Source organism: Providencia sp. PROV129, assembly GCF_028482245.1.
Taxonomy (GTDB): domain Bacteria; phylum Pseudomonadota; class Gammaproteobacteria; order Enterobacterales; family Enterobacteriaceae; genus Providencia; species Providencia vermicola.
Window position 1 is genome coordinate 115,344 of record NZ_JAMPQD010000006.1, and the last position, 57,671, is coordinate 173,014.

Sequence of the window (57,671 nt, forward strand, 5' to 3'; positions counted from 1 at the left end):
TTTTTATTTTATTGAAGGGCACTCCATTGTTGAATCGATGCTAAATGCGCTATCAATGCTGAGTGGCCAAGCTATTGAGCCAGCCCCTATAACCCAAGGCGGTCGTTTTTTTATTGCGATTTATGGCTTATTTTTACAAAGCGTTTTTATTATTAGTATTGGGCTGATTGTAACCCCGTTTATTCATCGTCTTTTGCATAAATGGCATTTAGAGGAATAAACTTTTTGCAGTAAAAAGTAGGGAGCTTCACAGCTTTTTAAGTATAGCGATACTATACTTTTAAAGGCTTAATGATAATTATTCACCCGCAATACCGAATAATCAAATCGTGAAAATGAACAACAATACGGTTTGAAAATGGATAAACACAATTAATAAGGGGCATCGTATGTATAAAACAATTTTGGTTCCTGTGGACATATCTGAAGATGTTTTAACAGATAATGCATTGAAACATGCGGTCTATTTGGCGAAAATTTCGAATGCAACAATTCACTTATTTCACTCTGTTCCTGATGTTTCAAGATTTTCGATGAGCTATAGTTATCACTATGATTTATTGTCTTCATTTGCAAAAAAAGCTGTGGAACGTTCGGAAGAACAGCTCAAAGAAATTATTGAAAAAATCGATTATCCTTCAGATAAAATTACTTATAAGGTGGAGTTTGGTTCTCCAAGGGACAAAGTTTTAGCGGAAGCTGAAACTATTGATGCTGATTTAATTGTTATTGGCTCTAGAAACCCAAGCATTTCAACACATTTATTAGGTTCGAATGCATCTGGTATTGTTTCTTATGCGAAAATATCGGTGCTTGTCGTTCGCTAAAATAAAAAACAGCCTGGTTTCAGGCTGTTTTTTTAGAATATATGGAAGATGGATTATTTTGTTTTAACCGCTTCTTTGGCTTGCTCAATTGCTTTTAGTGCCTGGCTACAAGCTTGCTCTTGAGCATCATCAGGGTAACTAGCGAGGGCTTTTTTCGCCTCTTCTAACTGAGATTTCATCAGTGCAATTTGCTCTCCCGCATTGGCTTCATCTTTATATTGTTCTTCAGCTTGTTTAACAAGTTCGTTCATTTCTTTAAAGTAGGTATCACATGTTGCACCTGCATTCGCATTAAAGGCAACAACAGCCATAAATAACCCACATGCAATCGGAAGAGTTTTTTTCATCGTATTTTCACTTTCAAAAGTCACAATAATATCAGGATAACATTCCATTTTAAAAAACGCATCACTCAACTTTTATTAATATTTTAAGTGATAATAATTTTAGACATATTGAGATTATTCCTGCACAACAAGTTATAGAATAGCATATTTTGCAAAATACAAATGATAATCATTATTGACTGGTCTCAAATAAAAAGTGTACACTCTAGTACACTTTGATGACATACAGTGAGATTATTATGCAGAATAAAATTATGGTGGACACAAACAGTTGGCCTGTTTGTATTATGAACGCCTTCCCATCCACAATGGATGAAACACGTTTATGGCTAGAGGAAATGGACTTATTATTAGCACGAAGGGCACAGTTTACCTTAGTATATCCGCCAACAGCACCAAAAGATAAACCATCAGCAGAGGATATCGAAGGCATGAAATATGTACGTCGTTGGCTAAAGCATGCTAAAGAACCTATGGAACAACATTGTCGTGCGATGGTAGTGACATTGCAGCCCGATGGGAGTGATAAAGAAGAAAAAGAACGCCTAGCGCCGATGCTATCTGCATTGTATGGCCCAGAGGTGTTATTGGCGAAGGATATTTATACAGCGAAAATACAAGCTCAAGCTCTTTTAGCTTGATGGAAAGGTTAAGCGCTTATTTTTCGAATATAGCTAGCGATGATATCAACAGAAAGTACAATTTGTTGGTTGATAAATTCATCGCTGGGTTTGAAGTTTTCAACACAAAATGTCGTGATGAATACATCCGCTTTGATCATTTCCAAAAATCGTGATGAAATAGGTAATAATGTTTTTTCATCGACAGTTACTTCAGGTAATTCAAGGAGTTTTTGGGTCAGTAAACGGTAGCTTTTTACAGGGCCTTGTTCGAAAAATGCTTGGCTGATTTCAGGAAAACGGTTGTACTCTCCAAGGATCAATCGGTATAAGCTTATGGATTGTGGTTTAAGTACACTGATCAAGAACTGTGAGCCATAAAAAGCCAGTACAGATTCAATGGTAGTAAAATGTGGTACTTTTTCGTTTGGTTCTGAGAAAATTTCATCAATCATATCAGCAATAACTGCAGCAAATAATCCTTCTTTATCCCCAAAGTTTTTATAGAGTGTAGAGCGAGATCCGCCAGCACGTTCAATCACCATGTCCAAAGTTGCTCCCTCAAAACCATATTGTAGGAATACCTCAGCTGCCGCTGTAATAATCGCTTGATGGCGGCGTCTGCCTTTTGGTGTTTTGGCTGCAAGGGCGTTATTCATGAATGATTGATCCTATCATTTTGTTTGAATAATGAAATAAAGTAGCAATTTTGCCAAAAAAGTTTAAACCATAGGCTCTGAATCACAGATTTACCTGAAAGAGATCATGATTTAAGCTGATAGTTGGCTTTATGATATTTGTAAAGACTAACATGTTTAAGTGAATTTCTGAATGCTTGTCATAATCTTGGGGGCGCAATGGCGGGATGTATGTTAAATGGGCACAGTTTAACAGAGGGAGATTCTGTTGAAATGCAACGGGAAATCACTCGGCTATGCATCGAATGCGGCTTATTATTGTTGCAACATGGTGCTGAGAGCATGTTAGTGGAACAATTGACAACGCGATTAGGCATTGCACTTGGTGCTAGTCAAGTGGACAGTGCTATTTCGTCTAACTCTTTAGTTTTAACGACAATTATTGATGGCCACTGTTTAACCTCAACACGACGAATTATTGACCGTGGTATTAATATGCATGTGGTGACAGAAGTACAACATGCCGTAATATTAGTTGAACATCATTTATTAGACAGAAAACAGTTACAAAAGAAACTGTCTTCTATAAAACCATTACGTTACCCACGTTGGTTGATGGTGCTAATGGTTGCGTTGTCCTGTGCATGCTTTAGTAAACTCAATGGCGGTGGTTGGGAAAGTGCCTTAATTACATTCTTAGCCAGTGGTTGTGCAATGTATATTAGGCAGGTTTTAACCTCTCACCAAATGAACCCGTTGATCAATTTTTGCATTACTGCCTTTGTTGCTACCTCAGTTTCAGGGCTATTACTCAAAATTCCTTATCTGGCGGTGACAGAAACCATTTCGATGGCAGCGAGTGTCTTGTTGCTTGTACCAGGCTTCCCGTTGATTAATGCGGTTGCAGACATGTTTAAAGGGCATGTGAATACAGGTTTAGCACGCTGGACAATGGCAAGTTTACTCACACTCGCAACCTGTATTGGTGTGGTACTAGCCATGACTATCTGGAATTTAAAAGAATGGGCATAGAATTTCTATTAGTGTTAATCGAAAAAATGGTGTTGGCCGCTATTCCTGCCGTTGGCTTTGCCATGGTGTTTAATGTCCCTGTGCGGGCACTTAAATACTGTGCTTTGCTCGGTGCGATTGGCTATGGGTTTAGAATGATATTGATGGCGCTAGGGCTACAAATTGAATGGGCCAGTTTTCTCGCCGCGATTTTAATTGGCATCATTGGTATCCGATGGTCCCGCTGGTGGTTAGCTCATCCAAAAGTATTTACGGTTGCTGCGGTGATCCCTATGTTTCCTGGTATTAGTGCCTATGTGGCGATGATCTCTGTGGTGAAGCTTTCCCAATTTGGTTATAGCCCTGAGTTAATTGAGGTTTTAGTGACAAACTTCTTAAAAGCTTCTTTTATTGTGGGGGCATTATCCATCGGCATTTCATTGCCTGGGCTGTGGCTATACCGTAAACGCCCAAGTGTGTGATATTCAATAAAGCTAAGGGATGTTTTTGCTCTGAAGCAGGCTATCGCTTGGCGTTATTAATGATAAAAAACACCGAGAATAACTAACATGAACTATTAAATTTGCAGAAAATCCGAAGGTGTAATTATTCAATAAAAATAGGCAATCGCTGATACCATAAATGTTTTTATTTGATTAGAATGTACGATATTTTCTATATGCATTAGAGTGTTAGAAATAACACTAACGTATTTATATTAATTTTTCGCTTATATTCTGATTAGTGGTGTTATTTTGAAACAATCCAGTTTTTTGTCTTTCTTCCGTTTTATTCTGTCTTTCTTTCTATTTTTACCATTTTCCTTTTCTTTTGCAGCACCTAGCTCATTCACCCAAGCGAAAGTGCTCAGCAAAACTCAAGTCTATTCCGATCAAAGTCAACAAGGGGAAGGAACGATTTACTGTGGCTGTCAGTGGGAGTGGGTAGGCAAAAGTGGTGGGCAAGTGGATTTAATCTCTTGTGGCTATCAGGTACGCAAACAGCAAAGCCGTGCCGAGCGTATAGAGTGGGAACATATTGTGCCTGCATGGGTATTCGGTCATCAGCGCCAATGTTGGCAGAATGGTGGGCGGAAAAATTGTGTTTCGACAGACCCTGTTTTTGCTCGTATGGAAGCTGATTTGCATAACCTGGCGCCTTCCATTGGTGAGGTAAATGGAGATAGAAGCAATTTTAGTTTCGGTCAATTATCCCCAAATACCCCGTATCCATATGGAATGTGTCGTAGCCGTGTCGATTTTAAACAAAAAGTCTTTGAGCCCCGCGATGAGGTGAAAGGGCAGGTTGCTCGTGTCTATTTTTATATGCATGACCGTTATAATTTATCCATGTCACGTCAGCAACAGCAACTCTTGATGGCATGGGATAAAAAATTCCCACCAAACCTGTGGGAACGTACCCGTGATGAACGTATTGCTAAAGTAATGGGGCACCATAATCCATTTGTGACAGGGCAAAAACAGTGGAGCTTAAACCATAAAAATGGGGGGGAAGGTGTGAAGATTTTTCCATCTTCAACTGTAATATTGCCTAAACAGTCTGAAAAACAAACTAACTTAGCAATTTCAGCTGAAATTAAAGGTAATAAAAATTCCAAAAAGTATCATTTCTCCCATTGTTCTGGTTTTAAGACATTATCAGATAAAAATGCAATCATGTTTTCTAACGAAAATGCGGCCCAAGAAGCGGGTTATCACCTGGCTGGTAACTGCAAGCCACGTTAATGGTCATTTAAACACCAATAACGAATTGATTATTGGCGTTTTTTTTAGTAAAAGTTTGATGTGACAAATAAAATACAAAAATGTGTTAAAAAAATGTTGCCTTCTGAAAAAAATTAGCGCTATATTTAGGGAAAGTAAAAACTGCAATAAAAACAGCGCCTCATTGAGTCACAAAAAATATTGCAGTTTGTCATATTAGTGTCATACAGATTCATTAGTTTAACGGTATCGCTGTCACAGGAGAAACTAATGGGAAGTCAGTATTTATTAATACGAACACAAGACCGGTTAGCCTCCATCATGAAATTGTCATGGTGAGATGACTAACCGGTTTTTTTATGGCCCGTTAAAAGAAAGAGGATTGAACCACATTACACCGTTTTATCGTTAACTAAGAGCTTGAAGGGAGCTCCTCTCTGTTCTGAATAGTTAGTCATCTGAAATTGACATCACTGATACCTGGAAGGGTTAATACTATGAGTAGACAGAAAGCTGCAACAAAAGCACGTCGTGAAATGAAACGCTCATCACGTAAAGAACGTTCTGGTCGGTTTGACATGAATAACGTTGCGTCCTTCGCTGAACTGACAGGCATTGAGCCTATTGGTATGGCAAAGGAACGTCGTGATGGCTCACCAATCCTGCCACGAAATGAAGCTCAGAAGCTCTATATTAATTCGATTAAACACAAACAGTTAATTTTTGCCAATGGCGAAGCAGGCTGTGGTAAAACCTTTATCAGTACCGCGCTGGCCGCAGATGCCTTATTTAATAAAGATATCAGCAAGATCATTGTGACAAGGCCTGTTCTTCAGGCGGAAGAAGACCTTGGTTTTTTACCTGGGGATATGTCTGAGAAATTTGCCCCCTATTTTCGCCCTGTATACGATGTTCTAGCCAAAAGGTTAGGGAGTTCATTTCTACAATATTGCTTGCGTCCTGAAATTGCGAAAGTTGAAATCGCGCCATTTGCGTATATGCGTGGTCGAACTTTTGAAAATGCCATTGTGATTTTAGATGAGGCGCAAAATGTCACTGTCACCCAAATGAAGATGTTTTTAACGCGTTTGGGGGAAAATGTCACGGTTATTGTTAACGGGGATGTGACTCAGTGTGACTTACCTGATGGGGTGCAGTCTGGTCTTGCGGATGCGTTACAACGTTTCAGCAGTGATGAAATGGTCTCGATGGTGAACTTTACCATTGATGATTGTGTGAGATCTCAATTGTGCCATAAAGCGCTATTAGCCTATAACGACTAATTCATTTGCCTTAAGAGTGATGAAAATATGCCCCATAAGTGATTACTGGGGCATATTTTTTATTAGTCACTGATGATTAATGGTACAGCATTTCGTGGACGATTTGCTCATCGGTTAATGAATAAGGGTAATAGGTTGGCCAATTGTCTAATTGTCCCAGGAGTTTTTCTTGTGATTCATTCCCCATATATAAGTGGAAATGGCCTGACGTTTGCGGCTCGATAATATGGTCGCTAAATTGAATGTATTTTGGCGCTTTGGATTTAGCATCTTGGCACTCAAACAGGTAGCGAACGCCTTTTTTGCCCGAAGTATAATGTAAAATTTTATAGCCTGAATACGCATATTGACAGCTATTGACGACACCGTTTTGAGTAAATTCAATCACATTATTTTCGATGCCAATACTGTCAACATCTGTGGCGTAGCCTTTTTTATAGTAAGCGCGGTATTCTTCAACGGTTTTATCTTTATTTTTCTGTGCTTTGCTTTCTAAAACAGCATCTAACTTACCATTTAATAATAATGGATTTACTGACTCCCATACGCCTTGCCAATCGCTTAACGAGCGGTCTTTGACATCGGAATCTTCAAAGATGCCTTTTGAGGCTTGAAGGGCTTTTTCCGATTGCGGATGTGCATGGCTATGTGAACCGTGTGCGATAGCAGAAAAACTGCTAATGACAAAAACTGCGCTAAGCGCTGTATTTAATAATGTGTGTTTATGCACTGTCATTTCCTATTTTGATAATGTTCAGTTTTATTATGTTATAACATAACATTTATCGCAATGAAAAAATGCGCAAGATAGCGTGATACGATGCAAGTAAACTCAAAAAGTGGGCAGGAAACAGGTAGGGAAACGCTTATCAGCGATAATGCAACTGATAAGCGTTGAGGGTAATTTAAAACTTAATTAATCGTCAGGGTTATCCATTACAGCATGGCGTTCATGGTGATAACCTTCTTCATCATAGCCATGGCGCCAGTATGGAATTGCATAGATATCATCACGGCCAAACCCTTTTTCACGACGAATAAAACGGCGTAAATCACGAATTATTTGGTCTTCACCCGCGATCCAAAATGCACAATCTGTGGCAGGAATATCCCACGATTTAAATGTGCTAATTAATTCAGCAGTTTTGCTGATATCTCCACAAATCCAAATGATTTCAACTTGAGCAGGTTTTTTAAGTGGGCGTACATCCGCTGGGTTATCCATGCGTAGTACCACCTTTCCTTGGGCATCTGCTGGCATTTTTTCTAATAATGCGGCAATGGCAGGCAGTGAACTGGAGTCCCCCGCCATAAAATAGTGTTTTCGACTTGGTAGTAGTGGGTCTGGACCACCAGGATTGGTGATCCCCATCCAATGACCAGGTTTGGCATCGCGGGCAAATAAATAGGCAGGCCCTGTCGCACCGTCATGCATGGCAAATTCAATATCGATTTCACTGACATCTGGGCGAATCGCTCTAACGGTATAGGTGCGCACAAATGGGCGAGGTTTATCTTCAGGCCAGCTGCGGCCTTCTTTACTAAGGATAGGCAGAGCGGGTTGGCTGGTTAAGTCAGGGGCTAAAAAGATTTTTAAGTGCCCACCTTCGCTATTGGTTGGGTAGTTTGCAAGCTTTTCACCCGTAAAAGTGATGCTGCGAATGGAGGGGCTGACATCAGTAATGGATTTAACTTGAATAAGCTGCGGTGGCGCCGGGCGATAGATATTTTTTTCAACGGATTGTTCAGTAGCCACGGACATTCTCCTTCATTAATGATAATTTTATTATTTGGTAACTATTATCATTATCATATCACGTATATTAATTATATAACTATCTATATTCACCCCATTTGTTTCACATAAAACAATAAAAAGTGCCTTAGGTATTAACATAAGGCACTCAGACTGCTGACAAACCGATTAGGTTTGGCTGCAGGTTGGATAGGTTTTGAAAATAGACGAGGAAAATCAATTTATTGATTTTCGGCTGATAACACAAAGCAGGAAAAACCACGCTTTTATCCTGCGTTGTCAACAACCTCAGTGCCTTAGGTATTAACATAAGGCACTTAAGTTATCTACTTCACTTTCATCCCAGCGGCGGTCATCATCAATTTAAACACGGAAGAGAAAGCAAACAGTGCTAATACACTTCCTAGCCAAATTAGTGCCATCCAACCGAGTTTTTTCCACCAAGGGGAGGTTACGGCGGTATCAATGGTAGCCTTGGTCTGGGGTAATTTTTCCTCTGAAGACATAGTAACTCCAATAGGTATAAACCAAAATAACAGGAATAATGAATAACGCGCCCACTAACATAAAGCCTAAACTTTCAGAGGGGCCCGCGGCGTCACGGAAGCTAATTGCTGGTGGGATTAATGTTGGCCAGATACTGATCCCCAGACCTGTAAAGCCGAGGAATATCAACATCAAGGCAGATAAGAATGGAACGCTATCATGCTGCTGGCGCTTTGCACTTTTTAAGATTAGCCATGTACAACCCAGAACCAGTAATGGAACAGGCAAGAAGAAGAACAGATTGGGCAGTGTGAACCAGCGATCAAAAATGGCTTGATTGAGCATCGGTGTCCACAAGCTGATAACCGCTATCACTGCAACCATTAATAAGGTCAATGGGCGCAGAATACGGTACATGGTACGGCGTAGATGCCCTTCGGTTTTCATGATTAGCCAGCCACAAGCTAGTAAAGCATAAGCAACAACTAAGCCAAAACCACAAAACAGTGGGAAGGGGGCAAACCAATCAAAGTAGCCGCCCATAAAGGTACGGTTTTCCACGTGGAAGCCTTGGATAAAAGCACCCACGACGACGCCTTGAACAAATGTCGCGAAAATAGAGCCCCAAATGAACGCGTGATCCCAATGGCGACGGTGAGATTCATCCGCTCTAAAGCGAAATTCAAATGCCACACCACGGAAAATTAAGGCTAACAGCATAAAAGTTAGCGGTATGGATAACGCATCTAACACAATGGCGTAGGCAAGCGGGAATGCACCAAATAAAGCAGCACCGCCGAGCACAAGCCACGTCTCGTTACCATCCCAAACGGGGGCAACGCTGTTCATCATTAAGTCACGGTCTTGGCTATCTTTTAGGGCGGGATAGAGAATACCGATACCCAAATCGAAGCCATCCATCACGATATACATCAACATACTAAATACGATGATGACAAACCAAATGAGAGGTAAATCAATGCCCATGAGCTGCGTCCTCCGCGATACCTTTACGAATTAATTTCATCATGTACATGTAGCCGATACCGAATACGCCACCGTAAACCACAAAGAAGGCGATTAAACTGATGCTCATGTGCATTTCACCGTGGGCACTGACGGCATCTGAGGTGCGCTGCAAACCGTACACCACCCAAGGTTGGCGACCAATTTCCGTCGTAAACCAGCCCGCTAAGATAGCAATCAAGCCAGAGGGTGCCATGACGAACATAAATCGCAGGAATGTTTTGGACTCATACAGGTTTTTACGGTAACGAAGCCATAAGCCCCAAACCCCTGCGGCTATCATTAATAAGCCTAAACCGACCATTACACGGAACGACCAAAACACCATGAATACATTTGGTCGGTCTTCTGGTGCGTATTCTTTTAATGCAGGCACTTGTTTATCAATGCTGTGAGTTAAAATCAGGCTCGCAAGGTACGGAATTTCGATGGCATATTCGGTTTTTTCTTTCTCTTGGTTTGGAATACCAAACAAAATAAGCGGTGTGGCTTCACCAGGTTTATTTTCCCAGTGGCCTTCCATTGCAGCAACTTTAACAGGTTGATGTTTCAGCGTATTTAAGCCGTGCGCATCACCAATTAACGCTTGGACAGGTGCTAAAACTAAAATCAACCACAACGACATGGAGAACATCTTCTTCATTGCGCTGGATTTATTGCCTTTGAGTAAATGCCATGCCGCAGATGCACCAATAAAGAATGCCGCAGCAAGGAATGCAGCCGTCGTCATGTGCAATAAACGATATGGGAAAGAAGGGTTGAAGATCACCGCTAACCAATCAACGGGGACGATACGGCCATCGATGATTTCGAAACCTTGTGGTGTTTGCATAAAACTGTTAGATGCCAAAATCCAGAATGTGGAAATAATGGTACCTAGCGCGACCATGCAGGTAGCAAAAAAGTGCAGTTTTTCACCGACACGGTTCATGCCAAACAACATGACACCGAGGAAACCTGCTTCAAGGAAGAAGGCGGTTAACACTTCATATGTGAGTAACGGGCCTGTGATCCCGCCTGCAAAGTCTGAAAAGAAACTCCAGTTAGTACCGAATTGGTATGCCATCACCAATCCTGATACCACGCCCATTCCGAAGTTAACCGCAAAAACTTTTGTCCAAAAATGGAACAGTTTTATATAGTCTTCGTCACGTGTTTTTAGCCATAAGCCTTGTAGCACCGCAAGAAAGCTTGCGAGCCCAATAGTAATGGCTGGAAAAATAATATGGAACGAGACCGTAAACGCAAATTGTATACGGGCAAGCTCCAGCGCAGTTAGTCCAAACATATTGACCCCTGAGTGGATATGTTAATGGCACGCTGCATTTAAAGCCTTGGTGATCACAATCGAGGCGCTTGTCCCTAGCAAAATAAATTGCTCACACCGGAATGCTAAGTATCGCAATCCGACTAAAAATGTTTTGTGCTTATAGTTAAAAAAGTCAGGTGAATGTGTGGATAAGTAGAACATGAGACGATAAACTATAATAGTAACAATTATCGGGATATTAACTATAACAGTTGAGGCGGCTATGACGAGATATGAACAGTTAGCAGCGCAAATTCGTCAACAAATTGAAGACAATATTTGGCAAGTTGGTGACAGATTACCTTCACTGAGGGAAAGTGTTAAGCAATCAGGTCTCAGTTTAATGACCGTGGTGCAAGCATATCAATTACTTGAAAGCCAAGGTTGGGTCGCCGCACGTCCACAATCGGGATACTATGTGGCCAACCGAAATAACGCCTTTGCAGCGGCAAAAGGGGGAAAAGGACTCCACTTAAATGAGAATGTAGAAATTAACGCCTCAATATTTGGGGTATTACAAGCTTGTAAGGATCCCGATATTATCCCATTTGGCTCTGCTTTTCCAGAACCTGCGTTATTGGATGACCCTAAACTTGCTAAATCATTGGCATCCGTCGCGAGGCGTTTATCCAAATTTAATACACCCGCTAACTTACCGCCAGGAAATGAGCAATTACGTCGTAATATTGCCCAGCGTTATGCGACACAAGGTATCCATGTCGCTCCAGATGAAATTGTGATTACTGCAGGTGCGATGGAATCGCTGGTGTTAAGTTTGCAGTCAGTGACCCAACCTGGAGATTGGGTCGTTATTGAATCTCCCGCATTTTATGGGTCATTGCAGGCGATTGAACGGTTAAAACTCAAAGCGATCGCGATTAAAACTGACCCTTTATTTGGTATCGATCTTGATGCATTAGAGGACATTGCCGACAAATACCCGATTAAAGCTTGTTGGTTGATGACGCATTATCAAAACCCATTGGGTGGCACAATGCCGCAAGCCAATAAAAAGCGGTTGGTGGATATTTTAAATAAACACCAAATTGCATTAATTGAAGATGATGTTTATGGTGAATTGTATTTTGGCAACAAACAACCCATTCCTGCCAAAGCGTTAGATACTAAAGGGCACTTTTTCCACTGTTCATCATTTTCCAAATGTTTGGCTCCTGGGTATCGTGTGGGGTGGGTGGCTGCGGGGCATCATGCAACCAAAATCCAGCATTTGCAGATGATGAGTACGGTGTCAGCAAGTGTTCCCACACAGCTCGCTATTGCTGAGTATCTCTCTTTAGGGGGGTACGACAGTCACTTACGTAAATTGCGAGTCACCATGGAACAACGACAGCATCAGATGCTAGGGGCAATAGCGAAGTATATGCCGTCCTCGGTAAAAGTGAATATGCCTAAAGGTGGTTACTTTTTATGGTTAGAATTTGAGCCGCCGTTTAATGCAATTCGCTTATATCAATTAGCATTAAAAGAAGGTATCAGCATTGCACCAGGCAGTATGTTTTCGACCAGTGATCAGTTTAACCATGCATTTCGCTTAAATGCCTCTTTTACATGGACTGAGCGTATTGAAGAGGCGATGAAAACATTAGGTCGATTATGTCACCAATTAATTAAAGAGAAGCGCGATTAGTCACATTATCGTTGTAAATTCATTGCCTTGAAAGATTAACTTTGCGACTCTAAGTACACATCTAAAACAGTGAATGACAACGTTTTGGGAGGTAATGTGAAAATTAAATGTTTTGATATCACTGATTTGCCACATCTCAAATGGAATGATGGAGGAGGGGCCAGCCAAGAAGTTTTTTGCTGGCCCGTGGCTTCAGATTATTCATTACGTGCAAGCATCGCGACGATTAATCAAGATAGCTACCTTAAACGCTACGCCGAAGGTGAAAGGTTAGTTATTTTGCTCAATAACCAAGAAATAACATTAAACGATAATAAAAATTTTACGCAGCGGTTGAGCCAGGTTGGTGAGCATGCTCAATTTTCAGCTCAGCAATATGCGGCGATCAATGTGAGCCAGCCGAATACACAGCTATTGAATTTTATTTTCCGCGCGGATCGCTGGGTGGTAAAAAGCGCTTTAGTGACTGAGACGTGTAAACTGCCGAACAATCAAGCTGGTCTAGTTTTTGTACGACGTGGCGAATGGGCTGTGTCTGGCGGGAGCTGTAACCGAATGGTGGTTGGTCAAGGCGGTTGGTGGTTGCCAGATATCGGCGAGGGTGAAGTGACCCCCCTTAATGCCAATAGCCAGCTGATTTATATTGAACTATTACCACGTTAACTTGCCGCTAATCCTATAGCTGCAAAGGTTAACAAGCCACCTGCAACGCCTTCTGTAATGCGGCGTTTATTGTCGTTATAACCTTGTTTTTTATGCATGGAAGCAAACAACATCCCAATAACGCCATAAATCACCACACAAGACACAATAAAAGTGGCAGAAAGGATTAGCGATTGAATCGCAACACTTTCGCTCAACTGAATAAAATTAGGTAAGATTGCAAAATACACCAGTAAGCCTTTAGGGTTTAAAAAACTGGTTAAAAATGCCTTACCAATCACCGCTTTATTCGATACTTTTTGTATTTTGACTTCATTGGCTTTCATTGCAGACATGATCATCCGAGCAGCGAGGTATGCTACATAGGCAACACCAACCCATTTTATTGTATGAAACACCATTGGTGAGGTTGCAACAATTGCAGCAAGGCCAAGTGCCGCCAGTATCGCATGGGTTATATAACCTAAAATAATCCCTAAATTAGCCTTCCAAGCGGCACTTGGCCCACCTGACAGCCCCTGTGCTGAAATAAATAAAATATCAGGGCCTGGTGTGCAAATCAGTGGGATCACTGTAGCACTGAATAATGCTAATGTGTGTAACTCCATAGAATGACCTCTTTGATTTTATTGTTGATGAGGCAACTGGCCAGCTGCGTAAAAATTATAACGACAATGCAGTAGTATAGGGTTGTTTTATTGCTTGAAAATAACAATAAATTAGCATTGAATATCAATAAATATTAATAAGTGAGCTTTAGGTTTCAATAAAAATGAATATGATAAAACTCGATGCCATTGATAGACGTATTTTACAGGTGCTACAGCGTGATGGAAAAATACAGAATGTTGAGCTGGCTAAAGAGGTTGGGCTTTCCCCGTCTCCTTGTTTGCGTCGTGTAAAATTGCTCGAAGAGGCGGGAGTGATAAAACGTTATGTGGCGGTACTTGATGGCGCCAAAATAGGCGCGGGGTTGTCGTTATTTGCGCGCATTTGGTTTAAAACACAGGATGCTAAGACCATTAATCAGTTTGTTGAGGATATTAAACAGATGCCTGAAGTGGTGGAATGCCATCTGATGGCGGGTGAGTGTGATGCATTAATCCGCATTGTCACTCAAGACCTTGCTTCATATCGCCGTTTTCATGCGGATCATTTAACACAAATAAACAGTATCCAAAGTATTAAGACCGAAGTCCCCATGGAAACGGTTAAGGTCACATATGCGTTGCCACTTTAGCTATTACGGTTGGATAAATTTGGCGGGAACATGTTCAGTTAACCAAACGTGGTTATCTGATAAGTAAAATAGATAACCTGATTCCACCATTTTTTGGGCTTCAATTACCAAAACGATGGGCTTGCCGTGCCGTGCGCCTACATTGGTTGCCGTCTCTGTGTTGTCCGACAAATGCACATGATGACGATTACCCGCTAATAACCCTTGTTGTCTAATTGAATCGACAAAACGTATTGCGGTTCCATGATAAAGAAACTCTGGGGGTGTTTGCGAAAGGTGATTGAGATTAACTTGTTGAGTTGAATGGCCTTGTGCGGCGCGGATCATGGTATGTTCAGTATTGAAGGTGAACCTTTTTTTATTATTATTCTCAACTATATACTCTAATATTTCACGGGTGAGCTTTTTCCCGTGGCGGTTGGCTTGTAATAATAAATCATCAACACTAACCCAACCATCTTGATCGAGAGTGAGTGCAATGGCTTCAGGTTTGTGGCGTAAAACGTAGCTTAAAAATTTACTAAATTGAATTGTTTTGTCTTGCATATACTGCCTGTTAATAATATTTATTTCCTTTAAGTTTAATTTAATTAATGACTAAGCGTGATTAATCGATGAAATCATAACGAAACCATACAATAAAAACGATGTAAATAATCCTAAAGTATTTTTTATGTTGAAAAATAATTCATGGTGAAAATTATTTTTTCTAATCAATTAAAGACCTGTATCTGATTATTGAGATAACGGTGGCTCAAATTAATTAAAAATATTTTCGATTAAATTTAAGCGTAGGATTAAAAATGAAATAGGTGGCATTAATGAGAGTGATTATCTATTAGTTTGAAATTTAATGTTACATTTTGAAAAGGAATCATTCATTTTAAATATTAGACTAAATATTATTTTTCTTGATGTTTTTAACACTATTTTTATTTGATGTGTAAATTGTTATATAACCATTCGTAATGGGATTATGTGATGGTTTGTTGTAATGCTTTGAGTATATAAGATTTTTTTAATTGATAACTGAGGGGAAGTACACTGAAATAGAAATTTTTGTTGATCCTGCGCAATTTCATTTTGCTTTAATTATTTATACTGGGTTTATTAATATAGCAAATGATAGATAATTTTAATTTGTAGTTAAAATAAAACTAATCTCACCAAAGATTCAGTGCATACATCTGTTGTTCAGCTATCAATATCAGTCAAATAATTAGGCGATCACTGCCTACTATATTTTATCACAACATAGCTAATAAAACGGTATTCCTTATTAAAGGTAATTTAATGATCTATCCGATAACAGATAGCACTCTGTCCACACTCAAAAATGATAAATTTTCACGCTATGCTATGCGCTATTTAGTGATTGAGAAAAAGACGCAATCTGCTATTTCAGCGTATGGTTTAGATTTTGAAATTCCTTTTTCACAGCAAACTGAAATTCAACAACTGAAAAATGAGCTGAAAACATTAGGGGCAATCTTTGCGAATAATGGCAAAAGTATTCATTGCGGGTGGCTTTCTAGCGCTTGTGTACAGTGCCGAACGGGGGAAGGGAGCCACACGACATTTTTGTCGTTAAAATGTCACCGTGATTGCTATTTCTGCTTTAATCCTAATCAAGAAAATTATGAAGGTTTTCAACGAGAGATGCGCGATGCAATAGGCGAGGTAGACGCTATTGCAGAGCAAAACTATCCATTATCCCACATCGCACTAACGGGCGGGGAACCGCTGTTATTTCGTGAAGAAAGCATTCAATTCTTTCAACGTGTACAGCAAAAGTTACCGCAAGTTCATACCCGTTTATATACCGCAGGTGACCCGCTAGACCGCACTACGGCCCTTTCATTAGCGAAGGCAGGCCTGCAAGAGGTACGTTTTAGCATCAAAATTGATGATTCAAAAGAACGCATTGAAAAAGTTTTACGCCGTATCGCCTTAGCCCGCGAAATTTTCCCTTCAGTGATGGTGGAAATGCCCGTGATCCCCAATACTGAAGAGCAAATGTATCAGCTGCTGATGCAGTTAGATGATATTGGAATTGATGGTATCAATTTATTAGAGTTCTGCTTTCCCCTGACTAATAGCCATGAATACAAATCCCGCAATTTTAACCTAAAAAACCCACCCTATGAGGTGTATTACAACTATTGGTATGCAGGAGGGCTTGCGGTTGCTGATAGCGAGCTAGCTTGCTTACGTGTACTAAAATTTGCGCTAGAAAAGCGTTTATCTCTCGGCGTGCATTATTGCTCTTTAGAGAATAAACATACGGGGCAGGTGTACCAAAATAACGCATTTTTTCAGCATGATGAGCAGGTGATGGGCCCGTATTATTTTTTCTCTACAAAGGATTATTTTTTCAAAAGTGCCAAGGTGTTTGGCGATGACTGCGAGAAAGCGGCTCATTATTTAAAACAAGCCAATGTGCCTTTTCAACATGAATTGCTTCACGGTTTTTTGCAATTCAACCCTGAATCGATTCTGTATCTACAGACGCTAGCAAATCTCCCTATCGCACTCACTTCTCATATTGTTGAGCCAGATGAAAATGGCGATCCATTGATTAAAGAAGTGCGTATTGAATTAACCACACCCACTGAATTTTTATTGACCGACATACAGGGAGGTTCCTGTGAAAAATGAAAACCCCATTTTAGATTTTTTGTATGGGAGGCAGTTTGCTTATGACGTATTGCGTCGCTTACTCATGGAAGAGCCAACGCCTGAATTACTGCAATATTTGTGTGAAGGGGGATTGGCGCTATTCCCTTGTGAAAACCATTTGCCAGTGATGGCTGATGCGGTTAGTGCAATGGAAATAGACTTACAAGCACGCAGCTTACAAGCGGGTACAGATGGCTTTGAGGATTTACATTGGGACTTCACACGCTTATTTATTGGGCCAGATGCGCCTGCAGCAGCACCATGGGAGTCCACTTATGTCTCACGAGACAAACTGTTATTCCAAGAAAGCACCCTTGCAGTGAAATCCTTCTATCAAAAATATGGATTTGAATTAGGACAGAAAGAATTCGAAGCTGAGGATCATATTGGCTATGAGCTGGATTTTATGTGGAACCTCAGCCAGAAAATTGTTGAGCTTACCGATTTAGAACCTGAGCTCACTGACGAATCAAAAGCGTTATTGCAGGTATCGTCTTTATTCTTAAATGACCACCTATTGGCGTTTATTACTCCATTTTGCCGTGACCTGCATAACCATGCGAACACCCCATTTTACCGCCAATTGAGTGCACTGTTAGAACCCTTTTTGCGAAGTGATCAAAATAAAATCAATGAATTAGTCAATTTATAATAATAAAACGAAAGGAAGAGGTAAGAGCAATGTCAGAAAGACAGAAAATAGCCTTAAGTCGTCGTTCATTTTTAGCATGGACTTCGGCAGCATCGGTAATGGCCACATTACCGCTGAGTAAACGGCTTTACGCATCCACACCAGAGGAAGAAAAAGCGATTGTACAAGCGACGGATACTATCACCAAAGGGAAATGGAAGCCCGTTGCGTGCTGGCATAACTGTGGCGGGCGTTGTGTGAATAAAGCGCTGGTGGTAGATGGTGTGGTCGTGAGGCAAAAAACGGATGATGTGGTTGCTGACTCCCCCGATTTTCCACAGCAACGAGGCTGTTTGCGTGGGCGTTCTCAGCGTAAGCAGGTTTTTGGTGCTGATCGCTTAAAATACCCAATGAAACGTAAAGGCTGGGCACCAGGTGGCGGTGATAAAAGCTTGCGTGGACGTGACCAATGGGTGCGTATCAGTTGGGATGAAGCCCTTGATATTGTCGCCTCAGAATCGAAACGTATTAAAGAAAAATATGGCAAGGAATCGATTTGGATCACGGGTGGAAACGGTGTTGATATCCAAAATGTGTACGCCAAAGCAGGTGGTTTTGTTGGGGATTGGGGAACTACCTCATGGGGCGCTTGGTTTGAAACGCCTGCTCACCTCGGTTTATTGGAAGGCTTTTATACTTTTGGTACCAATGACCGCTTTGATATGCGCAACTCGCAGCTCATTGTTATGTGGGGGGCGAATCCTGCATGGAGTAGCCCTGGAAGCCCAACCTATAACTATTATCAAGCTAAAAAAGCAGGTGCACGTTTTATCAGCATCGACCCAAGCTATACCACGACGGCTGAACTAATGGATGCGGATTAGTATCCCATCAACCCTGGCACCGACCATGCACTTGCATTGGGTATCATGTATGCACTGTTAGAAATGGATAGTCCAGAAAACCCATTAATTGATTGGGAATTTTTACGCCGTTGTACTGTGGGCTTTGATGAAAAAAACATGCCCGCAGGTGCAGATCCAAAAGGTAATTTTAAAGATTATTTATTAGGCACTTATTCAGGTGAACCAAAAACCCCTGAGTGGGCAGCGAATATTTGTGGGTTATCAGTGACAGATATTCGAACATTAGCCCGTGAAATCGGGGGGACAAACCGCGTTGCTTTACTGACGGGCTGGGCACCTGCACGTATCCATAATGGAGAGGGCTGGGTTCAAGCATTCTCAACATTGGGCTTTATGACGGGACATATGGGGCGCCCAGGGCGTATGACGGGGGTGAGTTGTCATTTTGCTGCGGGAAATAACGGCACACGCTTAGTGATGGCAGGCGCAAGTGGTTTACCATCCATCCCCAACCCTGTGAGTTTGAAAATCAACCATAATGAACTCAATCGTGCATTGCTGGAGAAAAAATTCCGCCAGCGCGGAGTGGGAGATGTGGATGCGAATATTCAAATGATCATTCACCCATTCAATGCGACATTGCAGACGCGTGCAAATATTACTCAAAGTATTGAAGCCTATCGAAAAGATGTCGAACTCGTGGTAACAGCAGCTTATGTGCCACATACCTGCGCGAAATACTCTGATATCGTCTTGCCTGTTACCACAGAATGGGAGCGCGAAGGGACGATTTTAAACCCAAGTAACCGTGAAGTTATTATTGCCGCCGTGAATGTGACCCCGCCACTTTATGAGGCAAAAAGTGATCAATGGATTGCCAAAGAACTGGGCAAACGCCTTGGGATCAATGTGGATGAAGTCTTCCCTGTTTCAGAAAAACAACAGTTTTTCAATAAACTTAATGGGGCAACCATTATCGGGGAAGATGGTCAGACTAAAGAGCCTCTGCTCACGATTACCCAAGCAGATATCGATGAATGGCAAGTCACAGGGAAACCACAGCAAGGTCGTTTAACGTTAAATGAGTTCCTAACTGTTGGTAAATATCAAGTGCAGCGCACGCAAGAAGATAATTACGGTTACATTGCTTACGAAGATTTTATTCGTGACCCGCAAGCGAATCCTCGCCCAACACCGAGTGGTAAGTTTGAAATTTATTGCCAAACATTGGTGGAAAAAGCCGATGAATGTGGTTGGACGAAATTACCGCCAATTCCTGAATATATTCCTTCAGCTAGCGGTTATGAGGCGAGTTTTAAAGACTTTGCCAAAAAAGAGAAGGGGGATTATCCATTCCAAATTTATAACCCACACTATTTACGTCGTTCACACAGTACGTTAGATAATGTGCCGTGGCTACGTGAGCAGTGGCCAAGTCCGATCTATATCAATGCCTCTGATGCTAAACGTTTAGGAATTAAGCATGGCGAAACGGTATTGGTTAGCAGCCCTCACGGAAAAATTGTCCGCCCAGCGCTAGTCACGCAAACCATGAAACCAGGGGTAGTTGCATTACCTCATGGTAGCTGGACGGATGTGGATGAAAAAACAGGGATAGATATGGCTGGTGCAGATAATACGCTGACGATCCAAGTCCCAACAGGGTTAGGAACATCAGGGTGGAATACCATGTTATGTAACATCGAAAAATGGGATGGTGACCAGTTAGTCCCTGATGTTGCAATTCCACAGCGTATTATTTTTTAAGGGGCAATGAATAATGGATAAACAAGTCGGATTTTATATCAATGTTGCCACCTGTATTGGTTGTAAAACCTGTGTTGTGGCATGTAAAGATAAAAATGACCTTGAGGTTGGGCGTAATTTTCGCCGTGTGTACGATATCGAAGTGGGTGAATATCCCCGCCCACATCGTTGGCATTTATCTATTGCGTGTAATCATTGTGATGACCCGCAATGTGTTAGCCACTGTCCAACAACGGCTATGCACAAACGTGAAGAAGATGGCGTTGTTTTGGTTGACCACGATAAATGTGTCGGTTGCCGTTATTGTACATGGGCTTGCCCGTATGAAGCCCCACAATTTGATGCCAGCATCGGCATGATGACCAAGTGTGATACCTGTATTGATTTACGCGAGCAGGGGGGGAACCCAATGTGTGTCGATTCTTGCCCAATGCGTGCAATAGAGTTTGGCTTGATAAGCGAACTGCGCAAAAAATACGGGACCAATGCGGATATTGATGGCCTGCCAAGTTCAAGCATCACCAAACCCAACCTTGTTGTTGGCACGAAAGGATAAGGAGAATTATCATGCATGAATTTCCATTGGTGATTTTCACCTTATTTATGCAAGCATCAGTAGGCTGCTTGGTTGTTTCGTTGCTGTGCTATTGTCGTATCCTCGAAGGAAATGAAAAAAAGCAACTTATTAAAAAGCCCGTAGTTGCGAGTTTTGTTTTAGGGTGCGTAGGGTTATTGGGCTCATTGTTTCATATGGGTAATCCATTACACATGTTTTACACCATGGTCCATATTTCTAGTTCTTGGATGAGCCGTGAAGTATGGGCAACCGCGATTTACATGGCATTGTTATTTTTGAGCACAGCCTTGTTATTACTCAAAAATAAAGCGAATAGTGCATTATTAGTTCTCAGCGCTATCGCGGGCTTGGTGTATATGTATGCCATGTCGGCGCTGTACGCAAACACGCTCTTTAACTTGTGGGGTGGTTTATTTACTTACGCCAGTTTCTTTGGGGCAGTGTTATTGGTTGGCGGTGTGATTGCGGCTTCATTGCTAGTGGGTGGCCTGCGTTCTTTGGGTAAAGAGGATCAACTTAAGCGAGTGGTAAAAGCTTCATTAGGTGTGGGTGTAGTGGGGATATTATTGATGTTACTCGGTGCATTGTCATTACTGAGCAATATCGGTGAGCCAATTTATATGGGCATGACCCCGCGTGAATTGCCTGAAGGATTACTTAGCCTGAGTATTGCCCGTGTGGCGTTAATCGCAGTAGGCGTTCTGTTTGTTGGTCGTTTGTTGTGCCAAAAATCAAGCCAATCAACGAATGCAACATTAGTCATGTCATTTGCTGTGCTATGTATTTTTGCTAGTGAAGCTGTGGGGCGCGTCGTATTTTTCTCTCTCGGAGGTTAATTTTAACTCTTGAGTTATTTGAAATCCGAAGGTAACCCCTTCGGATGGAGGTTGTTGACAAAGCAGGATAAAAGCGTGGTTTTTCCTGCTTTGTGTTATCAGCCGAAAATCAATAAATTGATTTTCCTAATTTATTTTCAAAACCTATCCAACCTGCAGCCAAACCTAATTGGTTTGTCAGCAGTCTGAAATCCGAAGGTAACCCCTTCGGATTTTTATTTGTCTTTTTTTTAGCCTAAAAAAAATAATAACTAATAATTTAATTAGTTAGATGTTTTTGTTATAAAAAAAGAGTAAATATGGTTGATTATTACTAATGATTATAATTATCATTATTGATCTTAATCTTCTTTCTTAACTCGCCTTTTATGAACTTGAAAACTCGCAAACTACTTTTGCCATTGGCAATTTCTGCTTCATTGATTTCTCACTATGCTTTTGCGGCTGATAACGCTAAAAATGACCAAATTACCGTCACGGGTAACTGGCTCGAAAATACCGAAGACAGCGAAGTGGTATTTAACCATCCCGGTGCACGAACCGTTAAAACACAGCAACAAATTAAAGAAACGGGCAGTGAAACCATAGCGGATGCACTAAAAGGTATCCCTGGTGTTCAAGTGCGTGAAAGTAATGGAACTGGGGGAAGTGATGTTTCCTTAAACGTGGGGGTGCGCGGTTTAACCTCACGTTTATCGCCACGTTCAACGATTTTGCTTGATGGGATGCCGTTGGCGGCAGCACCTTATGGTCAGCCACAACTTTCCATGTCACCACTCTCGTTAGGCAGTATTGAATCCATCGATGTTATCCGTGGTGGGGCATCTGTACGTTATGGGCCACAAAACGTAGGTGGAGTGATTAACTTTGTGACCAAGCCAATTCCAAAGGAGTTTGGTGGCGGGGTAGCGGTACAAACCCAAGGGGCGAAAACAGGTGGGTTAAAGACCTTAGTGGATGCCTCATTAGGTGGCTCTAAAGCTGATGATTCAGCGGGTGCCATGATCCTATATTCGGGTTTACACGGGCAGGGTTATCGCAAAAGTAATGATAATACGGATATTGATGATTTTATGTTGAAAACCCGTTATGCCATCACGGATAACGACGAGCTATTAGCGAATTTTCACTATTATCACGCGATGTCTGGAATGCCAGGCGGGTTAACCCAAGCTCAATATAATGCAGACCCATTCCAATCAACGCGGCCTTATGACCGTTTTGAAGGGAATCGCCAAGATATGTCATTGAAATATAAACATGAAGAAGATGACAAGCAATTCGAATTAATGACGTGGTTTAGCAAAAGCTACCGTGGTAGCTATATTGAAAGTGACAATAAAGACAAAGCCAACGAGAGACGTTTGGTTTCTTACCCGCGTCACTATACCGCGTATGCCATTGAGCCAAGTTATTCACAATTGTTTCGTTTCAATAATATGTCCCATGAAGTGACTGTGGGCTACCGTTATTTAAATGAAACCGCTGATGAAAAAGCCTATCGCTCAAATTGGTACCAAGCTGGCACACAAAACACACGCCCAAGTACCAATGACTACTACCAACACACCTCGGGCGGAACGGAAGCGCATGCGATTTACCTTGATGACACCATTGATGTCGGCAACTGGACTATCATTCCGGGTATTCGCTACGAAAACATCAATATTCACTTAAACGACAGTTTTAAAAATCAAAATCGCAGTAAGCGTTACAGCGAGCCACTTCCTGCATTGGCGGTGATTTACCATATTGATGATGAGTGGAAATTATTTGCTAATGCCAGCACTTCATTTGGGAGTTTGCAGTACTTCCAATTGAATACAAAAGGGGTTGGCAATTCACCAGCTAACGGGTTAAGTGCAGAAAAAGCCCATAACTATGAAGTGGGCACGAAATACGACAATACAGCGCTCTCTTTAGAAGCGACTTTATTCTATATCGATTTCGACGACCAGCTTCTTTATGTCGAAAATACAACTGGTTGGACTAATTTAGGCGCGACGACGCACCAAGGTGTTGAGCTAGCGGCAAGGTACAATTTAGCGGATCTCACCGATGTTCTTGATGGTGTGAGCGTGTATAGCACTTATACCTATACTAAAGCAGTCAGTAAGAAAGGGGATTTTGCCCATAAAGACTTACCGTTCTATTCACGTCAAGTGATCACCGCAGGTAGCCGTTATGAAACAGGCAATTGGGTGTGGAACCTAAATACCTATGCGCAATCAACTCAGGAATCACCAGGGACAACAAGTCATTATGTGACCGAACCAAGTGCAGATGGCCGATATGGCACAATACCTGGCTATATGGTGTGGGATGCGCGTGGGGAATACCACTTTGGTAAAAGTTTGTCTGATTTAACATTATCGGCTGGTATTAAAAACTTATTTGATCAAACCTATTTTACGCGCTCGACAGATAACAACTATGGGATCTACGTTGGGCAGCCAAGAACATACTATGTTCAAGCATCAGTGAAATTTTAGTTAAGATAAGGCAGGATAATGATAGGTCGATTTATCAATAAGTATTGCTTATTTGGGTTCTTGAGTCTGTTCAGTGCGGCGACGAGTTTCGCTGCACCGATGACAGTGACCGATATCGCGGGGCGCGAAGTTACCGTTAATGCACCTGTTTCACGGGTGATGCTGGCGGATAGCCGTGTGCTGGTGGCATTGAATATCTTGCACCCACAAAGCCCATTAAAAGGCATTATTGCGTGGGATGATGCGCTTATCAAAAAAGCGCCCGACTTAAGCGCAGCGTACAGTAAAAAGTTTCCTGAACTAAGCAAAATTCCTATTTTCCCAAATCCTTACACAACCGACTTTAGTGTTGAAAAGGCCTTGGTCGCTCAACCTGATTTACTGATTTTTGATATCGGTTTGAAAAGCAAGTTGACGGAAAGTGGCACGCTATCTTTACTGGAAAAAAGCGGTTTACCCGTCATTTTCATCGATTTTCGGCAATACCCGCTGAAAAATACCATGCCGAGTATGGCATTATTAGGCCAAGTGTTCGGTGAACCACAACAAGCGGAGGCATTTAACCAGTTTTATCAACAAAGGTTGGATTTGATCCGCAGTAAAGTGGCAACACTTGATAAAAGCCAGCGCCCAAGTGTGTTTATTGAAAGGGCTGCAGGGATTTCAGGTGAAGATTACTGTTGCAAAACCTTTGGCAATGGCAATTTTGGTGAGTTTGTTGAAACGGCAGGGGGAAATAATCTCGGTTCACAGTGGTTCAGTATTGGAATGGGCGGTGAAATTAACGAAGAGCAGTTAATTCACAGTAATCCTGACTATTATTTAATGACCGCCGCGGATTGGGATAGCACACGTAAAGGTAGCGCTTCAGTGCCTTTAGGGTATACAGGCGATAAAGCCAAATCGCAGGCTAGGCTAATCAAGCTGATGGAACGCCCTAAACTGCGCTCATTAGCGGCATATCAAAACAAGCAGGTTTTAGCGTTATACCAGCAATATTATGACACTCCGTTTAATATTATTGCGGTGGAGGCGATAGCGAAGTTTCTTCACCCCAATTTATTTGCCGAACTTGACCCACAAGCGGATAGCGATTATCTGCACAAAACCTTCACGGCATTAGAGGGCGATGGTGTGTTCTGGGTTAAAGCACAGTAAAAACATGGCTTCTTCATTGGCCTGCTTGATTACTAAAGCAGGCCAATATCTTAATCGTACCTATCGGAAGTGATTACGTTTTCTTAACGATGGGTAATACGACCTTCGATGGGTATCTCTTTGAAATATGAATACTGTTATGTGCCACTTTCCATGTTCTATCCCCTGCGATAGTTTCACCTGTATTGGTGTTGAAATCGTATTTGGGGAAATTACTACTGGAAATATCTAACCGAATACGGTGCCCTTTCACAAAACGGTTAGCGCAAGCAAACGGTTTGATTTTAATTTCAACCACTTCATTAGGGTTTAACAAGGTTTTTTGCTCATAGCCCTGATGAAAACGGCAGCGGAAAATACCATCGGTAATATTCATGGCATAACCTTGCGGGTAATCTTCATTGGGTGGATAAACGTCAATTAATTTAGCTGTAAAATCCGTATCTAAGGCATCACTGCTGATCCATAAAGACACTTCAATATCACCAGCCAAACAAATATCGTCTTGTAAAATGTCGGTTTCAAAAACTAAAACATCAGGGCGAGCGGAAAGCGGCAGGTTATTTTGTTGGCTGCCAAAAAAATCAGGCAGTTCACGTTGATCGAATGCTCCTCCCCAAAAGATAGGTTGGCCTGATGTTAAAGCGCCGCCGATGGTTGGAACAGGGTACTTAGGATCATAGCAATAGGATATTGTTGTTTGCTTGGGGCACTCTTCACGCTGAAGAGATTGATTTCCCCAAAGGAAAAAAGGTGTTTTTTCAACATTGGGTAATGGCCATTGTTGGTGGTGAAGCCACTCACCACCATGTTCTAAACGCCCCTCAGAATTACGTTTACCACTACCGCCACCCATCATAAAAAAAGTAATGTCTTGCTGAGGCTTTGGTGGGTTAAGACCTTTTAAATGCGTGTTGAACCAAACTAAGCGGCAGGCTAACCAATCTTCACTGACATTGTGATCAAAAGCGGCAACTTCACCAAATTCAGCATTACCACTATGGGTAATATTTCGGTCCCCATGTAGCCAAGGGCCCATGATTAATTTTTGTGGTGATTGCTTTGTTGTGGTGAATGCGCGGTAGTTATCTAATGTCGAGCTAACATAAGCATCATACCAACTGGACATAAATAACACGGGGATATCGGGGATTTGGTCGTAGTAGCCCTCAGCGTAGATGCCTATTTTTTTCCAATAATCGGTAAAACACTCTTCTTCCCATTGCTCGAACAAATAAGATTCATATTCAGGCACATGTTTTAGTAATGTGTGCCCTTGGTGCCATGGCATAGCCGCAAACCAATCATGAATATTTTCTTGTGCTAAAGCCGTTGAAACCGTGGAGGATTGTTGAGCGAGTGGGCTTAGTTTTGCTTGTTTATACGCCCAAGTGGCTTGTTTGAGCTCAAAGGCTCCCCCTTGACGAATACCGCATTGAAATGCATTGGCAAAGCCCCCTGAATCGAGCACCATGGTAGATAAGCCTGGTGGATTCAAACAGGCCATGGCTAATTGTGTATGGGCTGCATAAGAAAGCCCCATAGAGCCGATTTTTCCGTTACACCAAGGCTGTGCCATAATCCATTGTAGTGTATCGAAACCATCTTCTGCCTCATTAATATATTTGGTGAATTTACCTTCGGACTCATAACGGCCACGACAGTCTTGATAAATAACAATAAAACCTGCATGGGTGAAACAACGCGCCATCTCCTGACGCGTTATCTGGTGCCCAGTGACCGTTTTTTCAGAACGAGAAGGGGCTTTTTTGTCATAAGGTGTGCGCTCGATAATTACGGGGTAAGGGAAATCATCAGCGTCTTGCGGGAAATAGACATCCGTTGATAGGGTTACACCATCACGCATAACGATGCGGAAATTCTTCATATCCATATAGTTAATATCCTATGCTGACTGCGATGGTTAGTAAGCCAATACCGACAGCCATAAAAATTAAAAAAAGTGGGAAAATATATTTTGCCCATGTGGTCCAACTGACACCTGCGGTCGCTAAAAAGATCAGTAATCCGCTGGACGTTGGCGTGATCATATTGGTCAGCCCATTCCCCATTAAAAAAGCAAAAACAGTCGTTTGCGGGGAAACACCTGAAATTTCACCTACGGGGCCTAATATTGGCATAGTGACAGCGGCTTGCCCTGAGGTGGATGGGATAGCGACATCTAATAATAATTGAGAAATAAACATACTGTATGAGGAAACATAAGCCCCATGGTTACCCACTAAGCCAACCAGTTGGTGAATTATCGTATCCAGAATTTTGCCTTGGGAAAGAATAATTTCAACCGCCGTTGCGAGCCCAATAAGCACGCCAGCAATCAGTACTTTTTTCATCCCGCTAACGAAAGCATCCGCTGCTGCGCTAGCCGTTAGGCCACTGCAAAAAGTTAAAACGACGCTTAGAAACAAATAATAAGCGGATAAATCATTATTCTTCCAGTGCCAGCGATTAGATGCATAGACTAAAAAAGCCACGCCAATGGCTAAAATAATTAACATTAACTTATGGCGGCCTGTCAGCGCGCTTGACTGGCTATTTTCTTCAACAACATAGCGAGTTAATGTCGTTTTACGGATACTGTAAAAGACAAACAAAATCCCTAAACTGATAAAAATAAAGTAGGCGGCAACACGCATGCTTAAACCGCTGAATACAGGTAGTCCCACCAGTGGCTGAGCAATCGATAATGCATAAGGGTTAGTAATTGACGCGAGGTAACCAACTTTAACGGCGATAGCAACAATTGCGAGGCCGATAAGCTCATTAAGCCCAACACGTTTCATCAGGGCAATGACCATCGGGATCACCAAAAGGTACTCTTTGGCTAATCCCATAAAGGTACTTCCCATCGAGAAAACAATCATTAAAAAAGGAATTAATAAGTAAATATTCCCCCGAGTGACATGCAATAGCCTTCCAAGCCCTGACTCGATAGCCCCCGTTTTATTCAGGATCCCAAACATTCCACCAATAAATAGCACCATATAAATAAGAGGGGATTGCTTAATAATTCCTTCTGGGATGGCTTTAAATAGTTGAATTAAACTGACGGGAGCCGCTTCATTTTCAGCGGGTTTTTCGGTTCCTAAGACTTGCCCAAAGTTCACTTCTTTGGAAATTGTCTGATAAGAGTCAGGAATGACTTTTTTGCCATCGCGTTCATATTGCCCAGACTCAACAAAATAGGTCATTAAAAAGGCAATAATCACAATGGTTAACATGACTAAAACGGGGTTCATCTGCCAACCTGGCGATGCATTCTGCTTGAGGGTTTGTGTTGGTTGCATGGTGTAGTCTCTTTTATTGTATTAATTATTAGGGATATAACCGAGTTGCCTCGAGATACGTAGAGCAGACTGAAGAAGTTGCTCCGTCATTTCTTTTTCTTTGTCATCAGAAAAACGGCTAAGCGGGAGGCTGATACTGAGTGCTGCAATGCAATCCCCATTTTGCGTAAAAATTGGCGCAGCGATTGCACCAATTCCTGCTGTTAATTCCCCGCGCGTAATGGCGAAGCCTCGAGTATGTATATCTGCCAATGTTTGGATAAGAGAGGGGGTTTTCTCGGTAAAATGGGATTGCACATCTAAAGGTGAATAGGCAAGTAAGACTCTTCCTGATGCACCAGAGCCGAGGGCACGACGGTTGCCTGCTTCACTACGGACTTGAAGTGATTGTCCTGAAGGCTTATGTAAAACTTGAAGGACGTCATCGTTATCACGTATACGCAATTGAATGTTTTCATCGAAGCGTTGGCGCAGCCGTTCTGCTTCAATGTCAGCCACTTGGATGTAGTCAATTTGTTGACGTGCACAATTCCCTAAACTTAACAATTGATGGCCTAAATGATAAGTAACGGGGTTATCATTTTTTTGTACGAAATGGCGGTTTTCTAAAGTGCAGAGCAAGCGGTAAACCTTCGATTTATTCATTCCCGATAAACGGGAGAGTTCGCTTAGTCCAAGGTTATCCTTCTCACCTAATAACATTAGGAGCAAAAGGGCGTCATCAACAGCCGTCACAATATTGTCTTTCATGCCAACCTCGATCGGTTTGTACAGTAAACCACTGGTTTATTTAATAAAATTAGCATGGGGAATAACAAAAAATGATTCAAGAGAGTTGTTAATAAATTGTGAGGTGAGTTAGGGTTTTTAAAATAGAAGATACGAGAAAATTAGGAAGGATAGCTATTTATTTTTAAATAAAACAAATGGTTATTTTAATTTTAAACACTTAGGTGATTTAAGGGCGATTCGCTCAAATAAAATATGATTGATGCCAAAATAGCCCCGAAATATCAATTATCTGGTTTGCCTAGTAAAATTGATCATAACACCCACGATAATCAAAGCGACCCCGATTAATTGCAAATAGGCATTTTGGTTTTGTATTCCATTAACCGTATCTATCACTAAGCTTGATATCATTTGGCCACAAATAACGAATACAGACGTTAACATCACCCCTAACAATGGCAAAACATAGCTATTGATGACGACAAAAAATGCGCCAATTATTCCTCCAACAAAGGCAATTAACGGAATTTCAGTAAGGTTAAATTGATATTGGTTTAGGACTAATACAATGATAGTTAAGAATAAAAAACCAATTAAATGATTAATTAAGGCACTGTAAAATGCGTTGCGTTGCTGAGCGAGTTTTCCGTTGAGTGTTCGACTCATCACGATGCATACCCCATTGAATAATGCGATAAAAATATAGAGTGTCATTTTTATTATTTCCCGATAATTAACAAGCTACTGCCACTGATTAGTAAGACACACATCAGAATATCGTTATGGGTGATCCTGCGCTTTGTTACGCCAAACCAGCCAAAAGCATCGACTAACAAGCTGAATAATATTTGCCCAGTGATCATCAAGATAATACTGCCAGATAACGAAAGTGGGCTATTTACTGTGATTGCGGCGAGCAGTACCGTAAAACCCCCTGGGATCCCTCCGAGATACCAAAGTAATTTACCTCGAGTCGTGGAGGCTTTGTTTTTCTGTTTTTTTACGTAAAACAGATAAATAATCAATGAAAATATTGAGCCAATCGCATGGGTTAGCCAAGAAGCGGTTAGCGGTGTGGTAAAAAGCGATAAATAGCTGTTTGCCATAATCATTAATGATAATAAGACACCTGATGTCAGCGCCATTAATGATAAAATATACTTATTATTCATGATGATGAATCTTATAAAATCAATTTGTATTTCGAGGGTGATAAGGTATTCTGTTTTTAGTTTTGCATCAAGAAAACACACTGTTTGCTTTTGGTTGACAATAAGTGGATTGATCAATGGATAATATGAGCGCATTTCCTATTTTGATTGCGGTAGCGGATGCTTTAAGCCTGACAAAAGCAGCAAAGTCGTTGAATATGACCAAGTCAGGGATCAGCAAGGCTCTCAAAGAGGTTGAAGATACGTTAGGGGTTAAATTGTTTCATCGCACCACCCGAACCGTGAGTTTAACCGAGGCGGGGGAGGCTTATATAGGCTATATTCGCCAGTCATATCAGTTGGCAATGATGGCGAAAGATGTCGCATCCCAATTTAGTGACAAAATTGCAGGGACATTGCGAATTTCTGCACCGATGTCATTTGGCACATTGCACCTTGCTAAAATGCTTCCTACCTTTATGCAGCTATACCCTGAACTTAATGTTGAATTGTTTTTTGATGACAAAGTGACGGATTTGATTACTGATGGGTACGATATCGCTGTACGTATCGGTGAACTCCCTGACTCCTCCCTTGTAGCGCGTAAATTATTCCCTTGCACCAGTGGCTTATATGCCTCAAAAGGTTATTTAGCTCGGTTTGGCACACCAACTAAAGTGGCGGATTTACGTGAACACAATTGCTTGTCATATTCGTTTTATCAAGCAGGGCAAGAGTGGGTTTTTTATCAAAAAGGGAAAAAATTTAGCCATGTACCGAAAGGTTCATTGCGGGTTAATAATAGCCAAGCCTTAATTCAAGCCGTTAAAGCCGATATCGGCATCGCGTTATTACCGCATTTTATTACAGTGATAGAGGGGGATGATACGTTAATTCCATTACTAACGAATTATCAATTGCCTGATCATAATATTTACGTAGTCTATCCAGAAAAAGAATATTTACCCCGTAAAATAAAAGTGTTTATTGATTTTTTATATACACAGTTTGCAGTGGGCAGTGAATACCCGCAACGAATCAAAAGTAAGGCTGATAAAAGGTGAGTATTCATTGATTGTCTGCTCATGTCTTGTTATTAATGAACAAATTAAAACTGATTTTATTCGCGACAGGTAACGTAAATGAAACTTGCACTCATTGGTTCAGGCAAAATAATTATGATGGCGCTCGATGCATTAAAAACAATGCAAGAGATTGAATTAGTTGCATTGTGCGTTAGGCCCGAAAGTGAAGAAAAAGGTAAAGTGCTTTGTCAGCAATTTGGTATTGCGAAACTTTATACGGATTACCAAGTGTTATTGCAGGATGAGGAAGTTGACACAGTATATATTGGGCTGCCGAATCATTTGCATTACCAGTATACTGAGCAAGCACTGATGGCCAATAAACACGTGATTTGCGAAAAACCGTTTACGCCGCACTGGGAACAGCTGCAAGAATTAATTTTATTATCCCAGAAACGAAATCTTTTCTTATTCGAAGCGATCACTTCAATTCATACACCAGAATTTGCAATTATCAAACAAAATATGGGTAAAATTGGTGAAATAAAAGCCATTCAAGGTAACTATTCGCAATATTCAAGCCGTTATAATGATTACCTGCAAGGGCATGTTCATGGGGCATTTGACCCAAAACAAGCGGGTGGGGCGTTATATGACATTAACCTCTATAACATTTATTTATTGGTTGCATTAATGGGTAAACCTGATAACAGCCGGTATATATGTAACAGAGGGTTTAATGGCATTGATACGTCAGGGATATTCACGGCGCAGTATACGACTGCAACAGCGTCTTGCGTGGGGGCAAAAGACTCAGCCAGCCCTGGTTTTTTCATCATCCAAGGTACAAAAGGATACATCCAAGTGCAGGGCGCCCCAAGCCTTTGCCAAAAAGTAGAGGTGTGCATCGAGGGTGAAACCTCAACAGTGATCCGCGATGAGTCCATTAACCATATGATTTATGAATTTGCTTATTTTCGCGATCAGGTTGCGTCACAAAAACGCCAGCAAAGTGATGAATTACTGGCATTAGCATTAAGTGTGTCTAAAGTTCTCACCGAAGCACGGGAAAATGTGGGCTTGATATTTGAGTAATGGGCACAATAAATTGGCAGCTTGGTGATAAGAGAAACACGCTGCCAATTCCAGTATGTTTAAAATGAATATAATGAACTGACGGACTCACCCAATTTTCTCGCTAATTCAGAAGATGCATACCTGTCCATCACCACTTCAATATAAGCCGCATGATCAGAAGATTGTGCCGTATTAATCGCAGCATCGAGTTCATGACAGCTGTTGACGCGTTGGCAATACCAATCTTCGCAACCTAATGCATGGGGCAACTGCGCATAATTCCATTGTGGCAAATCGTTGTAATAGGCCTCAGGATCTTTACAAAGTAACCTTTCGATTAAATAGCCATCATTATTAAGCACAAAAATTATCGGTTTTAAATTAAAGCGGGCAAATTGACTGATTTCTTGCGCGGTAAGCTGGTGTGATCCCTCACCAGTGACCAGAATGATACGGCGATTGGGCTCGGCAATCGCAGCACCAAAAGCGGCAGGTGTCGCCCAACCAATCGATCCCCATAAGGTTTGGTTATGGAACTGGGCATTTTTGGGTAGCAAAGCAAAGCCTAAGCCCATTGATGCAGTCCCTGTTTCGGCAATAATGATATCGTCTTCACGGAACAGGCTTTCGAGACGAGGATAAAGATATTCGGCTGTAATTTTATCTTGTTCATTTAGGAGGGGGGAACCTAACCCTTCGGCTTGGATTACTTTATGGTTTAACGTAGGCGCAAGCTTATTCAACTGGTCAAGCACATCATTCATATAGACTTGTGGATAAACAGCAGAGCCGACAATAACGTGGTCTGACAAAATATTAATACGGTTTTCACTGTTTATTTTTGCGGTAAAACTGCCTGAGTTAAAGTCAGTTAATACTGCGCCAATTCCGACTAAACAGTCACAGCTTTCGACAAAATCGGCAACTTTAGGGTTCATTAAGTGCCCATTATAGAGCCCAATATAAGTTGGGTTGGATTCGCTCAATACGCCCTTATCCATAAACATCGTGGTGTAAGGTAACGCTGTTTTATCAATCAGTGTTTGCACTTGCTGTGCAAGGCCTAAACGTGCGGTTAATATCCCTGGGACAAAACAGGCTTGAGTGGATGCGTTCAATTTCTCTAAGATAGCCGTTACTGCCGCAGACAGTGATCCGCTATTACTTTTAGGAATAGCGGGTTTGTCCACATTTTTATCTGCCATAACGGGCATAATGGCATAGTCCGAAGGGATGCCTAAGTAGACAGGGCGGCGTTCTTGTAAAGCGGTTGTGATTAAACGTTCAGTTTCAGCGATGCAGTTTTCAGGCGTTAAAACGGCATGAGCGCAGCTTAAATGTTGGCTCATTTGGTAAAATACATTAAAGTCACCATTGCCCAATGTGTGGTGGACTAATCGATGATTTTTTTGTACACCACTGGCAGGCATGCCGACGAGGTGAAAAATAGGTAAGTGTTCAGCATAAGCGCCAGCAATGCCATTTAAAGCGCTTAACTCCCCAACTCCAAAGGTGGTGGAAAGTGCAGCGACACCCTTTATACGAGCGTACCCATCGGCTGCATATGAGGCATTGAGTTCGTTACAATTACCAATCCAGCGCATCGACTTATTTTCACACACGGCGTCTTCAATTGGGAAAGCGTAATCCCCTGCGACGCCAAAAATATCGTTGATACCGATTTCTTGTAGACGATTCAAAACATATTCAATGACGGTCAGGTTCATTATATTGACTCCTATTAATTACATTAGATTATAATGTTGCTTAACATTATTTTTAGACTATATTTTTCTGAATAGGAAATCACTTATAATCATTCTAACTATAACTAAAAATCATAGGTGAGATATGGATATTCGTTCGTTACGTTATTTTGTTGAGGTGGTGCAACTCAATGGGTTTAGCCGTGCTGCTGAACAACTGTTTGTGACGCAACCTGCCATTAGCCGCAGTATTAAAAAGCTAGAGGATGAGCTGGGTTATACCTTGTTAATCAGGGAGAACGAAGGGGTCAGGTTGACGGATGAAGGGACGATTCTGTTGGCTCACGCAAAGCAAATTTTGGTGCAATTTAAAAGTATGGAACAGGCATTAAAAGAAAAATCAGGGCCACTAACGGGGGTTTTACCTGTTGGGTTACCCCCAGTGATTGCCTCAACCTATTTTGCTGACATCATTATGGCGTTCAGCTTGCGTTATCCCCAAGTGGAGTTAAAAATCCTGGAATTAGGAACGCGGAAGATGCGTGATGCCATGTTAAATGGCGAGGTAGAAACCGCGGCTGTCATGCTCCCATTTGACGATGAGCGCTTTGATCTAGATATTTTTTCGACAGATAGATTAATGTTATTGGTTAATGAGAAGCACCCCTTGGCAATGCGAGATAGCGTCAAGTTTGTTGAATTAATTAATGAGCCATTTATTTTCTTTTCTGATGATTTCCGGATTAATGAGCTTGTTATCAGTGCCTGCGGAATTTATGGCCATAAGCCTGTGATTTCAGGGCGCAGTAGCCATCTTGATTTAGTCACCGCGATGGTGAGGGCTGGTGTCGGGATAACACTGCTTCCAGATAGTATGTGGCGCAAAACGAGTTCAGCGGGGTTATCGATTATCCCTGTGATTGAGCCAATACTTGCCTATGATTTAGCCTTAGCCACGCTGAAAAATAACCAGCAGAGCCGCCGAGCTCAAGCGTGGCACGACTTGGCTTTGAATATGTTAAGAATAAATAGGAGATAAAAAAGGGCTTACATTAACGGATTGATACCAGTTTGGTCTTTCCCAAGAAGCCCTTAACTTTAGCGATTAATCAGGGATAAAATAGAATAAGCCCGAATACAGCAAAGACTGTAAGGTGCATCCATCCTTGAATAGGCGATGTTCTCTGCCCATTAAATGAAAGCATAGTAAGCAACATGGTAATCGCGAATAACGCTGTTTCTGCATTAGAAATTCCCATGATGACTTGTTTACCGGTAATAATCCCTATAATTAATACGGCTGGCACAGTTAAGCCAACAGTTGAGACAAAAGCACCTTGGCAAAGGTTTATCGCGCGTTGCATCTCGTTATTCATTGCCGCTTTTACGGCGGTGATAGACTCAGGTGTAAACACGATAATAGCAATCAGGACACCACCTACAGCAGCAGGCGCACCTAAGGCACTAATACCGTAATCAGTCACGATAGCTAAATAATGTGCAAGTAACACAATAGGTAGGATCAACCCAATTAACACACAAGAACGGATAATAATCACTTTTTTATTTGCCCCTGATTGAGGCGAATTGTTTTCGGTAGTTTTGTCTGTTAAATCAAATTGTTCTGGAATATTCATAAACCCTTTAGGGGGTTGAATGAAAAACCGACGGTGACCACGCATCTGCATCCACAAAAATGCCCCATAGATTAGAAGAGTGAGACCCGAAATGCCTATTGCCTGCGTATGGGAATACTCCCCTTGGAAGGAGGTATAATTGGGTAATACTAGGGCTAAACTGGTCAGCAACACAATCATTGAAAGGTAACTGTTTGCCCCTTGAGTATTGTATTCTTGCTCGCCATTTTTAGCCGACCCCGCTAGCAGACATATGCCTAAAACGAGGTTCATGATGATCATCATCACGGCGAATATGGAATCACGCCCTATGGTCGGAAAATCACCGGGTCCTAGCAGGACAGAGGCGATAAGAATAACCTCAATTAACACGATAGATAAGGTGAGGATCAACGTCCCGTACGGTTCACCGAGTTGTTCAGCTAAGTGGTCGGCCTCTTTAACCACGCCAAAAGATGCGGTAAGTATTGTCATAAATAGCAGCAAAAAAACCCAAGTTGCACGCAATGCAGACAGACCGTCATTGAGTAATGTATCGCCATTTAAGATAAAAAAAATGACGACTAGCCAAGAGCCAGCTAACCGACCCCAAGTCGTTAAAGGGATAAGTGGACTATTGAAACAGAAGTGACCCATAGTATTTACCTAAAAAGAAAGGGCCGTCCCTGTTGATGATACGTGTTTGAGGTCGTCCTCAAACCGATAGAATATAAATTATTGCCTACTATAGCACTCATTTATGAGCTTGCAACTAAGCTTTGCTTTGGCTGATAACGCCAGTGGGCATAAAAAATGATATTTCTCTATGACTAAATTGCGTGTCAAATAGTCATAGATATTCATTTATTAATGAGTTGCGAGTGTAATTCAATTGGTAAGTTAAATTGCAATTTTCCCTGAATAAACAAGGTACATTAAGAGTGTAAAATAGTTACACAGGAAATTGTTTTTGATTTAAATCACAAATGCAAAATATTGTTCATACATTAATAAATCAAAGGCGCTATTGTTAAATAAATGAAAATAAATTGTTTCTTTTGTTTGATAAGGGTGAGAAATGAGCACAGAAAAGTATGACTATATTATTGTTGGGGCGGGCTCAGCAGGCTGTGTGCTCGCCGCTCGTTTAATTCAAGAAACGCAAGCTCGCGTATTGCTTATCGAAGCCGGTGGCAGTGATAACCATCTATTTATTCGTATGCCTGCAGGTGTGGCGAAAATTATCGCCCAAAAAAGCTGGCCTTATGAAACTGAACCGGAACCTCATGCTAACAACCGCAAAATGCAAATTGCTCAAGGGAAAGTATTGGGAGGAAGCAGCTCGGTAAATGGTATGATTTATATCCGAGGCCAAAAACAAGATTATGATAATTGGGCGCTAAATTACGGCTGTGAAGGTTGGGGATATGAGGATGTATTGCCATGGTTCAAAAAAGCGGAACGTAATGAAAGCCTGACGGGGGAATATCATGGGACGCAAGGCCCACTCCCAGTGAGTGAAAACCGATATCGCCATCCATTATCAATGGCATTTATTCGTGCAGCACAAGAACATGGCCTGCCTTATGTCAATGACCTTAACGGAGAAAGCCAGCAAGGAACCAGCTTTTACCAGACAACAACGCATAATGGAGAAAGAGCCAGTACATCAAAAACCTATTTAAAATCAGTGGAAAAGAGTGATAAATTGACATTAAAGCTTGGTACCCAAGTGAACCGGGTTATCATTCGTGATGGGTGTGCTGTCGGTGTTGCCTATCAAGGGAAAAATGGCCATGAGATTGAGGCAATCGCCACTCATGAAGTGTTGGTCTGTTCTGGCGCGATGGGCTCAGCAAAATTATTAATGTTGTCAGGGATAGGGCCTGAAGAGCACCTGTCTTCCCTTGGTATTAATACCCTTGCTAACTTACCCGTTGGCAAAAATTTTCATGACCACCTACATATGTCAATTAACGTCACCACTAAGCAACCGATAAGCTTATTTGGCGCAGACCAAGGGTTAAATGCGATTAAACATGGTGTGGAGTGGATGGTATTTCGCAGTGGGTTACTTACCTCTAACGTTTTAGAAGGCGCTGCATTTAAAGACAGCTGCAACCAAGGTCGCCCTGATGTGCAAATTCACTTTTTACCGATTTTAGACAGTTGGGATGATGTTCCTGGTGAGCCTCTGCCAGCTGCCCACGGGTTTTCTTTAAAGGTCGGGTACCTACAGCCTAAGTCACGTGGTGAAGTTTTATTACGTAGCGCAGACCCACAAGCACCGCTAAAAATTCACGCTAATTATCTTGCATCACCTGAAGATATGGAAGGTTGCAAGCGTGCGGTTAAATTTGGGCTGGAAGTATTAGATTCCCCTTCATTACAAGCGCTAAGCAAAGAGGTTTTAATGCCTCCGAGCTCTGTACGCCATGATGAAGCCCAACTTGAAGAGTTTGTGCGGAATTTCTGTAAAACAGTTTACCATCCTGTAGGAACCTGTCGCATGGGAACGGACCCTACAACGTCAGTGACTGATCTACGGTTGCGGGTGCATGGTATTGATCATTTACGTGTTGTAGATTGCTCCGTAATGCCTGAAATTCCAAGCGGTAATACCAATGCACCGACTATTATGATTGCAGAACGTGCCGCAGCGATGATTATTGAAGATAGGAAATAACCACCGTTAGGTATAACAAAACGACTCTGGCAATTTAAGACGCTCTGAATATTGCGAATTGTTCAGAGTGCCATTCGATACCAATATGGATAACTGGCTATTTAATATATGCGGCCCATTGGGCACAGTTTTTGGGTTTAGTTGGACATTGGCAACATTGCCAACTATTCCACTGCAAAAAGCACTCTGCAAAAAGCACTGCCTGATATGGGGGAAGTTTATTACCACCACGGCAATACTGTCAGCTTCTTTGAAGCCAGACAAACCGGTGAAGATCCAAAACATCCCGTCGGGGATGGAGCTGGCACTGTTCGCACCCGTTGGCGTATGAATGGCAACTATAAATTTTACTTAGTTCCTGATATTGCCAATAAATTAAACGGTCAGTTAGAACAAGACCAAAAAAAGTAGTGTGTTTATTGATGGCAAACCTGCGGCTAGAACAGGTGATGCTGTCAGCTGCAGTGGGGTGTTAATTGGTAATTCATCGGTAAAAATCGGCTAAGATAAAAAATTATGAGGGATTTATTGTGTTTTTAAAAAAAACTAATGACAGGGCAGTACTCACTTGCTGTTACATTTTGGCTGGGATGGGTTGTACCAATAATCGTTGTTGCGTTCATGATATCGCAAGTTTTTGAACGAGGTTTTTTAAATGGATATTCTATTCTTAATCCGATGGTTGGGTTATTTATTATCAGAACAGCAATTACAGGGGGGATATTCTTTGCCCTTATTGCATTGTTGCGAAAGAAAGTCAGTTTTTGGCGAGTGATTGCTTTTTTAGTTATATCTATTGAATTGATAATTAGCCTTCATTTCTTCGTCGTGGGTTTGAATGTTCTCTTATATCCAATCTGACTTTTAATAAAATGATCGTTTTGATGTGTTGAGTAGCGATCGTTTTTTCAAGGTTAATATAAGTTGTACTCAGTCGCATACTCATTTAACTATGAGCTTTTATGAAACTTCGTGAGATAAAAAACAGCATAAAACCAAGTTGATACCATGAGTTTTTATGCTGTTTTATTATGGTGTGATACTTTATAAAACAGTGTGAACTAGATTGTAGGGCTACACATTAAACAAGAAGTTTAATACATCGCCATCTTTAACGATGTAATCTTTCCCTTCAGCACGCATTTTACCTGCTTCTTTGGCACCTTGCTCACCACGGTATTGGATAAAATCATCGAATGCGATGGTTTGAGCACGAATAAAGCCTTTTTCGAAGTCAGTATGGATTTTGCCTGCCGCCTGTGGTGCAGTTGCGCCCACAGGGATTGTCCATGCACGAACCTCTTTAACACCCGCAGTGAAGTAGGTTTGCAGATTAAGTAATTCATAACCTGCACGAATAACACGGTTTAAGCCTGGCTCTTCGATGCCTAAATCTGCCATAAATTCGTCGCGTTCTTCGTCATCTAACTCAGCGATATCAGATTCGATAGCAGCGCACACAGGCACAACTACAGAGCCTTCGGCTTGAGCAATTTCATACACTTTGTCTAAGAACGGGTTATTTTCAAAACCATCTTCGTTGACGTTTGCGATATACATGGTTGGTTTTAACGTTAAAAAGCTTAAATAGCGGATTGCTGCTTTATCTTCTGTGGTTAAATCCAAGGTACGCAGCATGCCAGCTTGCTCTAAATGTGGCAGACATTTTTCTAATGCTTCCAATTCAGCTTTTGCGTCTTTATCGCCACCTTTAGCGCGTTTTTGTACGCGGTGGATAGCACGTTCGCAGGTATCAAGATCCGCCAAGGCTAATTCAGTATTGATAACATCAATATCTTCAGCTGGGTTAACTTGGCCAGCGACGTGGATGATATTGTCGTTTTCAAAACAACGCACTACGTGGCCGATAGCTTCGGTTTCACGGATGTTAGTTAAGAACTGGTTACCCAGACCTTCGCCTTTAGATGCGCCTTTTACCAAACCTGCGATGTCTACGAATTCCATGGTGGTTGGTAAAATTCGCTGTGGCTTCACAATTTCAGCTAATTGATCAAGACGTGGGTCTGGCATTGGCACAACACCCGTGTTTGGTTCAATTGTACAGAAAGGGAAGTTGGCTGCTTCGATGCCGGCTTTGGTCAATGCATTAAATAATGTGGATTTACCCACGTTTGGCAGACCAACGATACCGCATTTAAAACCCATATGTTTCTCACCTTAAATAGCGAGGGGCAGGCGAGTGCTGCACCCAATGTTTAGAAATTGGCGCTGATTATACACAAAAAGTCGATTTTGATGAAATGAACTCTTATGCAGACGCTTTAAAGCTATGTAAACGGTTTATCGCTTTGTCCATTCCATCCGATAATAGAATGTCAGTACACCTTACTGCTTCGTCAATGGCATCATCAATCAGTTTTTGCTCAGACAGCGGTGGCTTACCTAAAACGAAACCAACAACCTTGTTTTTATCGCCTGGATGGCCAATACCGATGCGTAAGCGGTAAAAGTTTGGGTTATTGGCGAATTTGCTTTGAATGTCTTTCAACCCGTTATGGCCCCCATTGCTACCACCAAGCTTCATTTTTGCTACACCAGGTGGAATATCAAGCTCATCGTGGGCAACTAAAATTTCATCAAGGTTAATACGATAAAAGTTCGCCATTGCCGCGACGGCTTTTCCACTGAGGTTCATAAAGGTGGTTGGCACCAATAAGCGGATATCATTACCGCTAAGATTAATGCGTGCGGTATAGCCGAAAAATTTCGGTTCTTCTTTTAGGGGTTGATTGTGGCGCTGTGCCAGTAAATCAACATACCATGCCCCTGCGTTGTGGCGGGTTTGTGCGTATTCAGCCCCCGGATTTGCAAGGCCAACAATTAATTTAATTTTGCTCACGGCGACTATTTCACTGTCAGTTTATGGAATTAATCACCTAGTTTACCTTGTGAAGGGGAGGATGTACAAAAATCAGATAAAAAACATCACGATGATTATAGTTGCCATATGAACTATTCGTTTTTTATGTTTTTTTGATAAAAAGCACTTTATGTTTAGATATTATTGTTAACTTCGTACCTTGTGATGCCTATCGCAAAAAATTTTACTTAATGCACTATAATTCTTACATAAATATAAAGAACCACCGAATTTATTTACAGTTGCTTGCTTATCAGTTCACTGATACTGGAGGTAGATATGAAACGGAAAAGTGCTCATATAATTGGTAATGTTCTCATGGGGTTAGGAATGGTCATGATGATTGGAAGCATTGGTGTTAACCTATTTGCCCATGTCATCAACTTTGGTCTATCAGAGCTTGTCACTAACGGCTCACTCTTCGGAATTTTCGTGGGTGCAATGGTATGGTTAGTGGGAGCGAGAGTCGGTGGACGTGAAAAAGTGGCTGACCGCTATTGGGTCTTAAAACATTACTCACGTAAAGATAATCACCGTTATCCATAATTATTCTTCTTATTAATTAAGTTAGTAATAATTATAGATGATAGATGGCTGGGTGATAGTCAGTGCTTTTAATAGCGAAGTCGCCTAGCTACATAGGTTTTGTTTGTTTTTTCAAAGAAGTTGGTTATTTTTATGGCGTATAGGTTGTGTGAGTAGGAAATAGCCATAGAAATAGGTATCTGTCGTTATAAACCCTCTGAAATCATAAAGCCCCTACAGATAACTGCAGGGGCTTAATTTTTAGTTGTGATATTCTATCACCGTTGAAACATTAATTACTCAAAAGGGGCATTAATGCTCGAACATTGCTGAGATAGACTCTTCGTTGCTAATGCGACGAATAGCTTCAGCCAGCATACCTGACAAGGTCAAAGTGCGAACGTTGCTCAGCGCTTTGATTTCAGGAGATAGTGGAATAGTGTCACAAACAATGACTTCATCAATGACTGAATTTTTGATGTTGTCTACAGCATTGCCTGAGAAAATCGGGTGAGTTGCGTATGCGAACACACGTTTAGCACCGCGTTCTTTCAGCGCTTCAGCCGCTTTACACAGCGTACCACCGGTATCAATCATATCGTCAACTAAGATGCAATCACGACCTGAAACATCACCAATAATGTGCATAACTTGAGAAACGTTTGCACGAGGGCGACGTTTATCAATGATTGCCATGTCAGTGTCATTCAGGAGTTTTGCGATAGCTCTAGCACGTACCACGCCGCCGATGTCTGGAGATACAACGATTGGGTTTTCCAAGTTTTTCTGAAGCATATCTTCCAGAAGAATTGGGCTACCGAATACATTATCAACAGGCACATCAAAGAAGCCCTGGATCTGCTCTGCGTGAAGGTCAACCGTGAGAACACGGTCAACACCAACACTGGACAGAAAATCGGCAACAACTTTAGCGGTGATTGGTACACGGGCAGAACGTACGCGACGATCCTGTCTTGCATAACCGAAGTAAGGGATAACAGCGGTAATACGACCAGCAGATGCACGGCGCAGGGCATCGACCATAACAACCAGTTCCATTAAGTTGTCATTAGTTGGTGCACAAGTTGACTGGATGATAAAAATATCACCACCGCGAACATTTTCATTAATTTGAACACTGACTTCGCCGTCGCTAAAACGACCAACAGCCGCGTCTCCAAGATTAGTGTAAAGGCGGTTAGCAACACGTTGTGCTAGTTCCGGTGTAGCGTTACCAGCAAAAAGCTTCATATCGGGCACGAGAAAAACCTCAGGCTTGCGTCCAGAGAGATATTGTTGACCAAGAGCAATGAGCGTTGTTTCATTACTTATTGGTGCAATACACGGGTTATCCCAGCGCGGAAATTGTGCAGTGGGGATACGTTAACGCCTCGAGCGACGAACCCTTGCACCCACGATGGGGCTTTATTTAACACCTTAAGGGCATCCGCTTGTGTTTCAAATTCAGAAAAAACACATGCGCCTGTTCCTGTTAGGCGAGACGGAGCATATTCTAACAGCCAAGAAACAAGCTGTTCAACCTCACGAAAACGTTTTCTTGCGATTGGTTCGCAGTCATTTGCGTACGGAGCCAGTAATAATGCGGCTAGGGAGCGTTTTGGAGAATTTCGATTTAATTTTGGATCTGTGAAGATCATCGGGGTTGATATTTCAATTCCGGGATGAGCAACCAGATACCATTTCTCTTGAGGGGAAGCTTTGGTTAATATTTCACCGATTCCTTCAGCGAACGCTGCATGGCCTCGAACAAAGACAGGCACATCCGCGCCGAGAGTTTTGCCTAGTTCAGCAAGAACCTCATCGGAGATTTGTGTTTTCCAGTGCTCATTAAGCGCAATTAATGTGGTTGCAGCATTGGATGAACCGCCACCAATTCCTCCTCCCATAGGCAGAATTTTATCGATAGCGATATCAGCACCAAGGGGCTTGGTGCAGTTGAGCGTTTCACGGCAATAGCGTTGTAATAATGTTGCAGCCCGCAAAATCAAGTTTTTTTCAGGGGGAACGCCCGCCATTTGCGTGAGCAAATTCAATTGGTCATCATGGCGTGTTGTTATTGTGATTTCGTCGCCATACTCCAAAAATTGAAACAGTGTTTGTAATTCATGATAACCATCGGGGCGCTGGCCAGTAATATACAAAAATAAATTTAATTTAGCGGGGGAAGGCCAGGTTAATGTCATTTTTTCAGTGTCCAGCTGTCCATTTTCAGTTTAATTAATCGTCCACCTTGGCGTAGTTCAAGGTAATTTGGCAGCATAGGTGAGGTTTTAGTATCATAAGAAATATAATCTAACACCCATTTTTCCCCATTTTGTTCAAACGTCACATTTTTCAATAAGTGATTTTCATCTAAGGTGAAATTCGTAGCCCGTCCTGGCGAGCCGACTAACCAAGCCGTTAAGTCATCTAGAGGGATTTCCATTCCAGTCAGTTGATAAATTAGCTCGCTAGGTACATCACTCATGTGAGTTTGCCCATCCTTGGTGGTTAAACGTGCCAAATCGGGCTCAACGGTGAGCTCTAATTCACGGCTGCCAAGTGGGTTAGTCAACAATAAACGATATTTTTCTGGTGTATATTGTTGCCAGAAAAATTTTGCATACGTTTTAGTTTCGCCGCCATTATACGCAAACGAGCCGCGTGTTTGGTAATCACGTAGTTGGTTCAATGCTTGCTGGTGGGCTTTCCATTGTGCATCAGACGCTGAACCTGTGCCTTTCGTGGTATTTTGTGACGTAGTGACACAAGCGGTTAATAGAAGGCAAGAGAGTGGCAAGAGGCGTATAAAGCCCTTAACAGGTAAAGCGAACGACAAAACTTGGGTTAATTGCATAATCAATCTCAATGTTTTAGGGCACAGATAACATCATGAATTAGAGCGAATTGCGCTAGGTTGTAAATAAGATAACGTATTGATGAGCAAAATTGTGCGCTAATCTGGTGATTGGATCAATCAGAATAGGGTTATTTGCCTAAAGTTGGCCTAAAGTTGATTAAAGTGATTGGGGATAGCCATTTGCTTTCTGTGCGAAATAATTGCATTCTTTATGCATGTTATTGTAGTCGTTAGCATTGTGATTAATAATTTGCTAACAATAAAAATCAGAGAGGTTAGTGATTGCTTTCATCAGGAAAAATAATCGTTAAAACTATTTTTTTCATTTATTTTTTGGGATGGGTCATCTTTCTGAATGATAGAACCTTGTGAGGCATAGAAAGCGTCGCGAGGATCATCTACAATAGGCAAATATAAATAGCAGTAATGCACTATTCATTAATGAGTATAGCGTTACTGAAAGAATAATTAGCAATGTGAGCAAGTCGTAAAGCGCAATGACCTTATTAGCCTTAGGCATCAATCATAAAACAGCACCAGTAGCCCTGCGTGAGCGGGTGACATTTGGTCCTGAAAAAATCGACCATGCACTTGAGGATCTTCTTAAACAACCTCAAGTGAATGGCGGCGTTGTGCTGTCTACGTGTAATAGAACTGAGCTGTATTTGAGCCTTGAGTCACAAGACAAAGCGCAAGAACAGCTTATTAAGTGGTTGTGTGATTTTCACGAAATTACTGCCAAAGATTTACAACCTAGCCTGTATTGGCACCAAGACTCCCAGGCAGTGAGCCACTTAATGAGAGTCGCAAGTGGCCTCGATTCTTTGGTTTTAGGCGAACCGCAAATTCTCGGACAGGTGAAAAAGGCGTTTGCACTTTCACAAGATAGCCATTCGTTATCCCGTGAATTAGAGCGCCTATTCCAAAAATCGTTCTCTGTCGCAAAACGCGTGCGGACAGAAACGGATATTGGCGCTAATGCAGTTTCTGTTGCTTTTGCTGCGTGTACATTGGCGCGTCAAATCTTTGAGTCACTCAAACATTTGAATATTTTGTTAGTTGGTGCAGGGGAAACTATTGAGTTAGTCGCTCGCCATTTGCGTGAGCACGGTGTGCAAAAAATGATGATAGCCAACCGAACCCGTGAACGTGCAGAGTTGTTAGCTAATGAAGTTAATGCACAAGTGATTTCATTAGCGGATATTGATAACCGTTTAGCTGAAGCTGATATAGTGATTAGTTCGACAGCGAGCCCGCTGCCTATCATTGGTAAAGGTATGGTAGAGCGGGCAATGAAAGTTCGCCGCAGTAAGCCAATGTTGTTAATCGATATTGCCGTCCCTCGGGATATTGAACAAGATGTTGAAAAACTTCGTGACGTGTATTTGTATACCGTTGATGACCTTGAGTCCATTATTGCGCAAAATTTAGCGCAGCGTAAAGCAGCAGCGGTCGAAGCGGAGTTTATTGTTGAACAAGAAAGCAGCCATTTTATGGATTGGTTGCGTTCACAAGCCGCAGTGTCTACAATTCGCGATTACCGAGAGCAAGCTGAAGCAATTCGAGCGAATATGGCCGAAAAAGCTTTAGCGGCTGTTCGACAAGGCGCTGACCCTGAGCAAGTGATTATGCAGTTATCGCAACAACTTACCAACCGCCTTATTCACGCTCCGACCAAATCGCTGCAACAAGCAGCGGGAAATGGTGATGTTGAGCGTCTAAATCTACTTAGGGACAGCTTAGGGCTGGACCATCAATAACCACTTTTTAATCATAGGTCTTATATAACGAATGAAGCCTTCTATTGTCGCAAAACTAGAAGCATTACAAGAACGCTACGAAGAAATCGAAGCGCACCTTGCAGATGCAGGTGTGATTGCCGATCAAGACCGTTTTCGTGCTTTATCAAAAGAATATGCTCAATTATCTGATGTGGCAAAATGCTTTAACGCATGGCGCACAGTACAGGACGATATTGAAACCGCGCAAATGCTGTTAGACGATCCTGAAATGAAAGAAATGGCTCAAGAAGAGCTAAAAGAAGCAAAAACGCGCAATGAAGAGCTCGAACAACAACTGCAATTGTTGTTACTTCCAAAAGATCCTGATGACGAATATAACTGTTTCGTGGAAATCCGTGCGGGTGCAGGTGGCGATGAAGCCGCGATTTTTGCTGGCGATTTATTCCGCATGTACAGTCGGTATGCAGAAAATAACCGCTGGCGCGTTGAATTAATGAGCACCAGTGATGGTGAACATGGCGGCTATAAAGAAGTTATCGCTAAAATTTCGGGCGATAGTGTATACGGACGTTTAAAATTTGAATCTGGCGGGCACCGTGTTCAGCGCGTCCCTGAAACCGAATCACAAGGGCGTATTCACACATCTGCGTGTACTATTGCCATTTTACCTGAATTGCCTGAAGCGGAGTTACCTGACATCAGCCCTGCGGATTTACGTATTGATACTTTCCGTTCATCAGGAGCGGGTGGGCAGCACGTTAATACCACCGACTCGGCAATTCGTATTACTCACCTTCCAACAGGGATTGTGGTGGAGTGCCAAGACGAACGTTCACAACATAAAAACAAAGCGAAAGCGATGTCAGTGTTAGGTGCGCGTATTCGCCAAGCCGAAATGGATAAACGTCACGCAGCGGAAGCCTCTGAGCGCCGTAACTTGCTAGGCTCGGGGGATCGTTCAGATCGTATCCGTACCTATAACTTCCCGCAAGGGCGTGTTACGGATCACCGCATTAACTTGACGTTATACCGTTTGGATGAAGTGATGGAAGGGAAATTAGATGCCTTAATACAACCTATCATCAACGAATACCAAGCAGACCAACTTTCTGCACTATCCGAGCAGGAATAATGCGGTATAGCGAATGGCTAAAGCAGGCAGTCAGCCGACTGTCTGCAAGCGATAGCGCAAAGCGGGATGCTGAAATTCTGCTTGAACATGTGACGGGGCGCAGCCGTACCTACCTTTTTGCTTTTAGTGAAACACCGCTGACCGCATTGGAACAGCAACAGGCTGAGCAGCTATTGCAGCGCCGTGAAAAAGGTGAACCAATAGCCTATATTATTGGCGAGCGCGAGTTTTGGTCGCTACCACTTTATGTTTCACCTGCCACATTAATTCCAAGACCAGACACCGAATGTTTGGTTGAACAAGCCTTAAAACGTTTAACAAATCAACCTTGTCATTTATTGGATTTAGGCACAGGAACAGGGGCAATTGCATTAGCGCTAGCCTCTGAGCTGCCAAGTAGCCAAGTTATTGGCATTGACTTTAATCCAGAAGCCGTATTATTAGCTCAACGAAATCAACAACGTTTGAATATTGCTAACGTCCAATTTATGCAAAGTGATTGGTTTGCTTCCTTATCATTTCAACAATTTGATATGATTATGAGTAACCCACCTTATATTGACGAAAATGATAAGCATCTCAGTGAAGGTGATGTGCGATTTGAACCAGCAACGGCATTAATTGCAAAAAATGAAGGATTGGCTGATTTAGCACATATTATTGATAAATCAAAAAACTACCTTAAACATCAAGGTTGGTTACTTCTCGAGCATGGCTGGACACAAGGTTCGGCTGTGCGTGATTTATTTGCAATACATGGGTACACCCAAATTGAGACGTGTCTCGATTACGGTGGGCAAGAAAGAATTTCACTCGGTCAATGGAATGGCTAAGTGGGCACAGTAGTAGGAATGTAATGAAGACCATAGCGAATATTGAATTTAATCAGCTCCCCTTAAGCGAAGGGATTATGACCGTTTCTCAATGTATCCGTCATGATTTTCCGCTGATGAAAGTCCAAGCTCAATTAGATAGCCTTGTTGTATCTGCAAAATCGGCCATTGATTTACATGCGGATAATGAAACTAAAGTAGCGCAATTGATTTCATTGTTTTATCAACAATGGTCATTCGGCCCTGCACAGGGTATATATGCATTATCAGACATGCTTTGGCTTGATAAAGTCTTAATTTCCAAACAAGGTACACCTGTCACTCTCGGCGCCATTTTATTGTATATCGCTCAGCACCTAGATATTGATATTCGGCCTGCCATTTTCCCTACTCAGCTATTAATTATTACTGAAAAACGTGATGGTGAACCATGGTTTATTAACCCAGCTAATGGTGAGTCATTGTCATTTCATACGCTGAATATGTGGCTAAAAGGAACAGTCGACCCATTCTCTGAATTTTTCCAAGACCAACTTGATGTTGCGGAAAATAGCATCGTTATTCGTAAAATCTTTGATACGTTAAAAGCCGCTCTAATGGAAGAGAAAAAAATGGAGCTAGCGTTAAAAGTTTGCGAAACGTTGCTTACGCTGGACCCTGAAGATCCCTATGAAATCCGTGACCGTGGGCTGATACTGGCGCATTTAGATTGTAATCATGTGGCATTAAGTGACCTCAACTATTTTATTGAGCACTGCCCAGAAGACCCAGTATCTGAAATGATCAAAATTCAAATTTATTCATTGGATAACCATCCAATCGTATTACATTAATTAACGTAATGACAGACAGCCTGTCTTAATCATAAAGGTGAGAAGAGCTAATTGCGTTTCAGAGTCATTCATAACCGTGCAAGAAAAAAGATAATTATTTTATAAACAATATAGTACAAGTTCATAGCAAGTCATAAGCAATCACTTGACGTCATGTTTTGCTTGTACCTAAGGTTGTACCTAAAAAAGATTATAAAATATGCGGATAAATAGACGATATTCAGAGCTAAAATGATTGCGAATATCACCTCGAAAAACCACGGTTAAACAGCGCACAGAATTGCGAATTCGCAGTTTGAAAATTGCGAACAAAAGAGCGAGTTTCGTAGTTGACTATGAAGTGGGGATGTAGCGCTAAAGCCGCGTTTTGTCTGGTTTTGTTCAATAATTGCCTGTTATCAATTGTTAAGATTGTTCGCAGTTTACTACTACAGAAAACTACAGATTGAACTTAATTATCGCTATTTCATTTTAAGGGAAGTGGACAAGATCTTTTGTATCGTTTTGATTGGTGTCATATTGAGATATTAGGTTGTTTTTACTTCAATATCGGACGATTCTCATATGTCTAATAATTACTATAGTTAGTATAAGGTACACTTAAATTTCATATCTATATGAAATTATTATAAATTATAAATTTTGAGCTATCTTCGATGAATAAAAAATTTAATTTAAGTATTATTTTGGTTTCACTGATCTTATTAAGTGGTTGTACTCAGAAACATAGAGATACCATATCAGATATAACTTATGCATTGACGGGAGTCCCTGGTGCAAAGCACAAAAACAATGGGAATAATAACACCACAATGAAATCAAAAGCACAGTTAGAAAGAGAAAAAGAGGAAATTGAATTCAAAAATCGCCGCCAAAGTTGGGTTGGTAAATCTATAGATGACCTAATAATGCAAAGGGGCAGCCCTTTTGGGGTTCATAAAAGACAGGATGGGGGCTCTCAATATACCTTTAAGAAAACCCAAAACAGTTCTAATGACCCCTACCTTAATAACCCTCGTTTATGTGTAGATAATTTCATTACCGATAAAAAAGGAATAATAAAAGACTGGTCATCTTCAAGCTGCCTTTATTAAATAGAGTTCATATAGTTTCTCCTAATCCTTTATTACTAGACGGGCGAGTTAGTTAGCTAAAACCGCCCCTTACATGCATTATAATTACATGAGCTTCTCTATAATATCCTTATGAGGCTTCCACGCTGAATAAATATCTTTATCCCACGCTTTACCGCCTTTAGTTTGATAACCAGCCTTGTTAATCCGTTCAGCGATAATGCGTCCGTTATCTATGCCCTCTGATAGCACCAAATTAACCACGGAAATGACAGCAGACTCATTATAGGTATACGGTGGGATATTAGCATGAGTTATTGTAGCATTAAGAGGCTCTGAAATCAGAGGCTCGTCACTGGCTGGCAATGTTCTAATCATGGCCATGAGATAAAAGTAACCACTCAGGAATGGTTACCAATGGTGATTAATCTCACAGTGCAAATAATTACTCTGAATAAATATCAATAGGCTACCGTGACGAAAATATGCGTTACCTATGAAATCAACTGCTTACACTGTGCTACCCTTATTAGTGAGCGAACCAAATTAAACGTTACCGCAAAATTTAAAAATTGATATTACCTATCGCTAATGAGGTAAAGACAGGTAGCGGCAACAACGAACTACGGTAAGACTACGGCAAGTTTTAACGGGGATGTTAGGTGGGGGATTAAGCCGATAACGCTAAGGTTTTAGGTGGTTATAGTGACCCCTTGCAATAAAAACAATGTGTTGCTACCGATTGGCATTGGTCACTGAAAAGATGACCAATGAGCGTTAATCTGGTTTTGTGACAGATTTAAACGTTATCAAGTATTTATCAAGCCTGCATTGTGCAGGAATTAAGTGAACGGTAATAAAAGCCCCTGAGAGAGTTAAAACAGCTACAGATAAAGTTATGGCTACGATGATCATTCAGGCAGAGAGTGACAAGCATAGCCCGAATCCATTAAAGATAGTGGCGTTCGATATTAACGCACAGGAGCTTATGACCTACCAGAAAGGAAGCAAAGTCACGGTTATAGGCCGCTATGAATGGTTTAATGGTTATCATCTAACAGGGACGCAGATAGTTACTTGCTAGAAGTTGTATGTAAATGTAATCTTTGATGTCCATTTATGTTTGTGATGAGAGTTTTATCAAAATGAAAAATTTATTAGTTTCAGTTGGTTGTATTTTTGCTTTATCTGGGTGTGCCGTGACCGAATATAATTACACTCCAGACTCTTATAAAATAAGCGAGCCGAAATTAGGGAGTGTTAATCGTGCGACTGTAGGTCAAACTTTAGTAAGGGAAGGTGACATAAGTGAACTGAGTGCGATTAAGGTACTAAACCCAATACAAATAGATCTAGCTTATAAAGTTATTCCTGGTGTATTCAAAAAAGTTGGTTCAAGTGATAAAGGCGATTTTTATATGCCAACTCAAACTATTGATTCTGGTTCTGTAGTTGTTGAGGAGCTTGGCCAACCATGGAGTTCAATTTTAATAAAAAAAGGAGCTGGCCCTAATGAGATTTGTATCGTAACAGATGTCAATATTGCTGTTTGTAGCGATAAGGCTAAGATTGAATATCTTAAGTTGAATAATTCCGATGGTAATTCATTTGAGCAGGCTTTAATTTTTAATGGGATAAATGATCAAATTGTAGATATTAGTTATAGAAAAATAGGCTCTAACATAGAGAATCAAGGATTTGGTAACAATATTCAATATAACCTTAAAGAAAACAATGTTATTTCTTATAAAAATGTTAAGTTAAAAATTATAAATAGCTCTGATAATTCATTAACGTATGAAGTGATAAGTAATTTTTCTAGTAATTAAAACAATCAAAAATGACGGTTTTTTCTCCAAAATACAGCGTTAAACAAAGGGTTTACTTTATCTGTTTACCGCTGTCATAGTAACTTGAAATAATCTCATGGCAAGAACACATGACAGTTTATGGTTATTTTTTGCTTGATGTTTCATTATTTGCAATGTTTAAGTTTATTATCTCAAATATAGCAATGTACTAACTTGGTATGCACGGCTTAGAATAGAAAAATACATTTTTACGGTTTCGTTTTTTCATGCGCTACATTGAAGATATCTCTATACAGTTCATGAAAAACAATCATTTAAGATATAATTATATTTAAGGTAAGAGTATGCAACAGAAAGTAGTCAATATTGGTGATATCAATGTCGCGAACAACTTGCCGTTTGTGCTGTTTGGTGGAATGAACGTTCTTGAATCTCGTGATATGGCAATGAAAGTGTGTGAGCACTATGTCTCTGTGACGCAAAAATTGGGCATTCCTTATGTTTTTAAAGCATCATTTGATAAAGCAAACCGCTCATCAATCCACTCTTACCGTGGCCCTGGTCTTGAAGAAGGGATGAAAATCTTCCAAGAACTTAAACAAACTTTTGGCGTAAAAATTATTACGGATGTCCATGAACCAGCACAAGCGGCACCCGTTGCTGAAGTGGTTGATGTCATTCAATTGCCTGCATTTTTAGCTCGCCAAACAGATTTAGTTGCTGCGATGGCAAAAACAGACGCTGTCATTAATATCAAAAAGCCACAGTTCATCAGCCCAGGCCAAATGGGGAATATTGTTGAGAAGTTTATCGAAGGTGGTAATGACAAAATTATTCTGTGTGACCGCGGTGCAAACTTTGGTTATGACAATTTAGTTGTTGATATGCTTGGGTTTAATGTAATGGTTCAGTCATCTAAAGGCTGTCCTGTGATTTTTGACGTGACCCACGCACTGCAATGCCGTGACCCATTCGGTGCTGCATCAGGTGGTCGCCGCGCTCAAGTTGCTGAATTGGCGAGAGCAGGTATGGCTGTGGGTATCGCGGGGTTATTCCTTGAAGCGCATCCAGACCCAGATAACGCACGTTGTGATGGCCCATCAGCACTACCTTTAGATAAACTGGAACCATTCCTCAAGCAAATGAAAGCTATTGATGATGTGGTGAAAGGGTTCCCTGAATTAGACACTAGCCGTTAAGTTTGGTGTAAATGCAACTCACTGAAGTTGTTTCCATGTTCGGCGCTGATCTCCAGCGCCGATATGGTGAAAAAATTTATAAAATTACATTACACGGGGGTTTTAGTTGCCCAAATCGTGACGGTACCCTTGGGCGAGGGGGCTGTACCTTCTGTAATGTGGCTTCTTTTTCCGATGAGAGCCAATCTAGTCAATCCATTAGTGAACAAATATCTGATCAAGTCACGCGAATTTCCCGCGCTAAACGCTATCTTGCTTATTTTCAAGCCTATACCAGTACCTATGCAGAAGTAAATTTACTTAAACAATTGTATGAAGAAGCATTACAACAAGCCGATATTATTGGCTTGTGTGTGGGGACGCGTCCTGACTGTATGCCCGAGTCTGTTTTATCGTTGCTTAGTGAATACAAACAGCAAGGTTATGAGATTTGGTTAGAGCTTGGGCTGCAAAGCGCTCATGACAAAACATTGCATCGGATTAACCGTGGACATGGATTTGACGCTTATCAGCAGACAACACAAAAAGCGCGGCAAGTCGGTTTAAAGGTGTGTACCCATTTAATCTGTGGCTTACCTGGTGAGGATGCCCTGATGAATATGCAAACCTTAGAAAAGGTACTTGAATGTGGTACTGATGGTATCAAGCTACATCCTTTGCATATTGTTGAAGGTAGTGTGATGGCCAAAAGTTGGCGAGCAGGGCGTTTACCCACATTATCTTTAGATGAATATACCGCTATAGCTGGCGAAATAGTACGTCACACACCGAAAGACATTGTTTACCACCGCATTAGTGCCAGTGCAAGAAAACCCACTTTACTCGCGCCACAGTGGTGTGAAAACCACTGGATTGGCATGAATAACTTATATCAATACTTTTTACGAAAAGGCGGGCAAGGTTCCGCACTGTAGCCGCTTAATTGAGAGCATCTATGAAACTAATCCTCAAAAAAACAATTATTACTCTTTCCTTATTTATTCTTCCTTTTCAAATTGTTGCACAGCCAGAATTGACCGCTGAAGATAAACTTCTTTTTTCTGAAGTGAAACAAAAAGCTGTTAATAATGATGCCTCAGCGCAATATCAGTTAGCACAAATGTATTACTCAGGTTTGGGCGTAATACAAAATTTAAATAGTGCACGTTTGTGGGCGAATGCGGCGGCAAAAAATGGTAATCCAGAAGGATATACCTTGTTAGCGGATATTAGCTTGCTAAGCGATAGTTATTTTACGCAAGAATTTGTCGCTGCAAGGCAATTTGCAACAAAAGCTGTTGAACAAGGCAGTGTACGAGGAAAGATTAGCTTAGCAGAATCATTAATTAATCCGATAGCAGGAAGTACGGATTACCCACAATCAATTCAATTGTTGGAAGAGGTGGTGGAGCTTAATAATCCAGATTATTTTAGCGCCCCATTGATGTTAGGGATCATTTATTTAGATGGGAAAGGTGTACCGATGGACGAGCAAAAATCACAGGAATGGTTTGATAAAGCCGATGCGATGACATATGCAGGTTATGCAGAGTGGATGGCTGCCTTTCGATTTGCAGAAGATAACACAGGAACCGTGACCCTTGATCAACAAAAAGCAAAGAAATTAAGAGGTTCGGCCTGTGAAAAAGGCAGAAAAGCAGGCAATGAAATGTTTTGCTTAGGTGAACAATAAACAATAATAGGTCACCCGCCACCACATTGCTGTGTGGTGGCGGGTTGAACAGTACAATTATACTGCTTCAGTATTAGTGGGAGTGTTTAATTGCTTAGCTTGTTCAATGGATTTAACCGCTTCTAATGCGTTATCCATGGAATTATGGAAGCTTAATACCCCAGCAATTGGCGTAACTTTAGCGCGAGCCAAGGTTTTTAGCGGTTGGAATGGAATATCACAAACCATCACATGGGTGTCTTTACGCACGGCATCAATGAATTTTTCAAAGGCTTCTAATCCCCCTGCATCCAAGACGGGTACCGCATCCCATTGCATGATGATAGTTTCATACCCTGCACTTTTTACGCGTAACTCATCGAAAATACGTTCTGCGGCGGCGAAAAATAGTGGGCCATTAATACGCACGACTAATCGGCTATTTTCTTCATCCGTTTCAGCAAGTTGTGTTGAGCGAGTCATATTAGCGATACGGCGCATAAATAACAGAGATGCCAATACGATCCCCACCGTAATGGCAATGACCATATCGAATAAAACGGTTAAAGACATACATAGAACAAGCACAATGATGTCATCTTTAGGGGCGCGTTTAATTAAATACACCACTTTACCTGCTGCACTCATATTCCATGCCACAATTAACAGTAATGCGGACATCGCAGCGAGTGGTAAATAAGAAAGCATCGGTGCTAACACCAGTAAGGTGAGTAACACTAAGATTGAATGAATCACCGCAGAAATCGGTGATGTAGCTCCCGCGCGGACGTTTGCAGCAGAACGGGCAATCGCAGCTGTCGCCGTGATCCCACCAAAAAAGGGTGCCGCAATATTACCGACTCCCTGGCCAATTAGTTCACTATTGGAATGGTGCTTTTTACCCGTCATGTTATCAAGCACAACAGCACAAAGCAGTGATTCAATCGCACCAAGAACCGCCATCGAAAATGCTGCAGGCATAAGTGCGGTGATCATTGCCCAACTAATTGGCGCACTACCAGGAAGTTCCCAAGGTAAAATAAACTGAGGCAGAATAGGCGGAATACCACTCCCTTCAGTTCCATCAGGTAGAAAATAACTAAATTCAGAGCCGATGGTTGCTACTTCTTGCCCAAATAATGAAAGTACCCACATGACCAATGTGCCCACGACGAGAGCAGGTAAGTGCCCAGGGAATTTTAGCTTTAACTTAGGCCAAAAAATTAAGACAAGCAGTGTGGATAAACCAATTAGTGTGTCACTGAATTGAAACGTGGGGAATGTATTGCCGATGGCAATCAATTTATCAACATAGTTCTCAGGAACATGTTCCATCTGTAAGCCAAAGAAATCTTTGATTTGCATGGTGGCAATGGTGATGGCAATACCTGAAGTAAAGCCCAAAGTTACTGATACTGGGATATATTCAATAAACTTACCAAAGCGGGCAAAACCCATCGCCAGTAAAATGACACCTGACATAAGTGTGGCAACTAATAGGCCACTAAGACCAAACTGTTGTGATACGGGATATAAGATGACGACGAATGCTGCTGTAGGCCCCGAAACGCTATAACGAGACCCTCCCGTAATGGCAATAATTATTCCCGCAATTGCTGCGGTATAAAGGCCATATTGGGGGGGAACGCCACTGGCGATCGCTAAGGCCATGGCTAATGGTATAGCAATAATCCCAACGGTAATACCTGCAATTAAGTCCTTCACAAAACGTGCAGCAGTGTATTTTTCTTTCCAACACGAATCTATTAGTGCGCTAAAAGGGCGCAGCCTATTAATATTTTTTGTACTCATTATACCCTACCAAATAACAGGGTGAAAAATAAACGAAAATGTACCTATAAGGATACGCTTAGCTAAGCTCAAAAAATCTGTTATGCATCAATGAAACAGTAATTATCATAACGTTTTCAGTAACAAAAGTAAAAACCACCTAATTTACCAGGTAAATAAAGCTAATGGTATTTTTACTTGAATTTAAAATAATAAGCAGAAATTTTTCATGACAAATAAATAAAAATTAACCTAACTCATTATAATGTTATTACCGTAACTAATAGCCATATCCAAAGGATAACAACAGATAAGACAGCATGTTTAAATAAGTTCTTTGTGCCTTGCCAACGCTGTTCCATCGTTCGGTTAGTTGGCTTTTTATGCATAAAGAAACTGAGTGCATAATCAAAGGGCTCAGTTGTTCCTTGTTGATAAATCATCTTAAAAAAATG

Annotated in this window: 56 protein-coding genes and 3 pseudogenes (2 of these 59 cut by a window edge); 35 read left to right on the top strand and 24 right to left on the bottom strand. The window is 41.4% G+C overall.

All coding sequences use genetic code 11. The annotated features are described in order from the left end of the window. Both PSF27_RS03365 and PSF27_RS03370 read left to right on the top strand, forming a co-directional pair. A protein-coding gene (locus tag PSF27_RS03365; protein WP_206084087.1) for a hypothetical protein crosses the window boundary here: on the top strand, nt 1-220 show its 3' portion. 116 nt of this gene lie to the left of the window's left edge; 220 of the gene's 336 nt are visible here — the last part of the coding sequence; the start codon falls outside the window, past its left edge; its stop codon occupies nt 218-220. Nucleotides 221-389: 169 nt separating this feature from the next. Next, nucleotides 390-827 carry a universal stress protein gene (locus tag PSF27_RS03370; RefSeq protein WP_206084088.1) on the top strand — a complete coding sequence of 146 codons (438 nt, stop codon included), beginning with the start codon at nt 390-392 and terminating at the stop codon, nt 825-827. A 53-nt stretch (nt 828-880) separates the two neighbouring features. On the opposite strand, the gene PSF27_RS03375 is transcribed toward PSF27_RS03370, so the two are convergent. Continuing rightward, entirely contained in the window at nt 881-1,174 is a 294-nt protein-coding gene (locus PSF27_RS03375; RefSeq protein WP_225818277.1) for a DUF5339 family protein, read from the bottom strand. Between the two features lie 239 nt (nt 1,175-1,413). Here PSF27_RS03375 and PSF27_RS03380 point away from each other — a divergent pair, with 239 nt between their 5' ends. Further along, on the top strand, nt 1,414-1,815 hold the full coding sequence (locus PSF27_RS03380) for a hypothetical protein (protein ID WP_225818278.1): 402 nt from the start codon (nt 1,414-1,416) through the stop codon (nt 1,813-1,815). Between the two features lie 8 nt (nt 1,816-1,823). On the opposite strand, the gene PSF27_RS03385 is transcribed toward PSF27_RS03380, so the two are convergent. After that, nucleotides 1,824-2,453 (bottom strand): TetR/AcrR family transcriptional regulator, encoded by a 630-nt coding sequence (locus PSF27_RS03385; protein WP_206084091.1) that lies wholly within the window; start codon nt 2,451-2,453, stop codon nt 1,824-1,826. A 198-nt stretch (nt 2,454-2,651) separates the two neighbouring features. Here PSF27_RS03385 and PSF27_RS03390 point away from each other — a divergent pair, with 198 nt between their 5' ends. The 4 genes from PSF27_RS03390 to phoH all read left to right on the top strand — a co-directional run bounded on the left by PSF27_RS03390 (nt 2,652) and on the right by phoH (nt 6,450). Beyond that, nucleotides 2,652-3,464, top strand: coding sequence for a threonine/serine ThrE exporter family protein (locus tag PSF27_RS03390; protein ID WP_241016833.1), 813 nt, complete (start codon nt 2,652-2,654; stop codon nt 3,462-3,464). Then, the gene (locus PSF27_RS03395; protein ID WP_272680859.1) at nt 3,455-3,925 is read left to right on the top strand and encodes a threonine/serine exporter; all 471 of its coding nucleotides are present in this window, start codon (nt 3,455-3,457) and stop codon (nt 3,923-3,925) included. The genes PSF27_RS03390 and PSF27_RS03395 overlap by 10 nt, the downstream gene beginning before the upstream one ends. A gap of 291 nt (nt 3,926-4,216) precedes the next feature. Next, the gene (locus tag PSF27_RS03400) at nt 4,217-5,188 is read left to right on the top strand and encodes an endonuclease (RefSeq protein WP_375084308.1); all 972 of its coding nucleotides are present in this window, start codon (nt 4,217-4,219) and stop codon (nt 5,186-5,188) included. Between the two features lie 476 nt (nt 5,189-5,664). Continuing rightward, complete coding sequence (gene phoH / locus PSF27_RS03405; RefSeq protein WP_206084094.1) at nt 5,665-6,450, top strand: phosphate starvation-inducible protein PhoH; 786 nt, start codon at nt 5,665-5,667, stop codon at nt 6,448-6,450. 76 nt (nt 6,451-6,526) lie between these two features. Here phoH and zinT read toward each other — a convergent pair whose 3' ends face one another. The 5 genes from zinT to PSF27_RS03430 form a co-directional block, all read right to left on the bottom strand. Then, on the bottom strand, nt 6,527-7,180 hold the full coding sequence (zinT, locus tag PSF27_RS03410; RefSeq protein WP_442958938.1) for a metal-binding protein ZinT: 654 nt from the start codon (nt 7,178-7,180) through the stop codon (nt 6,527-6,529). Nucleotides 7,181-7,366: 186 nt separating this feature from the next. Then, nucleotides 7,367-8,206, bottom strand: coding sequence for a siderophore-interacting protein (locus PSF27_RS03415; RefSeq protein WP_272680861.1), 840 nt, complete (start codon nt 8,204-8,206; stop codon nt 7,367-7,369). A gap of 326 nt (nt 8,207-8,532) precedes the next feature. Beyond that, complete coding sequence (locus tag PSF27_RS03420; protein ID WP_206084097.1) at nt 8,533-8,712, bottom strand: DUF2474 domain-containing protein; 180 nt, start codon at nt 8,710-8,712, stop codon at nt 8,533-8,535. Beyond that, on the bottom strand, nt 8,669-9,679 hold the full coding sequence (gene cydB, locus PSF27_RS03425; protein WP_206084098.1) for a cytochrome d ubiquinol oxidase subunit II: 1,011 nt from the start codon (nt 9,677-9,679) through the stop codon (nt 8,669-8,671). The genes PSF27_RS03420 and cydB overlap by 44 nt, the downstream gene beginning before the upstream one ends. Beyond that, nucleotides 9,669-11,006 carry a cytochrome ubiquinol oxidase subunit I gene (locus PSF27_RS03430; protein ID WP_206084099.1) on the bottom strand — a complete coding sequence of 446 codons (1,338 nt, stop codon included), beginning with the start codon at nt 11,004-11,006 and terminating at the stop codon, nt 9,669-9,671. The genes cydB and PSF27_RS03430 overlap by 11 nt, the downstream gene beginning before the upstream one ends. A 244-nt stretch (nt 11,007-11,250) precedes the next feature. On the opposite strand from PSF27_RS03430, the gene PSF27_RS03435 reads away from it, so the two are divergent. Beyond that, complete coding sequence (locus PSF27_RS03435; protein ID WP_206084100.1) at nt 11,251-12,675, top strand: aminotransferase-like domain-containing protein; 1,425 nt, start codon at nt 11,251-11,253, stop codon at nt 12,673-12,675. Nucleotides 12,676-12,771: 96 nt separating this feature from the next. Continuing rightward, nucleotides 12,772-13,338 (top strand): HutD/Ves family protein, encoded by a 567-nt coding sequence (locus PSF27_RS03440; protein WP_272680862.1) that lies wholly within the window; start codon nt 12,772-12,774, stop codon nt 13,336-13,338. On the opposite strand, the gene PSF27_RS03445 is transcribed toward PSF27_RS03440, so the two are convergent. Then, on the bottom strand, nt 13,335-13,946 hold the full coding sequence (locus PSF27_RS03445; protein WP_272680863.1) for a LysE family translocator: 612 nt from the start codon (nt 13,944-13,946) through the stop codon (nt 13,335-13,337). The two genes, PSF27_RS03440 and PSF27_RS03445, sit on opposite strands and share 4 nt — an antisense overlap. Nucleotides 13,947-14,110: 164 nt before the next feature. Between PSF27_RS03445 and PSF27_RS03450 the strand changes: the two genes are divergently transcribed. Beyond that, on the top strand, nt 14,111-14,578 hold the full coding sequence (locus PSF27_RS03450; protein ID WP_225818287.1) for an Lrp/AsnC family transcriptional regulator: 468 nt from the start codon (nt 14,111-14,113) through the stop codon (nt 14,576-14,578). Nucleotides 14,579-14,581: 3 nt separating this feature from the next. On the opposite strand, the gene PSF27_RS03455 is transcribed toward PSF27_RS03450, so the two are convergent. Further along, on the bottom strand, nt 14,582-15,124 hold the full coding sequence (locus PSF27_RS03455; protein WP_272680864.1) for an RNA 2'-phosphotransferase: 543 nt from the start codon (nt 15,122-15,124) through the stop codon (nt 14,582-14,584). Nucleotides 15,125-15,871: 747 nt separating this feature from the next. Here PSF27_RS03455 and PSF27_RS03460 point away from each other — a divergent pair. From PSF27_RS03460 to PSF27_RS03495, 8 genes and pseudogenes are all read left to right on the top strand, one after another. Then, nucleotides 15,872-17,236, top strand: coding sequence for a radical SAM protein (locus PSF27_RS03460; RefSeq protein ID WP_272680865.1), 1,365 nt, complete (start codon nt 15,872-15,874; stop codon nt 17,234-17,236). After that, nucleotides 17,226-17,909: a TorD/DmsD family molecular chaperone gene (locus PSF27_RS03465; RefSeq protein ID WP_272680866.1), complete on the top strand. Its 684-nt coding sequence runs from the start codon at nt 17,226-17,228 to the stop codon at nt 17,907-17,909. The genes PSF27_RS03460 and PSF27_RS03465 overlap by 11 nt, the downstream gene beginning before the upstream one ends. A gap of 98 nt (nt 17,910-18,007) precedes the next feature. Next, a pseudogene (locus PSF27_RS03470) lies at nt 18,008-19,639 on the top strand (molybdopterin-dependent oxidoreductase); the annotation flags it as partial. A 345-nt stretch (nt 19,640-19,984) separates the two neighbouring features. After that, nucleotides 19,985-20,521 carry a molybdopterin dinucleotide binding domain-containing protein gene (locus PSF27_RS03475; RefSeq protein WP_272681000.1) on the top strand — a complete coding sequence of 179 codons (537 nt, stop codon included), beginning with the start codon at nt 19,985-19,987 and terminating at the stop codon, nt 20,519-20,521. Nucleotides 20,522-20,534: 13 nt separating this feature from the next. Further along, nucleotides 20,535-21,077: a DMSO/selenate family reductase complex B subunit gene (locus PSF27_RS03480; RefSeq protein ID WP_206084107.1), complete on the top strand. Its 543-nt coding sequence runs from the start codon at nt 20,535-20,537 to the stop codon at nt 21,075-21,077. 11 nt (nt 21,078-21,088) lie between these two features. Next, nucleotides 21,089-21,934, top strand: coding sequence for a dimethyl sulfoxide reductase anchor subunit family protein (locus tag PSF27_RS03485; protein ID WP_272680867.1), 846 nt, complete (start codon nt 21,089-21,091; stop codon nt 21,932-21,934). 368 nt (nt 21,935-22,302) lie between these two features. Further along, entirely contained in the window at nt 22,303-24,426 is a 2,124-nt protein-coding gene (locus PSF27_RS03490; protein ID WP_272680868.1) for a TonB-dependent receptor family protein, read from the top strand. An 18-nt stretch (nt 24,427-24,444) separates the two neighbouring features. After that, nucleotides 24,445-25,584: an ABC transporter substrate-binding protein gene (locus PSF27_RS03495; protein ID WP_272680869.1), complete on the top strand. Its 1,140-nt coding sequence runs from the start codon at nt 24,445-24,447 to the stop codon at nt 25,582-25,584. Between the two features lie 73 nt (nt 25,585-25,657). Here the strand turns inward: PSF27_RS03495 and PSF27_RS03500 are convergent, their stop codons facing one another. The 5 genes from PSF27_RS03500 to PSF27_RS03520 form a co-directional block, all read right to left on the bottom strand. Beyond that, nucleotides 25,658-27,478 carry a CocE/NonD family hydrolase gene (locus PSF27_RS03500; RefSeq protein ID WP_272573277.1) on the bottom strand — a complete coding sequence of 607 codons (1,821 nt, stop codon included), beginning with the start codon at nt 27,476-27,478 and terminating at the stop codon, nt 25,658-25,660. A 4-nt stretch (nt 27,479-27,482) separates the two neighbouring features. Then, nucleotides 27,483-28,892 (bottom strand): YfcC family protein, encoded by a 1,410-nt coding sequence (locus PSF27_RS03505; RefSeq protein ID WP_241016834.1) that lies wholly within the window; start codon nt 28,890-28,892, stop codon nt 27,483-27,485. Between the two features lie 21 nt (nt 28,893-28,913). After that, complete coding sequence (locus tag PSF27_RS03510; RefSeq protein ID WP_272680870.1) at nt 28,914-29,642, bottom strand: IclR family transcriptional regulator; 729 nt, start codon at nt 29,640-29,642, stop codon at nt 28,914-28,916. A 267-nt stretch (nt 29,643-29,909) separates the two neighbouring features. Then, nucleotides 29,910-30,338 (bottom strand): DMT family transporter, encoded by a 429-nt coding sequence (locus PSF27_RS03515; RefSeq protein WP_272680871.1) that lies wholly within the window; start codon nt 30,336-30,338, stop codon nt 29,910-29,912. 5 nt (nt 30,339-30,343) lie between these two features. Next, nucleotides 30,344-30,796: a DMT family transporter gene (locus tag PSF27_RS03520; protein ID WP_272573275.1), complete on the bottom strand. Its 453-nt coding sequence runs from the start codon at nt 30,794-30,796 to the stop codon at nt 30,344-30,346. A 116-nt stretch (nt 30,797-30,912) separates the two neighbouring features. Between PSF27_RS03520 and PSF27_RS03525 the strand changes: the two genes are divergently transcribed. Together PSF27_RS03525 and PSF27_RS03530 are read left to right on the top strand one after the other, a co-directional pair. Beyond that, a complete protein-coding gene (locus tag PSF27_RS03525; protein WP_272680872.1) occupies nt 30,913-31,839 on the top strand; it encodes a LysR family transcriptional regulator in 927 nt (308 codons plus the stop codon). 78 nt (nt 31,840-31,917) lie between these two features. Continuing rightward, complete coding sequence (locus PSF27_RS03530; RefSeq protein WP_272680873.1) at nt 31,918-32,895, top strand: Gfo/Idh/MocA family protein; 978 nt, start codon at nt 31,918-31,920, stop codon at nt 32,893-32,895. Between the two features lie 59 nt (nt 32,896-32,954). Here the strand turns inward: PSF27_RS03530 and PSF27_RS03535 are convergent, their stop codons facing one another. Next, nucleotides 32,955-34,604: an alpha-keto acid decarboxylase family protein gene (locus PSF27_RS03535; RefSeq protein ID WP_272680874.1), complete on the bottom strand. Its 1,650-nt coding sequence runs from the start codon at nt 34,602-34,604 to the stop codon at nt 32,955-32,957. 124 nt (nt 34,605-34,728) lie between these two features. On the opposite strand from PSF27_RS03535, the gene PSF27_RS03540 reads away from it, so the two are divergent. Further along, a complete protein-coding gene (locus tag PSF27_RS03540; protein WP_272680875.1) occupies nt 34,729-35,622 on the top strand; it encodes a LysR family transcriptional regulator in 894 nt (297 codons plus the stop codon). Nucleotides 35,623-35,692: 70 nt separating this feature from the next. On the opposite strand, the gene PSF27_RS03545 is transcribed toward PSF27_RS03540, so the two are convergent. Next, nucleotides 35,693-36,856, bottom strand: coding sequence for a calcium:proton antiporter (locus tag PSF27_RS03545; protein ID WP_272680876.1), 1,164 nt, complete (start codon nt 36,854-36,856; stop codon nt 35,693-35,695). 421 nt (nt 36,857-37,277) lie between these two features. On the opposite strand from PSF27_RS03545, the gene PSF27_RS03550 reads away from it, so the two are divergent. The 3 genes and pseudogenes from PSF27_RS03550 to PSF27_RS03560 form a co-directional block, all read left to right on the top strand. After that, nucleotides 37,278-38,885: a GMC family oxidoreductase gene (locus PSF27_RS03550; protein WP_272680877.1), complete on the top strand. Its 1,608-nt coding sequence runs from the start codon at nt 37,278-37,280 to the stop codon at nt 38,883-38,885. Between the two features lie 141 nt (nt 38,886-39,026). Next, nucleotides 39,027-39,296 (top strand): hypothetical protein, encoded by a 270-nt coding sequence (locus tag PSF27_RS03555; protein ID WP_272680878.1) that lies wholly within the window; start codon nt 39,027-39,029, stop codon nt 39,294-39,296. Next, nucleotides 39,292-39,390, top strand: a pseudogene (locus tag PSF27_RS03560) (PAAR domain-containing protein); the annotation flags it as partial. The gene PSF27_RS03555 and the pseudogene PSF27_RS03560, both read left to right, overlap by 5 nt. Before the next feature lie 569 nt (nt 39,391-39,959). Here the strand turns inward: PSF27_RS03560 and ychF are convergent. Both ychF and pth read right to left on the bottom strand, forming a co-directional pair. Continuing rightward, nucleotides 39,960-41,051 carry a redox-regulated ATPase YchF gene (ychF, locus tag PSF27_RS03565; RefSeq protein ID WP_206084121.1) on the bottom strand — a complete coding sequence of 364 codons (1,092 nt, stop codon included), beginning with the start codon at nt 41,049-41,051 and terminating at the stop codon, nt 39,960-39,962. 103 nt (nt 41,052-41,154) lie between these two features. After that, nucleotides 41,155-41,745 carry an aminoacyl-tRNA hydrolase gene (gene pth, locus PSF27_RS03570; RefSeq protein ID WP_206084122.1) on the bottom strand — a complete coding sequence of 197 codons (591 nt, stop codon included), beginning with the start codon at nt 41,743-41,745 and terminating at the stop codon, nt 41,155-41,157. Nucleotides 41,746-42,045: 300 nt separating this feature from the next. Between pth and ychH the strand changes: the two genes are divergently transcribed. Next, on the top strand, nt 42,046-42,312 hold the full coding sequence (ychH, locus tag PSF27_RS03575; RefSeq protein ID WP_206084123.1) for a stress-induced protein YchH: 267 nt from the start codon (nt 42,046-42,048) through the stop codon (nt 42,310-42,312). Nucleotides 42,313-42,603: 291 nt separating this feature from the next. Here the strand turns inward: ychH and prs are convergent, their stop codons facing one another. From prs to lolB, 3 genes are all read right to left on the bottom strand, one after another. Next, complete coding sequence (prs, locus tag PSF27_RS03580) at nt 42,604-43,551, bottom strand: ribose-phosphate diphosphokinase (protein WP_004910604.1); 948 nt, start codon at nt 43,549-43,551, stop codon at nt 42,604-42,606. Between the two features lie 68 nt (nt 43,552-43,619). Continuing rightward, a complete protein-coding gene (ispE, locus tag PSF27_RS03585) occupies nt 43,620-44,495 on the bottom strand; it encodes a 4-(cytidine 5'-diphospho)-2-C-methyl-D-erythritol kinase (protein WP_272680879.1) in 876 nt (291 codons plus the stop codon). After that, complete coding sequence (gene lolB, locus PSF27_RS03590; RefSeq protein WP_206084125.1) at nt 44,492-45,148, bottom strand: lipoprotein insertase outer membrane protein LolB; 657 nt, start codon at nt 45,146-45,148, stop codon at nt 44,492-44,494. The genes ispE and lolB overlap by 4 nt, the downstream gene beginning before the upstream one ends. A gap of 500 nt (nt 45,149-45,648) precedes the next feature. On the opposite strand from lolB, the gene hemA reads away from it, so the two are divergent. The 5 genes from hemA to PSF27_RS03615 all read left to right on the top strand — a co-directional run bounded on the left by hemA (nt 45,649) and on the right by PSF27_RS03615 (nt 50,785). Further along, nucleotides 45,649-46,911, top strand: a complete 1,263-nt coding sequence (gene hemA, locus PSF27_RS03595; protein WP_206084126.1) for a glutamyl-tRNA reductase — start codon at nt 45,649-45,651, stop codon at nt 46,909-46,911. 31 nt (nt 46,912-46,942) lie between these two features. Next, nucleotides 46,943-48,025, top strand: a complete 1,083-nt coding sequence (gene prfA, locus PSF27_RS03600) for a peptide chain release factor 1 (protein ID WP_206084127.1) — start codon at nt 46,943-46,945, stop codon at nt 48,023-48,025. Next, nucleotides 48,025-48,858, top strand: a complete 834-nt coding sequence (gene prmC, locus PSF27_RS03605; protein WP_272680880.1) for a peptide chain release factor N(5)-glutamine methyltransferase — start codon at nt 48,025-48,027, stop codon at nt 48,856-48,858. Before prfA ends, prmC begins: the two co-directional genes overlap by 1 nt. Before the next feature lie 23 nt (nt 48,859-48,881). Then, on the top strand, nt 48,882-49,691 hold the full coding sequence (gene sirB1, locus PSF27_RS03610; RefSeq protein WP_206084129.1) for an invasion regulator SirB1: 810 nt from the start codon (nt 48,882-48,884) through the stop codon (nt 49,689-49,691). Nucleotides 49,692-50,347: 656 nt separating this feature from the next. Then, nucleotides 50,348-50,785 carry a hypothetical protein gene (locus PSF27_RS03615; protein WP_206084130.1) on the top strand — a complete coding sequence of 146 codons (438 nt, stop codon included), beginning with the start codon at nt 50,348-50,350 and terminating at the stop codon, nt 50,783-50,785. Between the two features lie 84 nt (nt 50,786-50,869). Here PSF27_RS03615 and PSF27_RS03620 read toward each other — a convergent pair. Next, nucleotides 50,870-51,070: pseudogene (locus PSF27_RS03620) on the bottom strand (hypothetical protein); the annotation flags it as partial. Between the two features lie 592 nt (nt 51,071-51,662). Here PSF27_RS03620 and PSF27_RS03625 point away from each other — a divergent pair. The 5 genes from PSF27_RS03625 to PSF27_RS03645 all read left to right on the top strand — a co-directional run bounded on the left by PSF27_RS03625 (nt 51,663) and on the right by PSF27_RS03645 (nt 55,446). Next, nucleotides 51,663-51,848 carry a hypothetical protein gene (locus PSF27_RS03625; RefSeq protein ID WP_241016836.1) on the top strand — a complete coding sequence of 62 codons (186 nt, stop codon included), beginning with the start codon at nt 51,663-51,665 and terminating at the stop codon, nt 51,846-51,848. Nucleotides 51,849-51,909: 61 nt separating this feature from the next. Then, nucleotides 51,910-52,593 (top strand): hypothetical protein, encoded by a 684-nt coding sequence (locus PSF27_RS03630; protein WP_272680881.1) that lies wholly within the window; start codon nt 51,910-51,912, stop codon nt 52,591-52,593. Nucleotides 52,594-52,919: 326 nt separating this feature from the next. Further along, complete coding sequence (gene kdsA, locus PSF27_RS03635) at nt 52,920-53,774, top strand: 3-deoxy-8-phosphooctulonate synthase (RefSeq protein WP_206084132.1); 855 nt, start codon at nt 52,920-52,922, stop codon at nt 53,772-53,774. A gap of 11 nt (nt 53,775-53,785) precedes the next feature. Next, nucleotides 53,786-54,688 (top strand): TIGR01212 family radical SAM protein, encoded by a 903-nt coding sequence (locus PSF27_RS03640; protein WP_272680882.1) that lies wholly within the window; start codon nt 53,786-53,788, stop codon nt 54,686-54,688. Between the two features lie 20 nt (nt 54,689-54,708). Beyond that, nucleotides 54,709-55,446 (top strand): tetratricopeptide repeat protein, encoded by a 738-nt coding sequence (locus PSF27_RS03645; protein WP_272680883.1) that lies wholly within the window; start codon nt 54,709-54,711, stop codon nt 55,444-55,446. A 57-nt stretch (nt 55,447-55,503) separates the two neighbouring features. Here PSF27_RS03645 and dauA read toward each other — a convergent pair whose 3' ends face one another. Together dauA and PSF27_RS03655 are read right to left on the bottom strand one after the other, a co-directional pair. Then, nucleotides 55,504-57,237, bottom strand: a complete 1,734-nt coding sequence (dauA, locus tag PSF27_RS03650; protein WP_206084135.1) for a C4-dicarboxylic acid transporter DauA — start codon at nt 57,235-57,237, stop codon at nt 55,504-55,506. Between the two features lie 239 nt (nt 57,238-57,476). Beyond that, nucleotides 57,477-57,671, bottom strand: the 3' portion of a protein-coding gene (locus tag PSF27_RS03655; protein WP_272573267.1) for a hypothetical protein. The gene runs 207 nt beyond the window's last position; only the last 195 of its 402 coding nucleotides appear in the window; the start codon falls outside the window, past its right edge; its stop codon occupies nt 57,477-57,479.

Bases quoted from the DNA above. Each gene is read 5' to 3' on its own strand.
- PSF27_RS03370 (WP_206084088.1), top strand. From the start codon at position 390: ATGTATAAAACAATTTTGGTTCCTGTGGACATATCTGAAGATGTTTTA.
- PSF27_RS03375 (WP_225818277.1), bottom strand. From the start codon at position 1,174: ATGAAAAAAACTCTTCCGATTGCATGTGGGTTATTTATGGCTGTTGTT.
- PSF27_RS03380 (WP_225818278.1), top strand. From the start codon at position 1,414: ATGCAGAATAAAATTATGGTGGACACAAACAGTTGGCCTGTTTGTATT.
- PSF27_RS03385 (WP_206084091.1), bottom strand. From the start codon at position 2,453: ATGAATAACGCCCTTGCAGCCAAAACACCAAAAGGCAGACGCCGCCAT.
- PSF27_RS03390 (WP_241016833.1), top strand. From the start codon at position 2,652: ATGGCGGGATGTATGTTAAATGGGCACAGTTTAACAGAGGGAGATTCT.
- PSF27_RS03395 (WP_272680859.1), top strand. From the start codon at position 3,455: ATGGGCATAGAATTTCTATTAGTGTTAATCGAAAAAATGGTGTTGGCC.
- phoH (WP_206084094.1), top strand. From the start codon at position 5,665: ATGAGTAGACAGAAAGCTGCAACAAAAGCACGTCGTGAAATGAAACGC.
- PSF27_RS03420 (WP_206084097.1), bottom strand. From the start codon at position 8,712: ATGTCTTCAGAGGAAAAATTACCCCAGACCAAGGCTACCATTGATACC.
- cydB (WP_206084098.1), bottom strand. From the start codon at position 9,679: ATGGGCATTGATTTACCTCTCATTTGGTTTGTCATCATCGTATTTAGT.
- PSF27_RS03430 (WP_206084099.1), bottom strand. From the start codon at position 11,006: ATGTTTGGACTAACTGCGCTGGAGCTTGCCCGTATACAATTTGCGTTT.
- PSF27_RS03435 (WP_206084100.1), top strand. From the start codon at position 11,251: ATGACGAGATATGAACAGTTAGCAGCGCAAATTCGTCAACAAATTGAA.
- PSF27_RS03445 (WP_272680863.1), bottom strand. From the start codon at position 13,946: ATGGAGTTACACACATTAGCATTATTCAGTGCTACAGTGATCCCACTG.
- PSF27_RS03450 (WP_225818287.1), top strand. From the start codon at position 14,111: ATGAATATGATAAAACTCGATGCCATTGATAGACGTATTTTACAGGTG.
- PSF27_RS03455 (WP_272680864.1), bottom strand. From the start codon at position 15,124: ATGCAAGACAAAACAATTCAATTTAGTAAATTTTTAAGCTACGTTTTA.
- PSF27_RS03460 (WP_272680865.1), top strand. From the start codon at position 15,872: ATGATCTATCCGATAACAGATAGCACTCTGTCCACACTCAAAAATGAT.
- PSF27_RS03480 (WP_206084107.1), top strand. From the start codon at position 20,535: ATGGATAAACAAGTCGGATTTTATATCAATGTTGCCACCTGTATTGGT.
- PSF27_RS03485 (WP_272680867.1), top strand. From the start codon at position 21,089: ATGCATGAATTTCCATTGGTGATTTTCACCTTATTTATGCAAGCATCA.
- PSF27_RS03490 (WP_272680868.1), top strand. From the start codon at position 22,303: ATGAACTTGAAAACTCGCAAACTACTTTTGCCATTGGCAATTTCTGCT.
- PSF27_RS03495 (WP_272680869.1), top strand. From the start codon at position 24,445: ATGATAGGTCGATTTATCAATAAGTATTGCTTATTTGGGTTCTTGAGT.
- PSF27_RS03500 (WP_272573277.1), bottom strand. From the start codon at position 27,478: ATGGATATGAAGAATTTCCGCATCGTTATGCGTGATGGTGTAACCCTA.
- PSF27_RS03505 (WP_241016834.1), bottom strand. From the start codon at position 28,892: ATGCAACCAACACAAACCCTCAAGCAGAATGCATCGCCAGGTTGGCAG.
- PSF27_RS03510 (WP_272680870.1), bottom strand. From the start codon at position 29,642: ATGAAAGACAATATTGTGACGGCTGTTGATGACGCCCTTTTGCTCCTA.
- PSF27_RS03515 (WP_272680871.1), bottom strand. From the start codon at position 30,338: ATGACACTCTATATTTTTATCGCATTATTCAATGGGGTATGCATCGTG.
- PSF27_RS03520 (WP_272573275.1), bottom strand. From the start codon at position 30,796: ATGAATAATAAGTATATTTTATCATTAATGGCGCTGACATCAGGTGTC.
- PSF27_RS03525 (WP_272680872.1), top strand. From the start codon at position 30,913: ATGGATAATATGAGCGCATTTCCTATTTTGATTGCGGTAGCGGATGCT.
- PSF27_RS03530 (WP_272680873.1), top strand. From the start codon at position 31,918: ATGAAACTTGCACTCATTGGTTCAGGCAAAATAATTATGATGGCGCTC.
- PSF27_RS03535 (WP_272680874.1), bottom strand. From the start codon at position 34,604: ATGAACCTGACCGTCATTGAATATGTTTTGAATCGTCTACAAGAAATC.
- PSF27_RS03540 (WP_272680875.1), top strand. From the start codon at position 34,729: ATGGATATTCGTTCGTTACGTTATTTTGTTGAGGTGGTGCAACTCAAT.
- PSF27_RS03545 (WP_272680876.1), bottom strand. From the start codon at position 36,856: ATGGGTCACTTCTGTTTCAATAGTCCACTTATCCCTTTAACGACTTGG.
- PSF27_RS03550 (WP_272680877.1), top strand. From the start codon at position 37,278: ATGAGCACAGAAAAGTATGACTATATTATTGTTGGGGCGGGCTCAGCA.
- ychF (WP_206084121.1), bottom strand. From the start codon at position 41,051: ATGGGTTTTAAATGCGGTATCGTTGGTCTGCCAAACGTGGGTAAATCC.
- ychH (WP_206084123.1), top strand. From the start codon at position 42,046: ATGAAACGGAAAAGTGCTCATATAATTGGTAATGTTCTCATGGGGTTA.
- ispE (WP_272680879.1), bottom strand. From the start codon at position 44,495: ATGACATTAACCTGGCCTTCCCCCGCTAAATTAAATTTATTTTTGTAT.
- lolB (WP_206084125.1), bottom strand. From the start codon at position 45,148: ATGCAATTAACCCAAGTTTTGTCGTTCGCTTTACCTGTTAAGGGCTTT.
- hemA (WP_206084126.1), top strand. From the start codon at position 45,649: ATGACCTTATTAGCCTTAGGCATCAATCATAAAACAGCACCAGTAGCC.
- prfA (WP_206084127.1), top strand. From the start codon at position 46,943: ATGAAGCCTTCTATTGTCGCAAAACTAGAAGCATTACAAGAACGCTAC.
- prmC (WP_272680880.1), top strand. From the start codon at position 48,025: ATGCGGTATAGCGAATGGCTAAAGCAGGCAGTCAGCCGACTGTCTGCA.
- sirB1 (WP_206084129.1), top strand. From the start codon at position 48,882: ATGAAGACCATAGCGAATATTGAATTTAATCAGCTCCCCTTAAGCGAA.
- PSF27_RS03615 (WP_206084130.1), top strand. From the start codon at position 50,348: ATGAATAAAAAATTTAATTTAAGTATTATTTTGGTTTCACTGATCTTA.
- PSF27_RS03625 (WP_241016836.1), top strand. From the start codon at position 51,663: ATGGCTACGATGATCATTCAGGCAGAGAGTGACAAGCATAGCCCGAAT.
- PSF27_RS03630 (WP_272680881.1), top strand. From the start codon at position 51,910: ATGAAAAATTTATTAGTTTCAGTTGGTTGTATTTTTGCTTTATCTGGG.
- kdsA (WP_206084132.1), top strand. From the start codon at position 52,920: ATGCAACAGAAAGTAGTCAATATTGGTGATATCAATGTCGCGAACAAC.
- PSF27_RS03640 (WP_272680882.1), top strand. From the start codon at position 53,786: ATGCAACTCACTGAAGTTGTTTCCATGTTCGGCGCTGATCTCCAGCGC.
- PSF27_RS03645 (WP_272680883.1), top strand. From the start codon at position 54,709: ATGAAACTAATCCTCAAAAAAACAATTATTACTCTTTCCTTATTTATT.
- dauA (WP_206084135.1), bottom strand. From the start codon at position 57,237: ATGAGTACAAAAAATATTAATAGGCTGCGCCCTTTTAGCGCACTAATA.